Genomic DNA, 40,587 nt, shown 5'->3' with positions numbered 1-40,587 from the left:
GAAAACGTTTTTCTCATTATTTCCATCTCCCGTATTAGTTGTTACTTAGCTAACGGAAATTTAATACGGAAAGATCACTTTTTGCACTAATTGGAAAGGTATGATCAATACCCACCTTCTACAACCGAATTTACAATATAGGGATAACGTCAAGAAAATGCGGTTATCTTAACTCCAATGTGAGAATTATTGGAATATCAATGTTTCTCACATCGTTTACATGTATGTAATGTAACCTTGTGTTGCTTTAAAATGAAGTTTGATCATTTTTTGGCTGTGATTCTCCACAATTGCGCCCGTTCGTATAATGGAATAAAGGTAAGTATCGACTTCTAAGTTTAAAATTAGTAATCTAAAAAAAGCGAATGATTTCCTACACTTTTTTTACTTCTAATCCTGCTTGATTTAGATACTTACAAATTAATTCATTGTAATTCTGATTTTCTTCTCGAGATAGATTATAGGGATATCGTCTAGTTCCCTGTTGCCATGCAGCTAAAGGTTTTTTGCTTAAGTTTTTATTTTTCCTAGAATACATCCCATAATGACGAATTAGTTTGTATGAAAACACTTTTTCTTTTAAAAAAGGCGAATTCCTGTAACCAAAGGAGAAAATATAATTTATTCATATTTCACCTTCTCAATCATTATATTGCTATTGAAAATCTATCTTTTCCAACAAAAAATCATGAAAAATCTATTCTATTTTTCATTCTTCTAAGGAACACTCAAAAAATTTAGTATATATGAAAATACTGTTGAATCTCATTTTTATCATTTGTTAAGCTTAATGCTAGCATAAGAAGAATCCTTGCTTTTAAAGGATTTAATGATTCAGCTACGATATATCCGTGTTGATTATCCATATCAGTACGGATAACAATTCCCGTATTGAGTCGAGATGACCGTATGACGATAACCCCCTTGCTTAACGCATCATGAATTCCAGCCTCTGCTTGTTGAGAAATAGTATAGCCTCCAGTCGTAGCTACAACAATTCCTTTTGTACCTGCTTGTACCGCCGCGTCATATAAATACCGTTCGTCCCCTTGATGCGCATATATAATCGAAACCTTAGGAAACTCATTGATTAACTTTACGTCAAAGGCTGTTTCGATAGTGTGGCGATAGGTAATATCTTTATAAAAATAGTAAACCTCTCCTCCAACAATTGAGCCAATGTAACCTTGTTCCAGGGCTTTAAACGAATCTACCATTGTTGTATTCATTTTTGTCATAAAACGTGCGGAGCCAATTCGATCATTGAGAACAACAAGCACACCTTTTCCATGTGATTTTTTATCACAGGCAACTTTCACACCATTATAGATATTTAACGGGCCTTCTGCACTAATCGCTGTTGCTGGTCTGACTGCTCCAACAATTACGACTGGTTTATGGCTTTTAATCACTAAATGTAAAAAATAGGCGGTTTCTTCCAGTGTATCTGTACCATGTGTGATCACAACACCATCTACTTCTTCATGTAACAAAGTTTCATTTATATAGTTACTTAACGCCAATAGTCGTTCTGTTGTCATATCCACACTATCAATATTAAACAACTGTTCAACCTTTATATTCGCAACATTTGCTAAATCTGGAACTTCTTTTAATAATTCATCAATAGACAAAGCACCAGGTTGATAGCCCGTAGTCATTGTACTTGAAGCTCCAGCCCCTGCAATTGTTCCACCAGTTGCAATAATTTTTATCGTTGGTTTGTTTCCCATGTTACCTCTCCTACATCTTTTTCACCTAGCTGACCTTCCTAAGTTTATTTTGATTTAATACCTGCACCACAAAGAGGTATGATTATTTTTTCTTCTGGTGCCTTTTTATACTTGATGTAGCCAGCATAGTTTACTGCTGATGTCACTTCCACATAAAATCCTTTCTCACTAAGTTTAGCTCGTGCACTCAGAATCTCATCTTCTTCAATATCAATAAACGTACCATTGGTATTACGTACAGCTTCTAAAATTTGTTTGGAACGCGCTGGTGCAGCAATAGCTATCCCCTCCGCTAATGTACCTCTATTCGTAACAGGTTGTGCTGATTCCTCCCCGGTTTGGTAAGCTTTCACAAGAGGCGCACAGTTCTCCGATTGAATGGCAACGATTTTCGGTATTTTATCAATTAATCCATTTTCAAATAACTCTTTAAAACCATAGTACGCACCTAGGAGAAGCGTACCATTTCCAACCGGAATAATTAAAGCATCAGGTCCACCATTTAATTGTTCATAAATTTCAAAGCCATATGTTTTCGTTCCTTCATAAAAATAAGGATTATACACATGACTTGCGTAAAAAACTTTTTCTTTGTCTACTGCTTTTTGTGCAGCAGTTGAAATGGCCTCTCGTGTACCATGAATCGCTTTAATCGTTGCTCCATGGGCTTTTATTTGAGCGATCTTTTTCGGTGAAGTCTCATCACTTAGATATATATCACAGGCAATATTACAACGTGCTGCATAAGCTGCAATCGCCGTTCCTGCATTACCACTACTATCAGCAATTACTTTTGATACCCCTAATTCTTTTGCCTTTGTCATCAAAACAACGGCTCCTCGATCTTTAAAGGATAATGTAGGCATCATATAATCAACTTTTACATACGTATTTGGCTCCATAGGATCTAGAACGATTAAAGGTGATTGACCTTCACCCATTGTCACCGATTCCCATGTCTTAGAATCTTTTGCGAAAGGCATAGTTTCAAAATAACGCCATAATGAGTTTGGATAGTTATTCCAAGCTGCAATATCAACTTTTGGCGTATCTTTTACTATGTTTAATACTCCACCACATTCACATTTCCATAGAGTTGGTGTAATATCATGCTTTTGGCCACAACTGTTACAAATAAATTGTTTCACCATTTATCAATCCTTTCGAATAATTTTTTATATGAACTAGATTTTTTTATACAAAACAGGTAAAAAAAATATACCTAAATATATGCAATGGCATCAATTTCAATTTTGAATCCAAAATGTAATGCATTAGTTGGTACAACGGTACGAACTGGTTTATGTTCACCTAAAAATTCCTTATAAACAGCATCTACTTTATCCCATAGTTTCACATCCGGAATATATAATGTCATACGCAAAATCTGCTCCTTTTTACTTCCGGCTGCTTCTACAATCATTTCCACATTCTTAAGTGCTTGTAATGTTTCTTCTTCGATGGTGCCAAATTTCTTTTCACAGGTTTCTGGATTAATGGCAAATTGCCCTGATACATAGACCGTGTTCTGATGAACTGTTGCTAATGCATAGTGTCCATTTGATTTTAAACTTCCTACTTCAAAGATGCTTTTCATTTGAGTCTCCTTAACTTGATTTATTTTTGATTTCATCCAAATAACTACTTTGGAAATGCCTAACAAAGATGCGACCTTCTCAACGGATCCTTTTTTTCGTCCATGAATTTTATTAATTCAATCTTTTCATGGCGTTTCATGACTGGATGAACACTGTTTTGGATGATTTGTTGAATCAATTGATTCACTATTCCTTCAACATTTTCAATAGCATCATCTGATTTTGTTTCATTCTCTTGAACTTCAACTTGTGTAGAAAGAAAAGTATTCATAAATTGTTGCATTTGATTCAGTGCTTCAACATCAAAATTTATACAGAATGCGCCAATCATTTTTTGCTTGGAATCACGTATTAATGAAGTCGAAGAACGAATAGTACGCTTATCTTCTGTTACAAATGTATAACCTGCAAGATAATCTTCTTTAAAATCTTCTGATTGTAATACTGTCTTCACTAGGTGATCAAATGATTGACCGATTTCTCTTCCTGTAACATGGTTATTTACTGTAAACATTACAGAGCTTTTCGGGTTCGTCAAATCATGAATAACGACTTCACAGTTTGGTCCAAACATTTTTGCAGTAGATTTTGCTATAGGGATAAAACTCTCTAATACTTTCTTAATTTCTTCTATGTCTAACTACCTCATTTTTTAAATTCCATTCAATTATATATTTTTTTATATAATTTTTAAAAATTCATCTTAAGGATTAGCAAATCACCTAAAAATGAATGATTAGATAGGCTTTCTTTAACTCTAAACTACTGCGTTTAAGTACGTTTCTTCACAAACTTCATTTTTCTTTACTAGCAATATGGCCCTTATATTCAATATTGGGGCAATTACTTATTAAGCAATTGCGCCCTTTCGGAATAACTAAATATGGTCTTGACGTTTAATCAATCTGTTAACATCACCATTCACTCAATATTTTTTGTTAAGTGTTTAACCCTTTTATGAAAACCTCAAGGACAAATTCTTGCGATTCTTCAAGGTTCACTTGAAGGTTAAATTCGCCTTTTCTTTTTAAATCCACTAATCCATGTAATAAACTTCTTAGTCCTCTGACCGTATTGATTAATTGTTTTTAACTCAAGTGGTAGACAGATAAGACTTCTTCCCTTATCAAACCCATAACCGTTTCTCCATCATTTTGGAAGTTTTGAGAGAAGGGGTATGGAGCAGATAATGGAGCTCCATATATCCCTGGATGTTGCTGGGCAAATTCAATATAAGCATGTCCAAACGCTCGAATGGTTTCCGCTCCTTCTGCTTTATTAAGGGTAGCTTCTTTTATATGTTTGTAAATAAAGTTTAATGCTTTAACTGCCATCATTTGTTTCACCTCTTTTAAACCTTCAGTATGATTATATAAAGAAGGGGATTTTATAGTCAGTTCTTTTGCTAAAGTAGCCATCGTTACAGCTTCAATTCCCTTTTGATCAGCTATTTCCAATGCTTTATTTATTATAATTTCTTGATTAAGCCTTGGGCGTGCTGTCATTTCACCTAAAACTCCCTCAATGATTTTTTCGCATGTTCTATCGCTTGCTTCATATTCTTTCCTGGGTCAAAAATTAAATTTCCGTGGCCGACTGCTAGAATCGAAGGATTACACTCTAACAGATATTCTGCAGATTTTATAGCAACTTTTTTGTTCCATGTTGCCAGACTAAGACAAGACCGGATACTTTACTTAGAGATGGAGATCAAATAGGTTCTCTGTTCGCTATTCACTCACCCGGTCACACGCCAGGAATGATGGCATTTTTGGATTCGCACCACAATCTTGCCCTTTTCTTTAAAAAGTATTGCTACTGCCTCAAAGCGACTGGGGTAAATATTGTATCTGACATCACTTATTTCTCAAGTCAAAAAAATAACCCTACTCCTTCACCAAGGAGAGGGTCACTAATTATGTTCTATACTTCTAAATAAGATGGTAACACCGTACTTCCCATTAAATAATGATCAACTTTGCGAGCTACTTCACGGCCCTCGTTTATGGCCCACACGATTAAACTTTGCCCACGTCTTGCATCACCAGCCGCAAAAACCTTTTCGACGTTTGTAGCAAATTCACCGTACTTTGCCTCAACATTACGGTTATTTGTATTCACCCCAACCTGTTGCAGTAATTGTGGTTCAGGGCCTTCAAACCCAATTGCGATGAACACAAGTTGCGCTGGCCAAACTTTTTCCGTACCTGGAATTTCATGAAAAACAAACTTACCTTCTTCATCTTTCACTTTTTCCATTTCAACGGTATGAAGCTCTTTTAAATCCCCATTATCATCTGAAATAAACTGTTTCGTCTGGATCGAGTAATTACGTGGATCCTCACCAAATTTGGCTGTTGCTTCCTTGTGTGCATACTCAACCGTAAATAGATTCGGGTATTCAGGCCACATATTGCTTTCCGTTCTAGCTAGTGGAAGTTTTGGATGTTTACCAAATTGAACTACACTATTGCAATCGTGACGAAGCGCTGTTGCGATACAATCCGCACCTGTATCCCCTCCGCCAATGACGATCACATCTTTTCCCTTGGCATCAATGAATTCGTTCTCTTCCAATTCAGAACCTAGTAAATTTTTTGTGGAAGCCGTTAGATAATCCATGGCAAAATGAATTCCCTTTGCTTCCCTTCCTTCAATAATCAAGTCTCGTTGATTTTGGGCGCCCGTACATAGGATAACTGCATCATGCTTATCTTTTAATTCCTCAGATGATATGTCTTTTCCTATTTCGGTGTTTAGCACAAAATTAATGCCTTCTTGCTCTAGTAATCTAATTCTTCGCTCGACAACATCTTTTTCTAGTTTCATATTTGGAATGCCATACATTAATAATCCGCCCGCACGATCTGCACGTTCATAGACTGTTACAGTATGACCTGCTTGGTTCAATTGGTCAGAACTGGCTAATCCCGCTGGGCCAGATCCTATAACAGCAACTGATTGACCTGTTCTTTTTTGCGGGATCCGCGGTGTCATCCAACCGTTTTCAAATCCTTTATCAATGATCGCCCGCTCAATGCTTTTAATTGCGACTGCGGGATCAGAAATAGCGACTGTACAGGATCCTTCACATGGGGCTGGACATACTCTTCCAGTGAATTCTGGAAAATTGTTCGTTTTTAACAGCCGCTTCAATGCTTCTTTCCATTGTCCCCGATATGCTAAGTCATTCCACTCAGGAATTAAATTATAAATCGGACATCCAGTAGTAGTACCATTAATTTCATCACCCATTTGGCAAAAAGGAGTACCGCAGTCCATACACCGCGAGCCTTGTCTGCTTAATACATCATCAGAGAAAGGAGTATCGTATTCTTTCCAGTCATTAAGTCGTGAGAGGGGATTCCGTTCTTTAGACTCTTCGCGTTGATAATCGATAAATCCTGTTGTTTTTCCCAAACTTTAGCTCTCCTTTCTTCCCTATAATGTTACTACCTCGGGTTTTTCTGGTTCTATATCAATGGATTTCTTTTGATCTTTAGATTGAAAAGCACTCATTGCTGCTTCTTCATCTGTTAAACCACCATTCTTGTAGCCTTGAATTCTTTCAAGCATTAATTTATAATCTATCGGGGTAACTTTCACGAACTTTTTCACACTATCATCCCAGTTATTTAGGACGTATGCCCCTTTAAAACTTTCTGTGTTCCGAACATGGTTTTCGACCATTTGTTTTACTTGCTCTATCTCATAACGGTCCATGAGTGGTTCAAATTCAATCAGTTCTTTATTACATAACTGTTTGAAATCTGCTAGATCCTCCGCAAGAATGTAGGCATTACCACCTGACATTCCGGCTGCAAAGTTCTTACCAACTTCACCTAAAATGACGACACGTCCGCCGGTCATATATTCACATCCATGGTCTCCGATTCCTTCAACCACAACGTTTGCACCGCTATTTCGAACAGCAAAACGTTCACCTGCATATCCATTTATATATGCTTCGCCGCTAGTAGCACCATAAAATGCCACGTTTCCGATGATGACGTTACTGGATTCATAATGCTTTGCTTCTGTTGGGGAAGAGACAACCATTTTTCCGCCAGATAACCCTTTTCCAACATAATCATTCGCATCACCAGTTAGCCATAGCGACATGCCCCTTGGAGTATAGGCACCAAAGCTTTGCCCTGCAGACCCTGTAAATCGTAGCGTAATCGTGTCTTCTGGTAAGCCTTCTTCACCATAGCGTTTAGATATCTCACTACCTACTATTGTTCCTACCACACGATTTGTATTTCTGATAGGATACGAGAGGTCTACTTGTTCCTTCTGCTCGATAGCAGGCATTACTGCAGGAAGAATTTCACCTAAATCTAATGACTCATCAAGGTGATGGTTTTGGCTTGTTTGACAGGTTCTTGATCCATCTACTTGGTAAAGCAATGGGGACAAATCTAAATACTTTGCTTTCCAATGTGCTTTAGCTCGATCACTTACATCTAACACATCCGTCCGTCCAATCATTTCCTCCATGGTCGTAAAACCTAACTCTGCCATACTTTCTCTAACTTCCTCGGCAATATAGTGCATAAAATTAACAACATGATCAGGATCACCCATGAATTTTTTCCTTAGTTCCGGGTTTTGGGTGGCAATGCCTACTGGACACGTATCCACATGGCATACTCTCATCATGACACAGCCAAGAACAACAAGTGGTGCTGTCGCAAACCCATACTCTTCTGCACCGAGTAATGCGGCCATAACCACATCTTTTCCAGTCATCAGCTTGCCATCCGTCTCTAATACAACGCGATCTCGAAGTCCATTTAACATCAAGGATTGATGTGTTTCAGCCAGCCCTAGCTCCCAAGGAAGTCCTGTATGCTTAATGCTTGTTTTTGGTGAAGCACCAGTACCACCGTCATATCCACTAACAGAAATGACATCTGCCTTACCTTTTGCAACACCAGAAGCAATCGTCCCAATCCCTGCTTTTGCAACAAGTTTTACACTGATGCGAGCATCGCGATTGGCATTTTTCAAGTCATGGATCAGTTGTGCCATATCCTCAATGGAATAAATGTCATGATGCGGAGGAGGCGATATCAGACCAACGCCAGGAGTAGATCCACGTACATTCGCTACCCATGGATACACCTTTTTGCCTGGCAATTGCCCACCTTCACCAGGTTTTGCTCCTTGGGCCATTTTAATTTGCAGTTCATCAGCGTTAACTAGATAATGGCTTTTCACACCGAAGCGTCCAGAAGCGATTTGTTTGATAGCACTTCTAGGCGAGTCACCATTTTCATCTACCGTAAACCGCTTCGGATCCTCTCCACCTTCACCACTATTACTTTTACCACCGATCCTGTTCATCGCGATAGCTAATGATTCATGGGCTTCCTGACTTAATGAACCAAATGACATAGCCCCTGTTTTAAACCGTTTCACGATTGTGTCGGCAGGTTCCACTTCTTCTATTGGTACAGGATTCGTTTTCTTAAACGTAAACAAATTCCGTAAAAAGTTAATTCTCTCTTCATTTGCCGCTATTGAGTACTGCTTGAAAAGATTATAATCGCCTCTTCGACAAGCCCATTGCAGGGTGTGAATAGTTTTTGGATTAAATGCATGATGCTCGCCCGTTTTTCTCCATTGAAAATCACTTCCAGAATCCAGGGTACTGTCGATATGATCTGCATAGGCACTTTTATGACGATTTGCCGCTTCATCAGCAATCGTATCTAATTCAATTCCACTGAGTTGGGAAGCAGTCCCTGTAAAATAACAATCGATGACAGTCTTACTGATGCCCACTGCTTCAAAAATTTGTGCGCCGCGGTAACTTTGAATGGTGGAAATCCCCATTTTGGACATTACTTTTACAACGCCTTCGGTAATCCCACGAATGTATTTGCTCACCGCATCGTGATAGCTGTAATTTAAGTTGTTTTCATTGATTGTTTGACTCAATGTTGCGTATGCAAGATACGGATTGATCGCATTTGCACCATAACCAATCAAGGCTGCGAAATGATGAACCTCTCTCGCCTCACCAGTTTCAGCAATGATACTCACTTTCGTACGGGTACCACGCGAGACAAGGTGCTGGTGCAATGCACTTACTGCAAGCAGTGATGGAATCGCTACAGCTTGCGCGTCCATGTTACGATCCGTGAGAATAAGCATGCTAATACCTTCTTCGATTGCCTTATCAACATCTTTACAAATCTGCTCAAGCGTACTTTCCAGATCCCCGTAAAATAACGTGTCTATCGTCTTACTAGTAAATCCTGGATAGCTATCCGCCTTTAATAATCGAAGCTGACGATTAGACAACACGGGTGTGTCTACTTGGAGTCTACGACAATTCACTTCGCTTGGATGTAAAATATCCCCTTCAGGTCCCAATAAACTCATAGTTGACGTAACGAGTTGTTCACGATATGCATCGATTGGCGGATTCGTAACCTGTGCAAATAATTGCTTGAAATAAGAAAATAATGATTGTGGATGATCAGATAATACCGCTAGTGGCACATCATTACCCATGGCCCCAATTGGATCCTTCTCATCTGCCACTAAAGGAATCAAATATTTTTGAATATCTTCATACGTATAACCAAACGCTTTTTGTCTTGTCACCAAATTGTCAAACGGCATTTCATCAAGCGTCTCCACTTTATTCGTAAGTTTAATCAGTTGCTCATCTAACCATTTGCGATAAGGCTCCGCTTCAGACATTTCCGTTTTAATTTCGTCATCCGAAATAATCCGCCCTTCTTCTAGATCGAGCAAGAGCATTTTTCCAGGGCTCAAACGGTCTTTATACAAGACATTGTCCTCTTCAACATCGATGACACCCACCTCTGATGAAAAGATTAGATAATCATCTTTTGTCACATAGTACCTTGCCGGCCGCAACCCATTCCTATCCAAGATTGCCCCAATTTGTTTACCATCCGTAAATGAAATAGTCGTTGGTCCATCCCAAGGCTCCATTAATGAACTATGATACTCGTAGAAAGCTTTCTTTTCTCTGGACATATGTGGATTATTAACCCATGGCTCTGGGATCAGCATCATAGCAGCATGAGCTGGTTTTCTGCCGGCTAATACAAGAAATTCTAACGCGTTATCCAATATGGATGAATCACTTCCATCCGCATCCAGAATCGGAAGGACTTTTTCCAAATCATCACCGAAGGCATCCGAGACAAACTGTTCCTCACGTGCCTTCATCCAGTTAACATTACCTCTTAATGTATTGATTTCCCCATTATGCATCAAATAGCGATTCGGGTGAGCTCTTTCCCAGCTTGGAAATGTATTTGTACTAAAGCGAGAATGTACCATTGAAAAAGCAGATACAAAATCCGGGTCTTGTAAGTCAACATAGAAAGTATCTAATTGTTCCGGTGTTAATAACCCTTTATAGACAATGGTTTGGCTTGAAAGACTAGTAAAATAAAAACGCTCCGCGCGTTCTAAAGCTACTTTTTCTGCTTGCTTACGAATGATGTATAATTTCCGTTCAAATTCTGCATTTTCGTTTATAGTTGGGTCTGCACCAATAAATACTTGGCGGATTAATGGACAACTTTCTTTTGCCTTATTTCCGATTTTTCCGACATTTGTTGGTACAGTTCTCCAACCAAGCACTGATTGCCCTTCTTGGTTTATAAAAGTATTAATTTGAGCTTCCGCCTCTTCCCGATTATCATCGTCATTCGAGAAAAAAATCATCCCAACACCGTAGCGCCCTTTTTCAGGCAAGTTCATTTCCGGACAATCTTTCCTGAAAAAATGATCTGGAATTTGAACCATTAATCCTGCCCCATCTCCTGTCAAGGGATCACTTCCATGTCCCCCGCGATGGTCTAGTTGGCAAAGCATGTGGAGTCCTTTTTTTACAATGTCATGCGTCGGGACCCCATTCATGTGTGCATACAAGCCGATTCCACATGCATCATGTTCAAATTCAGGGCGGTAAAGGCCTTGAGCTTTTGGTATTTTATTATAACTCATCATTAATACCCCCGTTCTCATTCCGTTTATGGTCTTATTTCAATTATAGGTTTTCAAATTAATCTAAACAATATATAATTTAGATTAAAACAATCTGTTTTTGATATGAATGGGGGGATAGGAAATGGAACTACGTCAACTACGCTATTTTATGGAAGTCGCAGAGCGGGAACACATGTCCGAAGCAGCAATAAACTTACATGTTGCCCAATCGGCAGTAAGCAGGCAAATCGCTAATTTAGAGGGAGAGCTTGGAGTCACCTTATTTGACCGTGAAGGCAGGAATATCAAACTATCTCAAATAGGAAAGACGTTTTATACGCATACGAAGATTGCGATGAAGGCGATAGATAACGCCAAAAAACAAATCGATGAATACTTAGACCCTGAACGCGGGACAATTAAAATTGGCTTTCCATCAAGTTTATCAAGTCACCTACTGCCAAGTGTCATCTCTGCTTTTAAGGATGAATACCCAAATGTTGCGTTTCATTTACGGCAGGGTTCTTATAAATTTTTGATTGATTCCGTAAAAAAGGACGAAATCGATGTGGCTTTTCTTGGCCCTGTCCCTAAGGATGACCCAGAAATCGATAGCCATATATTATTTACAGAAAATGTTTTAGCTTTACTGCCACTAAATCATCCTTTGGCTGGAAGGGAAAGCCTCTATCTTACTGACTTGAAAAACGATGAATTTGTTAGCTTTCCTAAAGGTTATGTACTGGAAAAAGTAATCATAGATGCATGTAAACAGGTGGGATTCGTACCAAAAGTTTCATCTGAGGGAGAAGATTTAGACGCTATTAAAGGTCTTGTGTCCGCTGGAATTGGCGTAACACTCTTACCAGAGAGTACATTTCATGAGTCAACACCAAGGATGACCGTTAAAATTCCCATTAAAATTCCCGAAGTTAGAAGGACTGTAGGAGTTATTAAACAGAAAGAAAAAAATCTAGCACCTTCTGAAAAGATATTTTATGCGTTTGTGAAAAAGTTTTTCTCAAGGTTACAGGGGTTTCAGTAAATTGGAAGTTTATTTTTACAAAAATTCAATACACACGCCATAACAGGCATTGCTACCGCTGTAAATTATGGCGCGCCATAAATTGATAACACAATAGATAATCGGTTAAACTGGTCACTTATAAAGCTGTCACTTTTTATAAACCTTATCTCACAACCAAACCATTCGTCTGTTTGCCAGGATGATGTTCTGGCAATTGATTTCCACGTCCAAACAGATTATCCCTGAGAGAACTTCCCTCATATTCTTTTCGAACCACGCCCCTTTCCTGTAAAATTGGTACAACAAGTTCGATGAAATCCTTAAATGTGTCGGGTGTAATGGCATACGCAATATTGAATCCATCAACTCCGCCTTCATTTACCCATTCTTCCATTGTATCGGCAATTTGTTCAGGTGTTCCGACGGATGAAGCCCCCATGCCGCCAATACCTATAGCGTTTATAATATCCTTTACAGTCGATGGTTTATCAGGAAAAATATTAGTGAAATTTTCAAGTGCTGATCGGATCGAGTCATTTTCTATATAACTTATAACCTGATCTTGGGTATAGCCGGATAAGTCGACACCAGTCCAGCCTCCAAATAGAGCGAGCGCGCCCTCCGTGCTAATATGTTTCTTATAATCATTATACTTTGCTTTGGCTTCTTCTTCGGTTCTGCCAACGATTGGTACAAACATTGTAAGAATTTTCACTTCATCTCGTGACCTTCCCGCTTTTTCGATATCAGCCCGTAATCGTGTAACGGTATCTTTAGCAGTAGCAACTGTTGGAGCACCAATAAAAACACATTCCGCATTTTTCGCTGCAAATGCACGCCCTTTCGTGGATGCTCCTGCCTGATAAATAACAGGTGTCCGTTGAGTTGATGGTTCGCTCAGATGGGCGCCAGGAACTTTAAAATACGTTCCTTCATGTTTTATATCATGAACTTTGTCTGGGTCGGTATAAATCCCCTTTTCTTTATCTAACTGAACAGCACCGTCTTCCCAGCTTTCTTCCCAAAGCTTGTAGCAGACATCCAAATATTCAGCCGCTAAATCATAACGTTCATCATGTTTTAATTGATCATTAAGTCCGATGTTTACTGACGCGCTTTTTAAATAAGAAGTAACAATATTCCACCCCACTCGTCCATTTGTTAAATGGTCAAGCGTCGTCATCCGGCGGGCAAATGGATATGGATGTTCATGCGTGACAGAAGCTGTAACGCCAAACCCGAGATGTTTCGTTACTGCGGACATTAACGGAACAACTAATAACGGGTCATTGACCGGAGACTGCGCCCCTTGGCGAACAGCTGCATCCCGTGATCCATCATATACATCATACATACCTAACACGTCTGCAATAAATACAGCATCAAAACGGCCTTTTTCCAAAAGTTTGGCAAGTTCTATCCAGTACTCGCTATCCTTATAACGGTGTGATTCATCATCCGGATGAGTCCATAAACCAGGCGATTGATGACCAGCACAGTTCATATCAAATGCATTCAAGTAAATTCTCTTTTTTGTCATATATTAGTAACTCCTCCTTGATTATCTTTAGCTATCAGACTGATGGAACTACCACACTTTGACTGTTTACTAGGTCAGTAAAATAATAGAGTTGCTTTTTCGTGCGTTCTAAAACACCGTCATCGATAATGGGGGTTTCTTTCTGTTTATCAATTTGACTGTCAAGTAGATAAAGTCCTTTTAAATTGTGCCCCTTTAATGTTGCTAATACAGGCTTCAATGTATACTCAATTGCCAGCAGATGGGACATACTTCCACCCGTCATTAGTGGAAGTACTGGCGTATGTTGTAGTACATCCTGCGGCAAGACATCGAGTAATGTTTTTAGTACTCCTGAATAAGCGCCTTTATATACTGGAGATCCAACAATAACACCTTTAGCGTCTTGGATTAATGTAGCGATATCTTTAATTGCTGGGCTGTCATATTTCCCGAGAAATAAATCTTCATATGGCACATCTTTTACAGAAATATGAGTCACGGAAAAGTGTTCCTTTTTAAGTAACGTTCCTAAATATTTCAGTACTTGATCTGACCGTGAAAATTCAGAAGGACTTCCCGATATAATTACAATTTCACTCACAACGATCATCCTTTCTATTTATAAATAAAAAAGCGGAGGCAACTGGCCTGTTTTATTCCCAATTAAGAAAAGCTCAGGGTGCCTGGAAAGACACGACAAGCATAAGCAGAGTACAGTAAAAAAGCCCCCTTTTCTTTTAATGAGAAAAGAGGGCTTTAACTTGATACTTTTAGAATATCCGCTCTTATCTCCCAAGGAATTAGCACCTTTCTGACATTTGTCAGAGGTTGCTGAAGCTTCACAGGGCCATTCCCTCGGCTTCTCTTGATAAGAATATTTAATTAATATATAGTGTATTGCAATTAATCCGATAAATCAAGTAGGAATTTAATATTTCCAAAATTTATTAAAAAACTCCTAAAGCAGCTAATAAAATAACTACTACCACTGAAATTACTGGAATTAATACAGCAACAACAAATATATCTTTATAACTATCTTTATGTGTCATACCAGTTATCGCAAACAGTGTTAGCACCGCTCCATTATGCGGAAGTGCATCTAATCCACCAGATGATAGGGAAGCAACCCGGTGAAGATGTTCTGGATCGATTCCAGTATTTTGGGCAATTTTATAATACTTATCCCCAAGAGCTTCCAATGCTATCCCTAAACCGCCTGAAGCCGAGCCAGTTGCACCAGCTAGCACATTGACAGCAATCGCTTCAGAAATTAAAGGATTACCTTTCACTCCGAGTAAGACTTCCGTAAGCTTATCAAATCCAGGTACAGCTTTGACAACAGTACCGAATCCTACAGCGGCACTTGTATTAATAATTGCTGTAACTGAACCAACTGCTCCACTATTAATAGCTTTTACAAAGCCTTTAAATTTGTGCAGGTTTAGTAGCATAATTAACACAATTCCCGAAATCAGAGAGGTCACAATATCCCACTTAAATACATTCAACGTAATAAGTACCGCTAGAAGTGGTAACAAAGATAGTAGAAAGGAAGGTGTTTTTCCTTCAACATCAATAATTTTATTATCCTTTGGCTCTGTGTACGTTTCTCCGTTTGCTGTCAATCTTTTCTCACGCCACCGGAGATACAAATATCCACCCACCGCCATGATTAATCCAGCGATTATTCCCATAATAGGAGCTGCTGTTGCAGTTGTATTAAAATACTCCATGGGAATTAAATTTTGAATTTGTGGTGTCCCAGGTATTGCTGTCATTGTGAAGGTGAACGCACCTAGTGCAACTGTTGCTGGTATTAATTTTCTACTTATATTGGCCTCACGAAACAATGATAATGAAAGTGGATAAACGGCAAATACCACTACGAATAAACTTACTCCGCCGTAGGTTAACACGGCTGCAGAAACTAATACACCCAAAATTGCTCTCTTGGTACCGATGATTTTTGTTAATGCAACAGCAACTGATTTTGCCATTCCAGTGTCTTCCATTAATTTTCCAAAAACTGCACCAAGCATGAAAACAGGAAACCAATCTTTTGCAAACGATACAAATCCACTCATATAGGTGTCTTTATATGCATCTAGTAAATCAAGTCCCCCTGTTAGTGCAACTACCCCTGCAGCAATAGGTGCTACCCATATTATCGACCATCCTAGGTAGGCCAGTGCCATTAATACAATAAGACCAAGTATTATTCCAAACATAAAATCCCTCCATGATTAAAATGAAAATATGAATGCTTACTATTATTCTCGTAGAAAACGGTGATTATTGGGCTGTGTATCCTCCGTCGATGACCACTGCTTGCCCTGTCACTCCCCCTGCCTTATCACTAGCTAGGAACATCGTATAATCCGCAATTTCCTGAACTGACAATAAGCGCTTTTGCGGAACCAATGGATAAATTACTTCCTCAAGCACTTTTTCTAACGAAATGTTACGATTTTTGGCTAAATCCTCCAGCTGATTTCGAACGAGAGGAGTATCCACATAACCTGGGCAAATAGCGTTAACCGTAATCCCATCTTCCGCCCCTTCTAATGCAGCCACTTTTGTTAATCCAATTACACCATGTTTGGAGCTGTTATAAGCCGCTTTTCCGGCAAACCCAATTAGGCCATTAATAGATGACATATTAATGATTCGACCAAACCCTTGCTTTTTCATAATTGGAAATACATGTTTTGTTGCCATGAATGGACCCACTAGCATCACTTTTGTAATAAACTCGAACTTTTCCGTTGAAAAATCATCAATCGAAGCTACGTGCTGTAATCCTGCATTGTTAATAAGTACATCGATTCTACCGTATCGTTCAACTGTCGTATCAATAGCAGTCATAAGATCTTTTTCTTTTGTTACATCACACCCCATCCCGAAACAGGTATAACCTTCCTGGTTTAATTTGTCAGTGACATCCTTTACTTTCTTTTCGTCAATATCAGAAAAAACTACTTTAGCTCCATCTTTAACAAATTCAACGCCAATTTCGTAGCCAATACCACTTGCAGCTCCCGTGATTAAAACAACCTTTTCCGCTACCATAGTGAAAACCCTCCTACTTTTTTATAAGGATTCCGTGCTGAACAAGAACCCGAAATTATTAATTACCCTCACACTTATACATGCAATATGTATGCCAACTTTTAAACGATAAAAAACGTGCTACTAACGCTGTTCAACTTAACGTGAAAAATCCCATTTTCCGATTTTACGGAAAATGGGATTTTGGTTTAGTTTGACAATAATGTAAGCCCTTACTTAAACCTGAAAAAATAAAATATTCCAGAATAACGGAAAGCCTTTCCGGGAATTCGGAAAATTTTACAATCCATATTTTTTTATTTTCTCATACATGTTCGATTTCCCTATTCCTAACATTTTAGTTGCTTTCAATTTGTCACCGTTTACTTTCTTTAAAGCTCTTTCAATAGCCTGTTTTTCTGTTACTTCCATAATGTCTTTTAGACTACCATTCTGTTTCAGTAAATAAGAATTTGGCTGGATACGATCTGGTAAGTCTTCAACCATAATAGTCTCGGTGTTGGTCAAATGAACTGCGGATTCGATCACGTTTTCTAATTCTCTTATATTCCCTGGCCATCGGTATTGCATGAAACGATCCATTACATTTGCGTCAAAATCAATGACTCTTTTTCCTGTACGGATTGTCACCTTATGAAGAATATACTTAGATAACACGCGCAAATCTTCTGTTCGATTCCTAAGTGGCGGAATGTTTATTTGCACGACATTAATGCGATAAAACAAGTCTTCTCTAAAGAGTTGCTTTTCTACCAGTTTTTCCAATGTCTGGTTTGTCGCAGCTATAATTCTCACATCTAGTTTCTGGGATTCAACCGCTCCAACTGCCTCAATCTCCCCCTCTTGTAAAACTCTTAAAATCTTTACTTGGGCACTTAATAGCATGTCACCAATTTCATCTAAAAACAGCGTGCCACCATCCGCCAGTTGAAACTTACCTAACTTACCACCCTTTTTCGCCCCTGTAAAAGCACCATCCTTATAACCAAACAGTTCAGATTCTAACAGATGTTCAGGTATAGCTGCACAGTTAACTTTAATAAAAGGTTTGGAATTGCGCTCACTCAAGTGATGGATACTGTGTGCAAACAACTCTTTCCCTGTTCCACTTTCTCCTGTTAATAAGATGGAGACATCCCCAGGAGAGACTTTTTTAACTTTATTTTTAAGATCATTCATTTGCGGAGAGCTACCAACTATATCATGGAGGGAATATGTAGCTCCCTGATTATTTTTCAATTGGTTACGGTAATGTTCGAGCTCTGATAAAAGGTCTTTTATATGACTGTTCATTTTCATCCATTCCTTTGTATCTCGAAAAAGAACGGTTCCAACCGCTCCCACAACCTTTCCACCTGAACGGACTGGAATTCTATTTGCAATCATATGGTTACCACGTATATATTGAAGGTCAGCGATTTCTTCTTCACCCGATTGAGCAACTATATGCATCCTGGAGTTTTCAATAACATCTGTGACATGCATTCCGATTACTTTTGTTTTATCAACTTCTAGAAACTGACAATACGTATTATTGATATAAGTAATCAATCCTTGCTCGTCCACAACAACAAAACAATGGTAGGCATTCTCAAAGAGCGCTTCAAAAATTTCTTCTCCGTAAATACCTTTTAGTGACTGCATATGAACATCCCCCGTTTTTAAAAGCCAACTATTTCTTTCGTTTATTAATTACTATTATTTCAAATTTCGCTGATATCTACAATCCCCTGTTCAACAGAATCTCCCTATTATTGACTATAGAATGAATGACAACCAACTGCAATCATTAGCCGAAAAAACGCTATGTTTCCTGCTATAAAAAATGAACCTTCGCATATAATCTAATAGTGCAAAGGAGGGTACAAATGAATCCTAATAAAAATGCAAGTCAATCAGCACCTAAAGGAATGATTTACGTTTTTGATCCATCGCCACTTAATTGGTTATATGTGCTTTCTAATTCCATGGAAGAGTTAGTTAGAGCAGATCCGCTCGGGCGCATTATTCCGAACCTTGCTAAAGAAGCAAAATGGGTGAATGACCTTACACTTGAACTACCGTTGCAAAAAGGGGTTGTATTCCAAGATGGTGAACCTTTTACAGCACGGACTGTCCAGAACAGCTTCAACCAACTGCATCAATGGGCAGCCCCCCATCCCCCAGGCACCTGGCTGAACCTGCCCGAAGCAACACAACTAGAAACAGTGGATGACTATACGGTACGTTTTCACTTTCCGTATCCTTCTGGCTTAGCAAAGGCGAAATTACGTGCCGTGCATATGGCGAACACTTTATTTTTTAATAAACTTGGGTTTGGCTATATTACCCAAGGCAGTGGCGAGGGACATTGGTGAGTACTCGACGCACCTGGCCCGTGGGGCACGGGACCATTCAAATTAGCTGAAGGATACTCATCCATTGTCAATGAGATTGCGATAATGGAAAGAGCTCCACTTACATCTACATGGTTAAAAAAGCATGAACTTCGCACGCCGAGGGTTGTTCTTGACGCATTCCGAAATTATTGGAATACCGGACGCGTGCCACGACTTGAACGTGTTGTTTTTCGAAACGATCTTACTAAGCAAAAAGCACTTGATCTATGCCTGTCTACTGTAGGCGAAGTTGACATTGTAACAAATGTTCCGCCAAGCCAGATAGATCGGGTTAAATCATCTTCCTTTGCTGATTTAGTTAACGTAAAAGGAAACGAAGTTATTGCAGGTGTCTTTAACCGTTTTAATATAGATGTTGATTTCGAAAATAGGCAGTTACGACTGGCAATCAATCTCGCGGTAGATCGCGTGAAATTGGTTTCTGAAGGGTTTAACGGCTGCGCAGATATTGTTCCTGCCTTAACACCGCCATGGGCTTTTGACTTCCCTGAAGGACTGAAAGCCATTCCGCATGCACCTGAGGAAGCTGGAAGACTCTTTCATGAAACATTTTGGCCAAAAGGAAGACCACTCGTATTAGCAACAACAACTGACTATAAAAAAATGACCTACCTCATTGCGGATGATTTGAAGACCGCATTGAATATTGAGGTTAACGTGTTCGTCATACCTGATAATCAACGCCTGGAATGGATGAAAATTTTGGCCGAAAAGAAACTTGTTCCAAACTGGGATATCCTGATCGCATCAGCAAGTGCACTATTTTTAGAAGGGACACCCGCTTTTTTCCATCGTGAATTTTTCGGAAAAGATGGTGCTCTTCGTGCGGGTGTAATTCAACCTGAGTTTAGTCGTCTGTATACGAGAATGACCCTTCAAACGGAGCGTGAACAAATTTTAAGAGCAGCGGAAGATATTGACCGCTATGTCTATAATGAAGTACTTGCGCTATTCCTTGTTTCCCCAGAAAGTCTCTACGCGGTCAATAAGGAGGTTGACTTTAAGCCTTACCGAACCACTCTGGAATTCGCTGAAACAAGTGTTACGAGTGAGCATTGGTCACGTGACTAAAAGAACTTCGTCACCCCGACATAATAGAACAAGAAAAGCTCAGGGCGCCTTGAAAGACACGACAAGCATAAGCAGACCGGTGCAGTGTGGGTGCTTTGCTCGCACGGAAGCGAACTGCTTATGCTTGTCGTGTCTAGGCGCTGGAGCCAGATATATAACGCCAAAACTTATACTTTCCTTGCTTAGTAAAAAGGGTGATGAGAAATTCTCGTCACCCTTTTTCTATATGATCCAAGCTGAAAATGAGGTTCCTTTTTTCAAGTAAAAAAAACTCCTCTTCATTCATTGGCAAACCATTTTATTATTACCAGAAAAAGGCAGATGCTAAAGCAATCCCGGCAATAGCACCGAGAGCAACGGAGTATCCGTTACCACCATAACCACCGTATCCACCAAAGAATCCGTAACCGTAACATCCTCCATGGTTCCCTCTAGGGCGAATCCAAACATTCCCTCTATCGACTCTAGTAATATGTCCCACATGAGTCCTGCCATCCTTACAAGCTATTCGTACATTTTTTCCTTTGTACCTGCAACAAAGGTCATACATATGCGATTGAGTCATATGTCTCCTCCTTTTTCGTCAGATTTACATAAAATTATTATGTACTATTAGACTATGAAACAAATTGTAATTTGCATGGACGACTACACATGTTCTACAAAAGTTACTGAAGAGGAGGTTCCATTCTTTTGCTACTACACATTTACCATTACACATATACATAAAGAAAGCACGCAAAAAAAGGAGGTAAATAGCTTGCCACTTATCGACTCACGCCCATGGTTACGTGAATACACAAGAAAATCCAAAGACTCTAAGGATTCCTATGCTGTTCATTGTGAGGTATTATGCAGCCCGCTGAAAAGCTTATTTCCCTGGATGAATATAGAGGAAATACATTATATATTAGTAAACTATGGGCTATTTGAACCTGATGAACAAACTACTATCATTCCTTCCATTCATAAAATGTTAGCGTCTAAGATATGGGAAGTTGTGGAACTAGAATACAACTATTTAAGGAAGAAATGGAATGGGCCGGATTTTCCTATCATTATATTTCCGATAAAGCAGGCTCAACTACCGACCATAAATAGTTTCACTCGTAAAAATGGAGCAACATTCAATGAAGCATTATTTTTATTTTTGTCTCCACATGTAGGAACGGAAGAAGTAAAAGCCCTTTTAGCTCATGAGTATAATCATGCTTGCAGATTAAGCTTTTTAAACGAGAAGATAGATGACTTACCATTAAAAGATTCGCTTGTTTTGGAAGGGCTGGGGGAGTGTGCTGTTCAAGCATTGTATGGTGACAAATGGTTAGCGCCGTGGACACATCTGTACACGTATGACGATGTTTTGCCTATCTGGAAAAAAGCCTTTGTTCCCAATTTACATATGAAAGGAACCAATCAGCACCACGCCTTTTTGTATGGTGATGGAAATGAGACGCTTCCAAAGTGGATTGGGTATACCATAGGATTTCAGATTGTCGATTCATTTTGCAAACTACATGAAAACATCAACAATACTAATCTACTAACGATACCTTCCGAAGAAATGATAGCGGAATCAAAGTTTCCATCTGAATAATCCTGTTTCCCTTTTAACCTGCCCCTTCATCTCACCAACAACGGAATACGCGATAACCAAGAGGAACAGTGGATTGTTCCAGAATTGATGTGTGCTGATCCCATAAATCATATAGTTGTTCAGAAATATATTCGGATGGGTTCATGTCCGTAATTTCTGTTTGGGTTAGCTCTTTTGGTGTATCGATGGTTACAACATTAGTGAAACCAGCACGATGGATCTTCTCTTCCCACTGCTCTTCACATAACACTTCATCTATCCCATAGAGGCTGCTTACCTCTTTTTGTGCTGCTGCAGAAAGAGGTCTTTCAGCTGTCATTTCTATTATAAGCATGGATCCATTTGGTTTTAATACCCTAAATAACTCTGATAATGTCTTGTCGATATGACTAAAGGTGATAACGGATTCTGCTAGAACAAAGTCAAACGTATTTTGACTAAATGATAAGTCCTGTGCGTCCCCTTCTATGACCTCCACAAGTTCCATTCCTTTCGTAAACCTTTGTCTTGCTTTTTCAATAATAATGGGATGATTGTCTACGGCTGCAACTTTACAACCATAGGTTTGAGTTAAGAATTCTGCTGTCTGCCCTGTCCCACAGCCAATATCTAAAACATAATGGTCAGATTGGATATTCTCATTGCTTACTAGCTTTTTTGTTAACTCACTTCCACCCGGATGCGCCCCACCAATTCCAAAATAAGCTAACAAGTCTAGATAGGAATTACTCATTATATTCCTCCATACATTGAATTTTTATCTATTGCTAACGTATGTGAAGATGTGATAATGGTGAGCCGTACAAACAAGCTAATCATCGAACATTTTGTAGCAGAATTCCGACAAAATAGCGAACTTTTGATGGGAAGCCGCTTATAACTATTCGATTCCTTCTTCCATTTGTTATACTATCCACAAAAGACCATTAATACGTAACTATATGTTAACTATATTCAGTGGGAGTGTTTCCTCATGAACCGTAAAAAAATCCATCGGACAAAATGGCTTAGCCTGATACTACTTTGCATGGTTTTCTTGTTAAGTGGCTGTGGCGAATTAACTGTATTCGACCCGAAAGGTCCAGTTGCACAAAGCCAGAAAGATCTTATTGTGTATTCCCTTTACTACATGGCTGGGATTACAGTAGTTGTGTTTGTTGCATTTGCAATTATTCTGGTAAAATACCGCGACCATCCCAATCGAAAGGAAAATAGCTATAAGCCGAATTTGCATGGTAACAACATCATTGAAGCAATCTGGATCATTATTCCGATTCTGATTGTTACTGCTTTGTCCTTCCCTACTGTTACAACGCTTTTTGATTTGGAAGATCCACCAGAATCATCTAGTGAAAAAGAACCACTCGTCGTTTATGCGACATCAGCCAATTGGAAATGGTTCTTTAGTTATCCAGAGCAAGGCATTGAAACGGTCAATTATTTGCACATTCCGACCGATCGTGCCATCGAATTTAGATTATCCTCAACAGGCTCTATGGCGGCACTTTGGATTCCTGCACTCGGTGGACAAAAGTACAATATGGCCGGTATGCAAAATATACTGTACCTGCAAGCAGATGAGACCGGGGTATTTGATGGCCGAAACTCAAACTTCAATGGTGAAGGTTTTGCTAAGCACACTTTTCAGGTATATGCTGAAAATGAAAACGACTTTAATGACTGGGTACATACAAAACAAGCGAATGCACCCAAGTTGACTCAGGATAAATACAATACGATATTGGAGCCTGGGATAGTAGAAACAATGACATTTTCATCAACTCACTTGCAGTGGGTTAATCACGGAACAAAAGAAGGCATGGATTATTTCATTAAACGTTACGGTGATACGTACGAAGAGGTGTTACATTTAGAAAATGACAGCCAACATAAAAACGAAGACTAGTAAAGGAAAGTAGGTGAACGTATGAAACTCGATGAATTTTTTGTTACAGGTGAACCGCTAATATACGGTGGAATGGTTGCTATTGTGCTCGTGTCGTCAGCAATTCTTTTCATCTTGACTTATTTCAAAAAATGGAATTGGTTGTGGCGCGAATGGCTGACTACCGTTGACCATAAAAAAATTGGGATTATGTATATCCTAAGTGCGCTCGCTATGTTATTCCGTGGCGGAATGGATGCTATGATGATGCGGGTGCAGTTAGCCTTTCCAAATATGAATTTCTTAGGTGCGCAACATTATGATGAAATTTTTACAACACATGGTACGGTAATGATCATCTTTATGGCAATGCCATTTTTAATAGGCCTGATGAACATTGTAGTTCCTTTACAAATCGGTGCTCGGGACTTTGCTTTTCCATTTATTAATGCACTAAGTTTCTGGTCTTTTTTCTTCGGTGCAATGTTATTTAACATTTCATTTGTTATCGGGGGGTCACCTGATGCAGGTTGGACTAGTTATACACCACTTGCAGGCGCAGCGATGAGCCCAGGTCCTGGTCAAAACTTTTATTTACTCGGTCTGCAACTCGCTGGAATTGGTACACTGGCAACCGGAATTAATTTAATGGTTACCATCCTAAAAATGCGAGCACCAGGTATGAAACTGTTTCAAATGCCAATTTTCACTTGGTCTACGTTAGTAACTAGTTTCATTATCGTTTTTGCGTTTCCAATATTAACCGTAGCTTTGGCATTACTGACAATTGATCGTATATTCGGATCGCAATTCTTTACACTCACAGGTGAAGGTTTACCAATGATGTGGGCGAACCTGTTTTGGATGTGGGGACATCCCGAAGTATATATTGTCATTTTGCCGGCATTTGGTATCTTCTCTGAAGTTATTGCGACATTTGCTAAAAAGCGATTATTCGGCTATAAGGCAATGGTATGGTCCATTATCCTAATTGCGGGACTTAGCTTCCTGGTATGGGTACATCACTTCTTTACGATGGGAGCAGGAGCATTTGTCAACTCAGTATTCTCGATTTCAACGATGTTGATTGCAGTTCCTACTGGTGTGAAAATATTTAACTGGTTGGGAACGTTATATAAATCGCGGATTCAATTTACGACATCCATGATGTGGGCACTCGCATTCATCCCGAGCTTTGTTATCGGTGGGGTTACAGGTGTGATGCTCGGAATGGCTGCGGCGGATTTTCAGTTCCATAATTCCTACTTCTTGGTTGCACACTTCCACTATGTGTTAATCGCTGGTACGGTATTCGCCTGTTTCTCAGGATTAATTTACTGGTATCCGAAAATGTTCGGACACAAATTGAATGAACGAATTGGCAAATGGAGCTTCTGGTTCTTTGTCATGGGCTTTCACGTCTGTTTCCTCCCACAATACTTTGTTGGACTAGACGGAATGCCGCGAAGAGTATTTTACATCATGCCTGAGTGGTTCTCGCTTAATTTCATTTCGACAATTGGAGCGTTTGGAATGGGAATTGGCTTTGCCATCTTTGTCTACAACATTTATTACAGCTTCAGGTACAGTGAGCGAGAAGAAACAGGTGATGCCTGGGATGGCAGAACCCTAGAATGGGCTACACCAACACCAGTACCACACTACAATTTTGCAACGGTACCGGAAATTAATAGCTACGACCCTTTTATAGGAATGAAAGAAAAAGGTGAAACAACCTTTGATGAGGAAAAGTTAGAACCCATTCATATGCCAAGCAATACAGGAAAACCGATTATCATGATGGGACTCCTGTTCTTAGCAAGTTTCGCGCTTGTTTTTGAATGGATTACACTCGCAATTATCGGTATGGTTGGCGTAGTTATTATGATGGGAGTTCGTTCCTTTGATTATGATGAAGGATATCATGTACAAGTAGATGAAATTAAACGCATTGAGCAGGAAGCAAGGGGGTTAAATCATGAGTGAACAAGAAGTTAAATCTGGACCATTGGAATACCGAACAGAAAGTGGACGATTAAGCATTCTTGGCTTCTGGATTTTCCTGGCTGCAGAAATTGCCTTGTTCGCAACATTATTTGCTACCTATGCCGTATTGTTTGGAAGAACTGCGGATGCGCCGACACCAGCAGAACTGTTTGAACCAGGATCCACACTCATCATGACTTTCTTATTACTCACCAGCAGTTTCACGTGTGGAATTGCCATTCACGAAATGCGTCGTGGGTCAAAGAAAGGCTTAATAACGTGGCTTATAATTACCTTAGTCCTTGGTTTAACGTTCCTTGGCTTTGAAGTGGAAGAGTTCATACATTATGCCCATGAAGGAGCTACATTACAATCCAGTGCATTTTGGTCAGCCTTTTTCATACTTGCCGGAACGCATGGACTACACGTGACACTGGGCATTGGCTGGGCAATCTTGATCCTCATTCAGATTGCAAAGCGAGGCATTACACCAGTCACAAGCCGTAAAGTCTTCATTGTAGGCTTGTACTGGCATTTCTTAGACGTCGTTTGGATATTTATTTTTACAAGTGTCTATTTAATCGGGATGGTGGTTTAACATGCAAAAACAATCCAGAAAAATCCCAGTTAACCATATTATTGGCTTTCTATTATCCCTTTCCCTCACATTGCTGGCGGCTTGGACGGCTCTTAGATCTGACTTGCCGGTAACCTGGGTTATCATTGCCATTATGGCTCTAGCCGTCATACAAGCAGGAATTCAGTTGTTCATGTTTATGCACATGACCGAATTCGCAAGCGGAAATGGCCATGTACCCTGGAATATGATGTTTCACGGTTTTGTAATTGCCTCGATTGTTGTTGCAGGGTCCCTGTTTACCATGTCGTTCGGCCATGATCATGGCGGTGATCCAAATCAGCAAGAACAACACCAGGAGCATATGGACCATTAATATAGAGGCAGGTGACCGGTTTTGGAATTAAACAAACACGCAAATGAATTCGGATTAAAGTGGAAGCCTATTATTGGGTTTATCCTCTGTATTTTACTCACTGCTTTTTCACTCTGGGGAGCACTCTATTCAGGTTATTCACCAAAAGTGCTTTTCCTCAGCATTTCTTTCGTTGCCTTTATACAAGCGGTTTTGCAACTGTTTCGCTGTGAGGCATAGCAACAAAAGAACCCCCCTTCTCCACAGGAAAAGGGGGGTTTTCTTATTACTGATAAGTTCGTTTGTATGTTGCTGGCTGTTTAACCATGTGAATGATGAACATCACCCAAGCCACTTCTGCGAGAATAAGACTCAAATAAAACATTGACCATGTTAACGAAAATGCAGCAGGTGCAGCCTGGAACATTACTTCAAGGAAGTATAGCCACATACCCACAAGTAACACGCTCTGAATTACAGCAATTACTCGCTTCTTCAGGCGAATAAATAGGTATGGGGTAAGCGTTGCCAATAACATAAACATCACTGCAATACCCATCATAAATCATCTCCTATTACTACATACACGTTGCATGCGGTTTCTACTTATAGTATATCAAATTATTTGTAAAAATGACACAAAACATTCATTATTTGTCCATTAATTGGTCAAATTTAACGTTGCATAGGGGAAAAGATAAGAAGATGATCATCGAGGTTCCTGTAGAATGTAAATTCGCCTATTGAAAGTGCGTATCAGTATATTTAATTTACAACAACATAACCTTCTAGATTTTCTCGTAATGAATCTGGAATAGCTTCAGTTTTTTGCTCCACATAATTAAAACAAACAGTGGTGGCAGAGCCCTTTGCAATTACTATTCCTGAAGCTGCTTCAGTTATCAAATGGTTTAATGTAAAACTTTTCGTGCCTATTTTAGATACATTTGTGGAAACTTGTAGCGTTTGACCAGCATAGGATTGTGCCAAGTAATCACATTTCGTAGACGCTAAAATAAAGTCTAAAGAAGAATCCCGGTGCTTTCGATCGATGCCAAGTACTTGAAAGAATTTTGTGCGCGCTTCCTCAAGATATAAAAAATAACTCGTATTATTCACATGACCAGCTGCATCTGTTTCACAAAATCGAACATACACTTCATTTTCATGCGTTGTTATCATGGAATTCCCCCTTAAACTAACAAGTACAATCATTTCCTATGCTGATTAGCGTCCTTCTTCAGATCTGTTCCGTTTTGTTTTGAACTTTTTTAATAGGTGCCGTTATCTGAAGAAGAACGTATCCTATTTGTTTTTCTGTTGTGCTTCGATGCTGGCTATTTGTATATGAAAAATTGTACACTTCCTTTGATAACTTCTTTTCCATCTTGATTGGCAGCCAGCACGTTAAAATCGATGTGGGTTTCCCTTACTTCCTGCACGATTGCTTTTAGAGTAAGGACATCATTTAGAAAAACCATACCTTTAAATCGGATCGTATAATCTTGAATAAATCCGTCTTCATAATAAGGAGTGAAAAGTTTAGCCAGGTTTCCCATTGTCCACATTCCATGGGCTATAATTCCTGGTAATCCTGCTTTCTTCGCTTCGTCATCGATTGTGTGGATAGGGTTATAATCACCCGAAGCACCTGCATATTTAATCAAATCAAGCCTAGATACAGATTCCAGTATTACATCTTCAAGTGATTCACCGTTTTGTAATTCTGTTACATTTTTCAAAGCTTCATCACCTTCCTTACTGCTTCCGTTATGATAATAACTTGCTCTGATGAGAAGATCATTTTGCCTTTAGGGTCTTCCCCATATCTTTTTAATACGAAAAATCCCATTCCTTTTTTCTCATAGTAATCCTTTATTTCTGTGTAACAGTAAATCTTTTCATCTACCATTAACGGTCTCTCATAATGATAGGTTTGCTCCCCGTGAATCAGCCCTTTACTCGGGAGTTTTAGTCCATCAACCTCTCCATAATCAAAGACCCGTGGAAAGGTTGGCGGTGCAATATTAATGCCATACCTTGATTTTCTTCCAAATTCTTCATCTATAAAAATAGGATGTAAATCACCAATGGATTCAGCAAACTTTTTCACCAGGCCTCTTTCAACTGCATTTTTAACTTTATCGGAGCGTTTTCCAATCGATTCCTTCAGCATGTATACATCTCCTTTTGCTATAAAATAGGATTTAATCTTTTGGCCCTCCAGCGACATAGATTACTTGACCATTAACAAATGATGATCGCTCATCTGCAAAAAAGGCAACAGCATTTGCAATATCTTCTGGTTTCCCACTCCTGTTAACAGGGATATTTTTCACACTTGCTTTTACTAATTCCTCAAACGTAATACCAATTCTTTGAGCGGTTATTTTTGTCATCTCCGTCTCAATAAAACCTGGGGCAACAGCATTTACAGTAATACCAAATTTACCAAGCTCAATCGCTAGCGTTTTTGTTAAACCTTGTAACCCCGCTTTAGCAGTTGCATAGTTTGCTTGCCCACGATTACCCAGAGCAGATGTTGATGAAATGTTAATGATTCTTCCGTATTTATTGCCTACCATATGTTTCTGGGCTGCACGTGCAGCATTAAATGAACCTTTTAAATGAACATCCATTACTTGCTGCCAGTCACTATCTGTCATTTTAAATAATAGGTTATCCCGAAGAATGCCCGCATTATTAACAAGTACATCGAGGGATCCAAATGTTGCAACAACTTCTTCCATTGCCGCCTCTATTTCTTCTGCATGAACAACATTAGCAACTTTCGTATAGACTTCATAGCCTTGAGCTTTTAATTCATCCGCTGCCTCATTTAGAGCCTCTTCATTTATGTCAATAATTGCTACCTTTGCTCCTTCTTCAGCAAATCGTTGAATAATTCCTCTTCCTATTCCGCGACTTCCACCTGTTACAAACGCAACTTTACCTTCAAATCTGCCTGTCATAATTAATTCCTCCATTTTTACACGTATTTTTATATATTGTCTAGAAATGATTTAATTCCTAGTCTTACTAAACGTACTGTTACTATCTTGTTAAATGCGTTCAATCATCATGGCCATTCCTTGTCCTCCACCAGCACATAAAGTAGCGATACCTAATTGCTCTTTCCTTCTTATCAACTCATGTAAAAGGGTGGTAATGATTCTGGCACCACTTGCACCAACAGGATGTCCTAGCGCTATCGCTCCACCATTAACGTTCACCTTTTCTGGATCAAGTGAAAGTTCGCGAATCACTGCCAACGATTGGGATGCAAATGCTTCATTTAATTCAATTAAATCCACATCTTCCATTTGTTTAGATGTTCTTTTTAGCAACTTATTAACAGCTGGGACAGGACCAATACCCATCACTTCAGGTGAAACTCCGGCGGTTGCCCAGTCAATAATACGTGCGAGAGGCTTCAGACCTAATGACTTTGCTTGTGATTCCTTCATCATTACTAAAGACGCGGCACCATCATTGCGTCCGCACGTATTCCCAGCAGTGACTGTACCATTTTCCTTGAATGCAGGTCGTAACTTTGCTAACTTTTCAATGGTTGTTTCTGGACGAGGATGTTCATCTGAATCGACAGAGAAAGTTTTTTTCCTTTCTGTTACCTCAACTGGAACAATTTCATTCTTGAATCTTCCATCATTAATGGCTTGATTTGCTCTTCGTTGGCTTTCTATCGCAAAAGCATCCTGGTCTTCTCTTGAAACTTGATACCTTTTTGCAACGTTTTCAGCAGTCATGCCCATTCCTAAATTTTTTCCATACATTTCCGGGGGTTGCTGTCCCGCTTCTGCATTTGAATCAACTAATGTCGTTTTGTCGCCCCCAAATCTTGAATTTCTAAGATAAATAGGAGATCGGCTCATGCTTTCCGTACCCCCAGCTACTATAATATCTGCCTGATCAAAAATAATTTGCTGAACACCTGATGCTATTGCCTGCATGCCCGAAGCACATAATCGATTGACAGTGTATGCAGGGGACGATTCTGGAATCCCTGCCCGTAATGCTGCTACTCTTCCAATATTTGATGATTCCGTAGTTTGGCGTACTTCACCCATAATTGCTTCGTCCACTTGTTCTGGCGATATGCCAGCACGGTTTATTGCTTCCTTAATTGCAATGGAGGCTAAATGGCTTGAGCTTATTCCTTTTAGAGAGCCCCCATAAGCACCAATTGGTGTTCGAACAGCACTAACAATAACAATACCTTCTTTCATACATTACCCTCCTTTATATTTCGGCAATTAGCTATACTCTTTTTTTAATTGCCCTGCGATGATATTTTTTTGAATTTCGGATGTTCCTTCATATATTCTAGTAATTCGTGCATCACGGAAAAACCGTTCAATTGGATAATCTGCAATATATCCGATCCCACCGTGAACTTGCACCGCTTTGTCAGCTACCCGGTTATATACTTCTGATCCAAATAGCTTCAACATGGCAGCTTCTTTAATTACTTTCTTTCCTTCATCTACCATCGACGCAACTCGATAAGTGAATGAGCGCAATGCTTCCATTTCAACTGCCATTTCTGAAACCATATGTGCGACTGCTTGATGTTCAATAATAGGGACACCAAATTGTTCCCGTTCCTGTACATAATGCATCGATAAGTCTATTAATTTTTGACAAGAACCTAAATTTCTTGCTGCCAAACCAGCTCGCCCATTTGCTAGAATTTTTAAGGCGTTCATATAGCCTTGGCCCTCTACTCCCAATACATTTTCAATCGGAACCTCGCAATCTTCTAAAATAATCTCGGCGGATTGAGAACCCTTTAAACCCATCTTCGGCTCAATCGCACCTACATGAAAGCCAGGGAAGTCTTTCTCTACGATAAAGGATGTTATTCCTTTCGCTCCTTTACTCGGGTCTGTAACAGCCATGACAGTGAATACTTCTGCTTCCGTCGCATTCGTAATATAATGTTTCGTCCCATTTAAACTATAGTTATCGCCTTTTTTGACAGCTGTTGTTTTTAAATTACTGGCGTTAGATCCTGCACTTGGTTCAGTAAGAGCAAATGCACCTATTTTTTCACCGCTCGCTAAGGGTGGTAGGTATTTTTCTTTTTGTTCATTATTTCCAAGTTCAACAATCCCAACTGTTCCAATTCCAGTGTGAGCACCAATTAATGTGGTATAACCGTTATGTGTTGCCCCGATTTCTTCGTACAACGCACATTTTCCTACCATGCCTATTCCCAGACCACCATAGTCTTCTGGGATACTTAGACCGAACAAGCCCATTTCCTTCGACATTTCGATAATGCGGTCAGGGATTTTATCTTCTTTTTCAATCTCCATTGCCACTGCTTCTACTTCTGTCTGTACGAAATCACGAACATTCTTTTTTAAAAACTGAATATCTTCGTCTAAATTAAAATTCAATGCTTTCACCCCATTCAAACCTAGTTGTAAGAGTCTTCTTCCACTAATTTCCGCTTTAAAAGTTTCCCTACAGTATTCCTTGGCAAGACATCCAAGATTTTGAATTGCTTGGGAACCTTATACCTGGTTAAATTGCGGTAACAATGACCTTTTACTTCTTCAAGATCAATGGCATGTCCGTTCTTAGGTACAATAAATGCCTTTACCAATTCACCTATTTGTGGATCAGGTATCCCTACAACAGCACATTCCTCAACATCGGGATGCTCGTATAAAACGCTTTCAATTTCCTGTGGATAAATATTAAAACCGCCATTAATAATCATTTCTTTTTTTCTTCCTACAATGTAAAAGTAACCATCTTCATCCATCATGGCTAAATCACCTGTGTGCATCCAGCCATTCTGCAGGACATGGTTTGTTTCTGTTACGTTATTCCAATAGCCTTTCATTATTTGTGGACCTTTAATTAATAGTTCTCCTACTGAATTGGTTTCCAGAAGACGGTGATCCTGATCAACAATGCGGCAGTCTGTCCCAGGCACAGGAATTCCAATACTCCCAACTTTTCTTTCCCCATTAATCGGTGTACGGTGAGTCGTTGGTGAAGTTTCTGACATACCAAATCCTTCTAAAATTTCAGTGCCTGATATCGTTTCAAACTTTTTAATTACCTCAATAGGTAAAGGGGCTGATCCCGATGAACAAACCTTAAAACAGTCTAGACCATAGGATTCTGCGTTAGGATAATTCGCAAATGATATGTACATTTTTGGTACACCTGGAAAAAAAGTAGGGCGATGTTCTTTTATTAGTGTCATTACTTTATCAACATTAAATTTTGGAATCAATAATATATTGGCTCCTATATAGATTCCTAGATTCATCGCGCTAGTCATGGCATAAACGTGATATAGAGGTGTAGCCGTTAAAATCGTTTCTTTACCAGGAACAACTTTTTGCCTGTACATGGTATAGCTTTGTAATACATTGGTTAGTAAATTGTTTTGAGTCAACATAGCCCCTTTTATTTTCCCTGTTGTGCCTCCCGTATACTGGATAACAGCAACATCTTCCTTTGGGTCAATAGAAATGGCTGAATCGAGCAGAATGTCTGACCTGATTAAATCGTTCAGGTGCCAAAAGTGACGATTTGCTTCCGTTTTGTGAAGTTGGGATACCATAATTTCTTTAAATGAATATAACGTATCAATTTCGAGAACGGTTTTCAATGAAACAGCATCTGCCACAATATAATGGACATCGGCATCATTTAAAATTTGAAGCAATTCACGGGTTGTATAGGAAGGATTGAGTTGAACAACAACTAAACCTAAAGCATGTGCTGCATAATAAGACACAATATAATCAGGATGGTTGCCCACCATCAGACCCATCCGTTCTCCTTTCGTAAAGCCCATCTCTTTCCAGCTACCTGCCAATCGATCTGTTCGGTTTTTCAGTTCATCGTACGTTATTTTTTCATCTACAAACGTAATTGCTATGTGTTCACCATACTTTTTTGCAGACTCTGTTAAAATCTCGTAAAGTGAAGTCTCCGGAAACTCTAACCGATACGATTGATCGAGATAATACTTATGCCAAGGACGACTTTGTAATTTATGCAAAAATAATCCCTCCTAAAATAATCAGTCGGTTATCATTGGACATTTTTCACATCTTCTACTACTACTTTGCTTGAAGCGGTTGGTTTCACTAATAAAATAAACAAAATAGCAAAGATCAAAACGAGGGCTGCCATGAATAAAATGGAGTAATTATACCCCAATATCTTATTGGAACCTGAAAGCCCTATTAAAGATCCTGTAACTAAAGGCGCTATAATTCCAGCAATATTGCCTGATGATGTTAAAATACTGGTCATTAAACCACCTCGATCAGGAAGTTCATTGATCATAATTGTGGGGCCGATTGGCAAAATGGTATAGGTTAATCCTTTAGCAATGCACATGGCAGCTACAACCCAAATTGGATTTTGAAAAATGGTAATAGAGGCCATGCATAGTGCACCAATGGCCATTGAGCCTCCTACGACATATACCCTCGACAGACGCCAATTTTGGGTCTTCTTAAAGACATGATCGGATAACGAGGAAGTCCCTACATAAATAACCATGGAAGCGATTCCAATTATCATAACACCAAAACCCATTTCAGTCGCGGACATACCGATAACTTCGACAAGATAAACAGGTAACCAAACAGCAATCCATACAACTAAAAAGTAGGTCGAGAAATAAGCAAGTGTCGTAAATAATGCTGTTGGTGAAGCAAGTAACTTTCCAAAATCCTTGAGATGAAGTTTTTCTAATTTAGCTTTCTTCTTCTTTACTTTCTCATACGCTTTCACCGGGCTTTCCTTCGTCAAGAACTGAAATCCAATCGCCCAGATAATACTTGCTGCCCCTAAGCATGCAAATGCCACCTTCCAGCCAAAAATACTAATTAAAGCAACGAGAAGAGGCGCAACAACCATTGCACCTACCGTAGCTCCTGATACAACTACTGCATTCGCAAATCCTCTGAGTTTTGGAGGAAACCATTTATTTGCATGGCTATAAGCGACAGGGCTAAAGGGACCTTCAAAAGCACCTAGTAAAACCCGGTAGACAATTAACAACGGTAAAGCTGTAATTACTAGTACACCAAATTGTAAAACCGCCCAAACAAGCATGACGGACCCAAGTACTTTCTTCGCACCGAATCGATCGGAAAACATTGCACCAATTATACCTGTTACGGGATAAAGCCAGTAATAACTACTTCCAACAATGCCCCATTCTACGTATGATAGATTTAAATCAGCCATAATAGGGACAGCAGCAAGACCGATAATAGACTTATCTGCAAAGTTAATGATCATTCCAAGGAACAAGAGAACGAGAACTACCCAACGCATGTAAAAACCCCTTTTCTGATTATGTTACTGTATTAGTGGTTCTTATTTTTAATTTTCCTCAAGAACGCGTCTCGCTATGATCATTCGTTGGATTTCATTTGTTCCTTCATAGATTTTCGTAATTCTTGCATCCCGGTAAAAACGTTCAACAGGATATTCTGCAATGTATCCAATCCCACCGTGAATCTGTACTGCCTTATCAGCTACTTTATTAAATACCTCTGAAGCGAATAGTTTGGCCATTGATGCTTCCTTGATTACCTTCTTCCCGTCATCTACCTTTTCTGCAGCCATCATCGTCAATGTTCGTGCAGCTTCTGTTTCTGTAGCCATATCAGCTAACAACCATTGGATTCCCTGATTACTTGCAATCGGCTTTCCAAACTGTACCCGTTCTTTTGCATAGCTAGCTGATAATTCTATTAGTTTATCACATGAACCCACTGCTCTAGCTGCTAGACCAATGCGCCCCTCTCCAAGAATTTTCAAGGCATTCATGTAACCCATCCCAACTTCTCCGATGACATTCTCCTCTGGCACTATACAATTTTCAAAAATAACTTGAGCGGTATATGATCCTCGCAGTCCCATTTTCTTGTCCTTTTTACCAATAATCAGTCCTGGAAAATCCTTTTCAATCAGAAATGCTGTAATTCCGCCTTTAGCACCTTTATCCTTGTCTGTTAACGCAAAAACTGTAAACACATCAGCAACCGGGGCATTTGTAATAAAATGTTTGGTCCCATTAACAATCCATTGGTCTCCCACTTTTTCTGCTTGCGTAGATAAATTCGTAGCATCTGAGCCAGCGCCTGGTTCTGATAAGGCAAACGCTGCTATTTTATTCCCAGCAGCCATATCTGGAAGGTATTTTTGTTTCAGTTGTTCCGAGGCAAGTTTTACAAGTCCTGTACTTCCTATCCCGGTATGGGCACTGATCAAAGAAACAAATCCATTATGTGTTCTACCCAGCTGTTCCAATACCGTTGCTTTCCCAACTGCGTTAAGACCAATCCCACCATATTCTTCCGGAATGCTCATACCAAACAAACCAAGTTCCTTCGCTTTTTCAACTAAGTGTTGTGGGATCGCATCCTCATCTTCAATTTGTTGTGCATAGGGTTCAACCTCTTTATCTACAAAGTTTTTAATCATTTTTTTCATTTGTTGTAATTCATCAGTAACTGCTACCGCCATTTAGAAACACCCTTCCTTTTTATGTTCTTCCTAGATAATCTTGCAATTTTCATGCCAAGAACAGTTTTCATTAAAAGAATGCATAAAAAAAAGGCTGCAAACTGCAGTCTTTACGCTTTTCATCAGAAAGGTTTATTTTTGGAGAATGAGAAGTTTCAACATTTTTTTAAAATGCAGAGCCACTAATAATTCATAAATAAATCAATTTGGCTTTAAATGAGGCATCTAACTGATTCATAATTGAATTATTTGATTCAACTATGAATCGTTGGCTTATAATATGTAAGACAAGCCGCGCAATTCGTGGATCGAATCGCGCAGTAATACGTTGAATTAGCGCGGTAGTGGGGCAAAATCGAGCAACATAGTTCTGAAAACGGGTTATCACGCGATATGAAAACGCCACTGCGCGATAATCGGGTTTTGGGCGCGATTTCATGTGATCATTACGCGATAAACGGGTTTCCTGCGCGATATTGGCCCACTATTCTTCCTTCATCCTTTTACCATCAAATTATATTTCTTCAGCTTCCTAACAATTGTCGGCTGGCTTGAATCTAATGCCTTTGCAATATCATACGTATTTTTGTACTTTTCTACCGCAAGGCCCAGCACCTTTGCTTCCGCCATTTCTGTAGCTTCCTTTAAGGAAACAATTGAGGAAGGTCCTATCGTTGGTTCACTTGATTCGCGGTATTCAGAGGGAAGGTTCTCCATTTTTATAGTATCATCAGGAGTGATAACGACTAATCTTTCAATAAGATTCGAAAGTTCCCGTAGATTCCCTGGCCAGTCATAGGTGAATAAGAAATCTTTTAACTTGCCATCCAGAAGTTTTGTCATGAAATACTTTTCATTCGCTTGGTTTAAAAAGGTTTGGATTAAAGGCATGATGTCATCACGGCGGTCTTTAAGCGGCGGAATAAAAATTGGAAGCACATTCAGTCTGTAATATAAATCCTCACGAAAATCTCCCTTAGTTACCATCTCTTTTAAGTTCCGATTGGTAGCAGCAATGATTCGAACATCCACTTTTCTTGGCTTTGTCCCACCGATTCTTTGGATTTCATTTTCTTGAAGAACCCTCAGTAATTTCACCTGCAACTGTAACGGCAACTCACCAATCTCGTCTAAAAAAAGAACCCCTTTGTCTGCCATCTCAAACATTCCAGGCTTACCTTGACGGTTCGCACCAGTAAATGCACCACTTTCATAACCGAATAATTCAGACTCTAGTAAGTCAGGGGGAATGGCACCGCAATTTATTTTAATAAAATCCCCTTCCCTTGATCGCACACTATTTGTGAATATGTATTTACCAAGAATGTCTTTTCCGACACCCGTTTCACCCAATAGCAGTACAGTCGCGTCGATATCAGCTATTCGATCGGCAGTGCCATAAATCATTCTCATTTGTTCACTATTAATGACAATTCCATCTAATCGATCCGTCTTATTTTTCAGCAAAGCCAGTTCCTTTTTATATTTGTTATTTAACTGATTCATTTTCTCTAATTCAGCTTGCAATTCATTTAAGTCTGATAGATCTCTAATATTTGTTACAACCTTATCAATTTCTCCATCTTCATTAAATACAGGGGTACCTGTTATCAAAATTTCTTTTCCGGCGAAATTATCCTGCACTACCGATACGGTTCTCCGCTGCTTCACTACTTTATGTGTAACAGATTTTCTTAATATACCCCTTTTAATCAAAGCGTCCACACTTTTTCCAATATAATATTCTTTGGGAATACTTGTGATCCTCTCAATAGCTGAATTCGTTTTCCATGTAATCCCTTTAGCATCCGTGATATAAATACCGTCATATGAACTTTCTATAATAGCATCTAACTCATGTGTTAAGTTTTTCAGCTCTTTGTTTTCACTTTTTAGCGCAGACAGCTCCGACGTTTCTTTACCGATCAATAATTTGTCACCATTTAGAGGACCTTCAATAAAAATAAAGCGTTTTTTACCGGATTCTGCCATAATTATTTCCGAGCTGGAATCAGTTTCCCATCTAAGAAAAGCATTCTGTATGCTTTCCCCTGTTACCATTACTTCTTCTAAACTTGCTTCCATCAAATGATTATATGAAAGCACTATTTCATCCTTATTAATGACAACAGCTGGAAGCGGAATACTCTCCACTACATCGTTGAGAATCATTATTTCACCGCCTTTGGAATGATAAATCTATCCTTAAACACATTTCCAATAGTATGAATTGGCCTACATTTTTACATTATACTATGATTCCAGTGAACCATCCAGTCACTTTAGCGATCACAGCAAATAGGCGCATGGGTTGGTGTGTATCAGTTTTAATTTCATGTTATCCCCCTGCATTATATAGTTAGTTGGAATGCTTACCAAGAATATAGTAACATAAAAATTCAGATTACTTGTTATAAAAACCGCTAAAGTGCATTTCTTTATATATTCTCTAAATCCGTCATATTTTTTCCTTTTTAACTAATTAGAAACTAAAAGGACGATTAGCCTTGGCATAATCGTCCTTTTTGAAACATTATTTACTTAACCGCGGTACTCACTTTCAACTTCTTTCCTTTAACCGTTGTGTTTTCCATAGCTTGTATAACTAATGAGCCTTTTCCATTAAGGATATCAACGTATGAAAAATTGTCCTGAATGGTTATAATCCCAATATCTTCTGCTGTGACACCTTGAATTTTAGCAATGGTTCCAACAAAATCTACAGCTCGAATTTTCTTCTTTTTTCCTCCACTGAAATGGAGTTTTGTAATATCTTTGTTTATTCGTGCAGTTTTATTATTTTTAACGATTCGACGACCACTGGCTTTTTCTTCAAAATCAACTTTTCCTCTAACTACTTCTTCTCGCGTCGGAACTTCCATAGAAGACAGCTCAAAGCCAATGTATTTTTCAATTGCTTTAAGAAATTTCCCTTCATGGGGTGTCGCAAACGTTATCGCCTTTCCTTTATTGCCAGCACGCCCTGTTCTTCCTGTGCGGTGAACATAGCTCTCTTTTTCCATTGGAACATCATAATTAATAACAATTGTCACATTATCAATATCAATTCCTCTAGCAGCTACATCAGTTGCCACTAAATACCGGAAGTTCCCAGTTTTGAAACCGTCCATAACCGCAAAACGATCTTCTTGTTCTAACCCTCCATGGAGTTTTTCACAGGAATAATTAAATTTATCAAGCTCGGCAGCCACCGTATCGACATGTTCTTTGGTTCTGCAAAAAATGATACAACTGTCTGGGTTTTCAACAACCGTCACGTCCTTAAGCAGTGAAATTTTTTCTTCGTTCTTCACTTCGATAACCCGATGATCAATCGTACCCGTTGTTACCCCTGTCGTAGCAATCTCGATATGACTAGGATCCTTCATATATTTGTGACAAAGACTTTCAACATCTTTAGGCAATGTCGCAGAGAATACCATCGTCACTCTTTCAGAAGGGAGTTCTTGTATAATTGCTTCTACTTCATTGATAAAACCCATATTAAGCATTTCATCAGCTTCATCGATAATCAGATACTTTATTTGGTCCAAAACCACTGTTTCTCTTTCAATGTGGTCCATTACACGACCTGGTGTGCCAACAACTACATGCGTTTTTTGTTTCAATTCTTCCCTTTGTTTTGAAAACGGCTCTTTTCCATAAACTGCCATAGCCTTGATCCGTTTAAACCTTCCAATATTCGTTATATCTTCTCGGACTTGAACGGCAAGCTCTCGAGTTGGTGTAAGAATTAATGCTTGTGGCATTTTTTCTTCCCATTCCATCATTTCACAGATAGGGATACCAAAGGATGCAGTTTTACCACTGCCGGTTTGCGATTTTACTACAAGGTCCTGATTTTTCATTGCTTTTGGTATTACTTCACGTTGAACCTCTGTAGGAGTATCGTATTTCAACACACCAAGTGCTCTTCCTATTTCATCGCTTAAATTGTATTCTTCAAAATTTGTTTTATTCATGTATTAGCCTCTTTTTTTGTATTATTCGACTTTATATATAGGATTCTCTAAACCAAAATATCATATGCAAAATCTAACTATGTTTATTATATCGTATTTGGGCAAGAAAAAGTGACTTTACTAGTTATATTAATAAAGTAAGAATATAACTATTTAACTCCAAACAAAAACACCAGGATAACCATGTCCTGGTGTTTTTGTTATTTGCCTGGCGGCGTCCTACTCTTGCAGGGACAAAGTCCCAACTACCATCGGCGCT

General features: G+C 39.1%; 34 protein-coding genes, 1 pseudogene and 1 riboswitch. Of the genes and pseudogenes, 9 read left to right on the top strand and 26 right to left on the bottom strand.

Translation table 11 applies throughout. The features are described 5' to 3' along the window. Positions 1–737 precede the first annotated feature (737 nt). The 5 genes from AC3G7N_RS16395 to AC3G7N_RS16375 form a co-directional block, all read right to left on the bottom strand. A complete protein-coding gene (locus AC3G7N_RS16395; RefSeq protein ID WP_489423245.1) occupies positions 738–1,733 on the bottom strand; it encodes a type II asparaginase in 996 nt (331 codons plus the stop codon). A gap of 44 nt (positions 1,734–1,777) precedes the next feature. Next, complete coding sequence (locus tag AC3G7N_RS16390) at positions 1,778–2,881, bottom strand: threonine synthase (RefSeq protein WP_489423246.1); 1,104 nt, start codon at positions 2,879–2,881, stop codon at positions 1,778–1,780. Positions 2,882–2,955: 74 nt separating this feature from the next. Next, positions 2,956–3,330 (bottom strand): RidA family protein, encoded by a 375-nt coding sequence (locus tag AC3G7N_RS16385; protein WP_489423244.1) that lies wholly within the window; start codon positions 3,328–3,330, stop codon positions 2,956–2,958. A gap of 59 nt (positions 3,331–3,389) precedes the next feature. Continuing rightward, positions 3,390–3,905, bottom strand: coding sequence for a helix-turn-helix transcriptional regulator (locus AC3G7N_RS16380; RefSeq protein WP_489423243.1), 516 nt, complete (start codon positions 3,903–3,905; stop codon positions 3,390–3,392). A 514-nt stretch (positions 3,906–4,419) separates the two neighbouring features. After that, a complete protein-coding gene (locus AC3G7N_RS16375; protein ID WP_489423242.1) occupies positions 4,420–4,836 on the bottom strand; it encodes a TetR/AcrR family transcriptional regulator in 417 nt (138 codons plus the stop codon). Between the two features lie 170 nt (positions 4,837–5,006). On the opposite strand from AC3G7N_RS16375, the pseudogene AC3G7N_RS16370 reads away from it, so the two are divergent. Next, positions 5,007–5,111, top strand: a pseudogene (locus AC3G7N_RS16370) (MBL fold metallo-hydrolase); the annotation flags it as partial. Between the two features lie 143 nt (positions 5,112–5,254). Here the strand turns inward: AC3G7N_RS16370 and gltD are convergent. Together gltD and gltB are read right to left on the bottom strand one after the other, a co-directional pair. Beyond that, positions 5,255–6,751, bottom strand: a complete 1,497-nt coding sequence (gltD, locus tag AC3G7N_RS16365) for a glutamate synthase small subunit (RefSeq protein ID WP_489423241.1) — start codon at positions 6,749–6,751, stop codon at positions 5,255–5,257. 21 nt (positions 6,752–6,772) lie between these two features. Then, positions 6,773–11,332: a glutamate synthase large subunit gene (gene gltB / locus AC3G7N_RS16360; RefSeq protein WP_489423240.1), complete on the bottom strand. Its 4,560-nt coding sequence runs from the start codon at positions 11,330–11,332 to the stop codon at positions 6,773–6,775. 124 nt (positions 11,333–11,456) lie between these two features. Here gltB and gltC point away from each other — a divergent pair, with 124 nt between their 5' ends. Then, entirely contained in the window at positions 11,457–12,359 is a 903-nt protein-coding gene (gltC, locus tag AC3G7N_RS16355) for a glutamate biosynthesis transcriptional regulator GltC (protein ID WP_489423239.1), read from the top strand. 145 nt (positions 12,360–12,504) lie between these two features. Here gltC and AC3G7N_RS16350 read toward each other — a convergent pair whose 3' ends face one another. The 5 genes from AC3G7N_RS16350 to AC3G7N_RS16330 form a co-directional block, all read right to left on the bottom strand. Then, positions 12,505–13,881, bottom strand: a complete 1,377-nt coding sequence (locus tag AC3G7N_RS16350; protein ID WP_489423238.1) for an LLM class flavin-dependent oxidoreductase — start codon at positions 13,879–13,881, stop codon at positions 12,505–12,507. 34 nt (positions 13,882–13,915) lie between these two features. After that, complete coding sequence (ssuE, locus tag AC3G7N_RS16345; RefSeq protein WP_489423237.1) at positions 13,916–14,464, bottom strand: NADPH-dependent FMN reductase; 549 nt, start codon at positions 14,462–14,464, stop codon at positions 13,916–13,918. Positions 14,465–14,645: 181 nt separating this feature from the next. Continuing rightward, positions 14,646–14,738: riboswitch (SAM riboswitch) on the bottom strand. A 72-nt stretch (positions 14,739–14,810) separates the two neighbouring features. Beyond that, positions 14,811–16,094, bottom strand: a complete 1,284-nt coding sequence (locus AC3G7N_RS16340) for a GntP family permease (protein WP_489423236.1) — start codon at positions 16,092–16,094, stop codon at positions 14,811–14,813. 64 nt (positions 16,095–16,158) lie between these two features. Beyond that, positions 16,159–16,935, bottom strand: a complete 777-nt coding sequence (locus AC3G7N_RS16335) for a 3-hydroxybutyrate dehydrogenase (RefSeq protein WP_489423235.1) — start codon at positions 16,933–16,935, stop codon at positions 16,159–16,161. 279 nt (positions 16,936–17,214) lie between these two features. Further along, complete coding sequence (locus AC3G7N_RS16330) at positions 17,215–18,579, bottom strand: sigma-54 interaction domain-containing protein (RefSeq protein ID WP_489423234.1); 1,365 nt, start codon at positions 18,577–18,579, stop codon at positions 17,215–17,217. A gap of 224 nt (positions 18,580–18,803) precedes the next feature. Here AC3G7N_RS16330 and AC3G7N_RS16325 point away from each other — a divergent pair, with 224 nt between their 5' ends. Next, positions 18,804–19,292, top strand: coding sequence for an ABC transporter substrate-binding protein (locus AC3G7N_RS16325; protein ID WP_489423233.1), 489 nt, complete (start codon positions 18,804–18,806; stop codon positions 19,290–19,292). A gap of 84 nt (positions 19,293–19,376) precedes the next feature. Then, positions 19,377–20,405 carry an ABC transporter substrate-binding protein gene (locus tag AC3G7N_RS16320; protein WP_489423232.1) on the top strand — a complete coding sequence of 343 codons (1,029 nt, stop codon included), beginning with the start codon at positions 19,377–19,379 and terminating at the stop codon, positions 20,403–20,405. Between the two features lie 304 nt (positions 20,406–20,709). On the opposite strand, the gene AC3G7N_RS16315 is transcribed toward AC3G7N_RS16320, so the two are convergent. Further along, entirely contained in the window at positions 20,710–20,970 is a 261-nt protein-coding gene (locus AC3G7N_RS16315) for a hypothetical protein (RefSeq protein WP_489423231.1), read from the bottom strand. Between the two features lie 195 nt (positions 20,971–21,165). On the opposite strand from AC3G7N_RS16315, the gene AC3G7N_RS16310 reads away from it, so the two are divergent. Further along, positions 21,166–22,002: a DUF2268 domain-containing putative Zn-dependent protease gene (locus tag AC3G7N_RS16310; RefSeq protein WP_489423230.1), complete on the top strand. Its 837-nt coding sequence runs from the start codon at positions 21,166–21,168 to the stop codon at positions 22,000–22,002. A gap of 31 nt (positions 22,003–22,033) precedes the next feature. On the opposite strand, the gene AC3G7N_RS16305 is transcribed toward AC3G7N_RS16310, so the two are convergent. Beyond that, entirely contained in the window at positions 22,034–22,735 is a 702-nt protein-coding gene (locus AC3G7N_RS16305) for a class I SAM-dependent methyltransferase (RefSeq protein WP_489423229.1), read from the bottom strand. A 240-nt stretch (positions 22,736–22,975) separates the two neighbouring features. Here AC3G7N_RS16305 and qoxA point away from each other — a divergent pair, with 240 nt between their 5' ends. From qoxA to qoxD, 4 genes are read left to right on the top strand one after another with little or no spacing between them, the layout of a single operon-like run. Continuing rightward, positions 22,976–23,908 (top strand): cytochrome aa3 quinol oxidase subunit II, encoded by a 933-nt coding sequence (gene qoxA / locus AC3G7N_RS16300; RefSeq protein ID WP_489423228.1) that lies wholly within the window; start codon positions 22,976–22,978, stop codon positions 23,906–23,908. Between the two features lie 21 nt (positions 23,909–23,929). Then, positions 23,930–25,873 carry a cytochrome aa3 quinol oxidase subunit I gene (gene qoxB / locus AC3G7N_RS16295; protein ID WP_489423227.1) on the top strand — a complete coding sequence of 648 codons (1,944 nt, stop codon included), beginning with the start codon at positions 23,930–23,932 and terminating at the stop codon, positions 25,871–25,873. Next, positions 25,866–26,471: a cytochrome aa3 quinol oxidase subunit III gene (gene qoxC / locus AC3G7N_RS16290; RefSeq protein WP_489423226.1), complete on the top strand. Its 606-nt coding sequence runs from the start codon at positions 25,866–25,868 to the stop codon at positions 26,469–26,471. The genes qoxB and qoxC overlap by 8 nt, the downstream gene beginning before the upstream one ends. A gap of 1 nt (position 26,472) precedes the next feature. Then, entirely contained in the window at positions 26,473–26,826 is a 354-nt protein-coding gene (gene qoxD / locus AC3G7N_RS16285) for a cytochrome aa3 quinol oxidase subunit IV (RefSeq protein ID WP_489423225.1), read from the top strand. Positions 26,827–27,091: 265 nt separating this feature from the next. Here the strand turns inward: qoxD and AC3G7N_RS16280 are convergent, their stop codons facing one another. From AC3G7N_RS16280 to AC3G7N_RS16225, 12 genes are all read right to left on the bottom strand, one after another. After that, complete coding sequence (locus AC3G7N_RS16280) at positions 27,092–27,367, bottom strand: spore morphogenesis/germination protein YwcE (RefSeq protein ID WP_489423224.1); 276 nt, start codon at positions 27,365–27,367, stop codon at positions 27,092–27,094. 203 nt (positions 27,368–27,570) lie between these two features. After that, positions 27,571–27,987: an acyl-CoA thioesterase gene (locus AC3G7N_RS16275; RefSeq protein WP_489423223.1), complete on the bottom strand. Its 417-nt coding sequence runs from the start codon at positions 27,985–27,987 to the stop codon at positions 27,571–27,573. A 155-nt stretch (positions 27,988–28,142) separates the two neighbouring features. Beyond that, positions 28,143–28,547, bottom strand: coding sequence for a MaoC/PaaZ C-terminal domain-containing protein (locus AC3G7N_RS16270; protein WP_489423222.1), 405 nt, complete (start codon positions 28,545–28,547; stop codon positions 28,143–28,145). Beyond that, positions 28,544–28,981 carry a MaoC family dehydratase N-terminal domain-containing protein gene (locus AC3G7N_RS16265; protein WP_489423221.1) on the bottom strand — a complete coding sequence of 146 codons (438 nt, stop codon included), beginning with the start codon at positions 28,979–28,981 and terminating at the stop codon, positions 28,544–28,546. Before AC3G7N_RS16265 ends, AC3G7N_RS16270 begins: the two co-directional genes overlap by 4 nt. A gap of 31 nt (positions 28,982–29,012) precedes the next feature. Further along, on the bottom strand, positions 29,013–29,777 hold the full coding sequence (locus tag AC3G7N_RS16260) for an SDR family oxidoreductase (protein ID WP_489423220.1): 765 nt from the start codon (positions 29,775–29,777) through the stop codon (positions 29,013–29,015). Between the two features lie 90 nt (positions 29,778–29,867). Next, positions 29,868–31,052: a thiolase family protein gene (locus tag AC3G7N_RS16255; RefSeq protein ID WP_489423219.1), complete on the bottom strand. Its 1,185-nt coding sequence runs from the start codon at positions 31,050–31,052 to the stop codon at positions 29,868–29,870. Between the two features lie 27 nt (positions 31,053–31,079). Further along, entirely contained in the window at positions 31,080–32,228 is a 1,149-nt protein-coding gene (locus AC3G7N_RS16250; RefSeq protein WP_489423218.1) for an acyl-CoA dehydrogenase family protein, read from the bottom strand. A 20-nt stretch (positions 32,229–32,248) separates the two neighbouring features. Then, positions 32,249–33,856 (bottom strand): long-chain-fatty-acid--CoA ligase, encoded by a 1,608-nt coding sequence (locus AC3G7N_RS16245; RefSeq protein ID WP_489423217.1) that lies wholly within the window; start codon positions 33,854–33,856, stop codon positions 32,249–32,251. Between the two features lie 32 nt (positions 33,857–33,888). Beyond that, the gene (locus AC3G7N_RS16240) at positions 33,889–35,148 is read right to left on the bottom strand and encodes an MFS transporter (RefSeq protein ID WP_489423216.1); all 1,260 of its coding nucleotides are present in this window, start codon (positions 35,146–35,148) and stop codon (positions 33,889–33,891) included. Between the two features lie 48 nt (positions 35,149–35,196). Beyond that, positions 35,197–36,345, bottom strand: a complete 1,149-nt coding sequence (locus AC3G7N_RS16235; protein WP_489423215.1) for an acyl-CoA dehydrogenase family protein — start codon at positions 36,343–36,345, stop codon at positions 35,197–35,199. Positions 36,346–36,840: 495 nt separating this feature from the next. Further along, complete coding sequence (locus tag AC3G7N_RS16230; protein WP_489423214.1) at positions 36,841–38,517, bottom strand: sigma-54 interaction domain-containing protein; 1,677 nt, start codon at positions 38,515–38,517, stop codon at positions 36,841–36,843. A gap of 365 nt (positions 38,518–38,882) precedes the next feature. Continuing rightward, positions 38,883–40,328 (bottom strand): DEAD/DEAH box helicase, encoded by a 1,446-nt coding sequence (locus tag AC3G7N_RS16225; protein WP_489423213.1) that lies wholly within the window; start codon positions 40,326–40,328, stop codon positions 38,883–38,885. Between the last annotated feature and the right edge of the window lie 259 nt (positions 40,329–40,587).

Source organism: Virgibacillus carmonensis, assembly GCF_057836705.1.
The sequence above is the reverse complement of the archived record's forward strand: the minus strand, read 5'-3'. Positions and strand labels throughout refer to the sequence as shown.

Excerpts from the sequence above, each read along its gene's own strand:
- AC3G7N_RS16395 (WP_489423245.1), bottom strand. The coding sequence starts at position 1,733 with ATGGGAAACAAACCAACGATAAAAATTATTGCAACTGGTGGAACAATT.
- AC3G7N_RS16385 (WP_489423244.1), bottom strand. The coding sequence starts at position 3,330 with ATGAAAAGCATCTTTGAAGTAGGAAGTTTAAAATCAAATGGACACTAT.
- AC3G7N_RS16380 (WP_489423243.1), bottom strand. The coding sequence starts at position 3,905 with ATGTTTGGACCAAACTGTGAAGTCGTTATTCATGATTTGACGAACCCG.
- AC3G7N_RS16375 (WP_489423242.1), bottom strand. The coding sequence starts at position 4,836 with ATGACAGCACGCCCAAGGCTTAATCAAGAAATTATAATAAATAAAGCA.
- gltB (WP_489423240.1), bottom strand. The coding sequence starts at position 11,332 with ATGAGTTATAATAAAATACCAAAAGCTCAAGGCCTTTACCGCCCTGAA.
- gltC (WP_489423239.1), top strand. The coding sequence starts at position 11,457 with ATGGAACTACGTCAACTACGCTATTTTATGGAAGTCGCAGAGCGGGAA.
- AC3G7N_RS16350 (WP_489423238.1), bottom strand. The coding sequence starts at position 13,881 with ATGACAAAAAAGAGAATTTACTTGAATGCATTTGATATGAACTGTGCT.
- AC3G7N_RS16340 (WP_489423236.1), bottom strand. The coding sequence starts at position 16,094 with ATGTTTGGAATAATACTTGGTCTTATTGTATTAATGGCACTGGCCTAC.
- AC3G7N_RS16335 (WP_489423235.1), bottom strand. The coding sequence starts at position 16,935 with ATGGTAGCGGAAAAGGTTGTTTTAATCACGGGAGCTGCAAGTGGTATT.
- AC3G7N_RS16330 (WP_489423234.1), bottom strand. The coding sequence starts at position 18,579 with ATGCAGTCACTAAAAGGTATTTACGGAGAAGAAATTTTTGAAGCGCTC.
- AC3G7N_RS16325 (WP_489423233.1), top strand. The coding sequence starts at position 18,804 with ATGAATCCTAATAAAAATGCAAGTCAATCAGCACCTAAAGGAATGATT.
- AC3G7N_RS16320 (WP_489423232.1), top strand. The coding sequence starts at position 19,377 with ATGGAAAGAGCTCCACTTACATCTACATGGTTAAAAAAGCATGAACTT.
- AC3G7N_RS16315 (WP_489423231.1), bottom strand. The coding sequence starts at position 20,970 with ATGACTCAATCGCATATGTATGACCTTTGTTGCAGGTACAAAGGAAAA.
- AC3G7N_RS16305 (WP_489423229.1), bottom strand. The coding sequence starts at position 22,735 with ATGAGTAATTCCTATCTAGACTTGTTAGCTTATTTTGGAATTGGTGGG.
- qoxA (WP_489423228.1), top strand. The coding sequence starts at position 22,976 with ATGAACCGTAAAAAAATCCATCGGACAAAATGGCTTAGCCTGATACTA.
- qoxB (WP_489423227.1), top strand. The coding sequence starts at position 23,930 with ATGAAACTCGATGAATTTTTTGTTACAGGTGAACCGCTAATATACGGT.
- qoxC (WP_489423226.1), top strand. The coding sequence starts at position 25,866 with ATGAGTGAACAAGAAGTTAAATCTGGACCATTGGAATACCGAACAGAA.
- qoxD (WP_489423225.1), top strand. The coding sequence starts at position 26,473 with ATGCAAAAACAATCCAGAAAAATCCCAGTTAACCATATTATTGGCTTT.
- AC3G7N_RS16280 (WP_489423224.1), bottom strand. The coding sequence starts at position 27,367 with ATGATGGGTATTGCAGTGATGTTTATGTTATTGGCAACGCTTACCCCA.
- AC3G7N_RS16275 (WP_489423223.1), bottom strand. The coding sequence starts at position 27,987 with ATGATAACAACGCATGAAAATGAAGTGTATGTTCGATTTTGTGAAACA.
- AC3G7N_RS16265 (WP_489423221.1), bottom strand. The coding sequence starts at position 28,981 with ATGCTGAAGGAATCGATTGGAAAACGCTCCGATAAAGTTAAAAATGCA.
- AC3G7N_RS16260 (WP_489423220.1), bottom strand. The coding sequence starts at position 29,777 with ATGACAGGCAGATTTGAAGGTAAAGTTGCGTTTGTAACAGGTGGAAGT.
- AC3G7N_RS16255 (WP_489423219.1), bottom strand. The coding sequence starts at position 31,052 with ATGAAAGAAGGTATTGTTATTGTTAGTGCTGTTCGAACACCAATTGGT.
- AC3G7N_RS16240 (WP_489423216.1), bottom strand. The coding sequence starts at position 35,148 with ATGCGTTGGGTAGTTCTCGTTCTCTTGTTCCTTGGAATGATCATTAAC.
- AC3G7N_RS16235 (WP_489423215.1), bottom strand. The coding sequence starts at position 36,345 with ATGGCGGTAGCAGTTACTGATGAATTACAACAAATGAAAAAAATGATT.
- AC3G7N_RS16230 (WP_489423214.1), bottom strand. The coding sequence starts at position 38,517 with ATGATTCTCAACGATGTAGTGGAGAGTATTCCGCTTCCAGCTGTTGTC.
- AC3G7N_RS16225 (WP_489423213.1), bottom strand. The coding sequence starts at position 40,328 with ATGAATAAAACAAATTTTGAAGAATACAATTTAAGCGATGAAATAGGA.